Origin of the sequence: Thermovenabulum sp., assembly GCF_049701175.1 — a bacterium.
Taxonomy (GTDB): Bacteria; Bacillota; Thermosediminibacteria; order Thermosediminibacterales; family Thermosediminibacteraceae; genus Thermovenabulum.
In genome coordinates, this window is record NZ_JBNATW010000015.1 from 1 (window position 1) to 52122 (window position 52122).

Here is a 52122-nt window from a genome sequence, read left to right on the forward strand (position 1 = left end):
TTTCTCTTCCTGTATCCTATTGAGGCTTTCTTTATCAAACAAGTTTGTTCCCTCCCAATTACAAATTTTAAAATATTACAGGGAGAAATGGGTAACAGTTTTTAATAAAAATTCTGTTACCCATTCCTTAATTACTTAAAAACCAAATTTATATGTTACGCACCTAAAACAGTATGAAGCAGTATAGTCCATATTACCATGAAAAGAAGAGCTATAGGATATGTTGCACCATAACCGGTAGCAACTTCATCAGTTCCAGTAGCTTCTATAGCCGCACCTAAACCGGGTGTGCTTGTCATTCCGCCACATATAGCTCCAGAAAGAAGTATCCAGTTAATCTTCCAGATATACCTTCCGATTAAAAATCCTACTAATTCAGCAAATAAACCGGATACAAAACCAATAACACATAGTATAACACCTGTCTGTTTTACTACTTCTACCACGCCCGCACCGCTATCAAGACCTACTATTGCGAGGAAAAACGCAAGACCAAGTTCTCTAAAATTTGCCAAGGTTTCCTTAGGCATTCTGGTATTTAAAGAACCTATTTTGCCGAAATAGCCCAACAAAAGTGCTGATATTAATACGCCACCTGTTGTTTCCAACTTTATAGGTGTTGCAATTCCTGGAATTCTGAAGGGTATACTTCCTATAATTATTCCCAATGCAAGTATTATACAATAACTTAAAAGATTGAATTTTTCTTTTACCTGAGTAGGCTCAGACTTCTGGTTTTTATCTCCCTGCACTCCCTGCATCATTTCCATCCTATACTGTTCCAATTCTTTTTTAACATCTATCCGGAATATCAATGGAGCTAATTGAACAAAAAGTATAACAACTATTACTCCGAAGGGATAAGCTACTGCGTGACCTATGGTTATATTTGGATTATTTTTGGTAGCTTCAAGGGCAGCTGCAAGGCCCGGTGAGCTCGTAAGGGCTCCGGTATAAGTCCCCGATACCAGATAGGGATCAAGAGATCCTTGATACATCAATGTAAGAATATAAGTAGCAAAAGCTCCGGCAAAAGTTATTATAATTCCTAACAAAACAAATTTCAGTCCGTAAAGTTTTATTACTCTTCCTATGTCTTTGGCTGCTAACAAACCAACTGCTGATACAAATATTATTAAACTGAAGGTAAAAAGAACTTTTTCTGGTTTATATCCAAGAGCGCCAAAAATAAGGCCTACAAAAAGTGCTCCCGATGTCTCAAGGCTTATACCCTTTACCTTGATTTTCCCTAAAATCAATCCAAGAGCAGTAACAACAAACAGGATGAAAAATTTATTGCCCATTACACTTTTAATAAACGCATCCACAGTTTTCCCTCCTTTAAAATTTTTGAGTAAAAGAATTACTTAAATATTAGCCTTACAATTTTTTTTAAATCATCCTCCCTTCTTTTAAAAATTTTGTATGCCAAGAAAAAGCTTCTTCAAGAATATGCGGAGTATGGGTTAAGCCTGCTTTTTCTATTGCTTTATTGAAGTATTCCATTAAGGCATCTTTAAAATCGGGATGTGCACATTTTTTAATAATCTCCTTGGCTCTTTCCTTAGGACTTAATCCCCTTAAATCAGCAAGGCCTTGTTCTGTAACGACAACCATTACATCGTGCTCAGTGTGGTCTACATGAGAAACCATTGGTACTATGCATGAAATCGCCCCGTTCTTTGCAGTAGAAGGAGTAGCAAATATGGATATATAAGCATTTCTTGTAAAATCTCCTGAACCTCCGACGCCGTTCATCATCTTTGTCCCCATGATATGAGTTGAATTGACATGTCCGTAAATATCTACCTCAATAGCTGTATTCATTGCTATAACACCAAGACGCCTTATTATTTCAGGATTATTACTTATTTCCTGCGGCCTGAGTATTATTTTTTTTCTGTAAAAATCAATATTTTTGTAGAATCTTTCAAGTCCCTCTTCTGAAGGGGTAACAGAGGTACCGGAGGCAATTACCATTTTCCCGCTGTCCAAAAGGTCAAAAACTGCGTCCTGTATCACTTCGGAATAAAATTCAAGTCCTTCAAAGGGTGAATCCAATAAACCTTTCAAAACTGCGTTAGCAATATTGCCAACACCCGATTGTAACGGAAGTAAATTTTTGGGGAGCCTTCCCTTTTTAACCTCATTTTCTAAAAACTCTATAAGATGTTCGGATATTTTTTTAGACGTCTCGTCAACAGGCGCAAGAGGTCTTACACTGTCCTTTCTATTGGTAAGGACAATAGCTGCAATTTTATCAGGATTGCACGGTATATAATTTTCCCCAATTCTTTGATCTACCTTGGTTAAAGGAATAGGTTTTCTATTAGGAGGATTTTCCGGTGTATAAATATCGTGCATACCCTCAAGTTCTAAAGGATGACTTTCATTCAGCTCAATTATCACCTTTTCCGCCATTTCTACAAAAACAGGACTATTACCCACAGAAGTGGCTGGAACTATACCCCCATCCTCCCTAATGGCAACGGCTTCTATTATTGCTATATCAATTTTCCCAAGAAATCCATATCTTATCATCTGCGGCATGTGGCTAAGATGAAGATCCACAAATTCTATTTTCCCCGAATTAATAGCATTTCTTATACTTTCATTGGTCTGATAAGGCATTCTCTTTATCAGTGCATTGGCTCTTGAAAGGGTACCATCCAGCTCGTCGCCCACAGAAGCCCCAGTATAAAGGGTAATCTTTAGATTTTCCTTTTCTGCTCTTTTTGCAATCGCTATTGGTACTTCTTTTGGATAGCCAGAAGGTGTAAAACCGCTGGTAGCAACAATCATACCGTCGTTAATTAAATTAGCTGCTTCTTCAGCTGTCATAATTTTGTCTTTTAAGCTCTTTAAACGCAATCTTTCATTGGAAACATTCATAAATGATCACCTCGAGAATTTTTTTGTAAAAATAAAAGCGGCCCAAGACAGCAAAATAACGCTCTCTTAGGCCGCACATCACCTGCTTTTGTGACAAAAGGCCTTTTTGTCACCGCAGATAAATGGCCTTACATAAATTTTAATTATTTTTTACTATTCATCATCGCTCTCAATATTTCTTAAATAATCTCTGTATTTCATGTGGCATATTTTTAAAGCAGTAATTATAGATTTTTTAGCGGTACCTAAATATTGTCTTTCAAATATGTTAATTATTTCATCGATCTTTTTCATACTTTTACCTACAACAACGTCTTTAAAAAATTGTTTAGCTACAGAAGTTGCAAGAGTTATATCTGCATCAACAATTTCTGAAGTTTCAATATCAACACGTAAACCAATCCCTACAATACTGTAAAGTTTATATGCCGTTGTTTCTTCAGGCAATTTTGCATAACCCGTTATTAATATTTCATTTTTATTAATGTTTTGCATTAGCAACACCTTATTATTTATTATTTGTGATAATAATTACTTTTTCTTGTTTTTTTATTTCGACAAAATTTAATAAATTCCTTCAATAAAATTATATGTATACAGTATTTTTTTGGTGCCACCTCCCCTGGAAAGCGTCATATCCTTAACGGATGGGTCTCTGAAACCTACAGGTTTTTTGAAGTATTTATAAGAACGTTTTTTTATATATAATATATCTTAAATAAAGATGATAATATTTATGAAAGGAAGGAGAGTTATGATACAAAACCTTCAATGTTTCAATGAAAAAATAGAGGCTTTAAAAAATCTTTTGCTGAAAAATAAAAAAAATATAATCCTTACAGGTGCTGGTATCAGCACAGAAAGCGGGATACCTGATTATAGAAGCAAGGGCACGGGGCTTTGGGAAAAATTTGACCCCATGAAGTATGTTAGTGTGACCGTTCTTTTGACGGAGCCTAAAAAATTTTTCGACTTTAATATTCCTACATGGACAAAGTATGTAAATGCCGAACCCAATATAGCACATAAAGTAATAGCAAAGTTGGAAGAAATGGGATATATTCAAAGCGTAATAACTCAAAATATAGACGGACTTCACATAAAAGCCGGTTCAAAAAAAGTAAGGGAAGTCCACGGACATTTAAGGACCTGTCACTGTATAGAATGCAAGAAAACCTTTCCCTTTGAAGAGATGTCTGGCCAGTACTTTTCCGGCATAAATCCTCCAAAATGCAGTTACTGTGGCGGCATGCTTAGGCCTGATGTGGTTTTATTTGAAGACCCTATGGGTAAGGATTACTTAAAAGCCCTTGAAGATATGGAGGGATGTGAGCTCTTGATTGTTGTTGGAAGCAGCCTGCAGGTTTATCCAGTTGCAGAACTTCCCTCTTTTGCAAAAAAATTAGTTATTATCAATAAAGAACCTACCCCGTGGGATAACTATGCATCTCTTGTCATACACGAATCAAGCGGGAAAGTCTTTAAACACCTTGCTGAAAAGATGAATATAGAAATTTAATAATTTTAAAAACTATATTACAACCTTAATTTTCTCCTTAATACATATATTATTTAATTCCACTTCGCAATTAAACGCAAGCACATCAACACCCGCATTTTGTGCATGAAATAACTTTTCTGCAAAATCTCTATCCATTGCAGCATTGGGGCTAAAAGTAACTGCATCTTTTCTTTGAACTATAAAAATAACACCTGCGCCGTAACCTTCTTTTTTTGCTTCAATTAAGTGTTTCAGATGTTTAGTCCCCCTTTCTGTGGGAGCATCGGGAAAAAGGGCAATTCCTTTTTCCACTAATGTTACCCCTTTGACTTCCAAAAAATAGTTTACGAAATCACCGTTGCCGAGCCCTATATCAAACCGGCTTTCTTTGTATCTAACCTCTGTTTTAACATATTTTAATCCGTTAAAAAAGGGAGCAAGTGCTCCCTTTTTTATTTCTTCCACAGCAAGTTTTGAAGGAAGAAAAGAGTCTATCGACACCAAATTTGAATCCTTTTCAACCAATATAATATCGTATTCGTGTTTTCTTTTTTTGTTTTTCGATAAAAGAAGAATTACCTCTGCTCCCGGTAATAAAAGCTCTTTTAGCCTTCCGCTGTTTGGAACATGGACCGTTATAACTTCACCGTTTAATAAAACTTGGGCCTCAAACCGGTTTAGCCTTTTTAAAAAAGTGGCTTTAAGTTTTTTGCCTTCTATTTTCATATCCTTCTCCTTATATAAAAATCCTAAAACCTCTATTTACATAGCTTGTTTTTATAAAATAAGTCCTGTTAGGATTTAAAATTATTTCAAAGGGGAATCCAAAATACGTCTGACCGTAAATATCCAAAATATCTATATCTCCTACATCAGGATGGGTAGTAAAAAACTTTTGCAGTAAAATACCGAAGGGCTTTGCAATAATATTAGCAAGAAGAAAAGCAAATACAATGTTAATTAAACTAAAGTGCCTGTAAAAAATCAGTATAAGGACAAAGACCAAGGAAAATAAGAAATTTGCTGCAGCGATGGAAGTTCCGCATCTCGGGTGAAGGGCTAAATCGACTTCTCCTTGCCTCATCCTGTAAAGTCCTTCTCTTGCAGCATCCAGCACTTCATAGGGAGGCGGAAGATCCGGTCCCGATAAAGTAAAACCGTTAGAATATGCAAACCCTCCTATTCTTAAATTTCTTCCATATCTTTCTTCTAAAACATTAACCGTTGCATGTTCGAGGCTGTGATTTTTTCTCACTCTCTTATCTGCTGCTATTTTTAATATCTGCCATGGAATGGTTATTACATTGTAAAAAGAGTTAAATATCAGCACATAGGGTAATAAAAATATTGAGCCGATTAAAAAGAATATTAAAAAAGGCAGTATTAAATAGGGAAAGAAAAAAAATAGAATTAAAAGCATCAATAAAAAAGGCATGATATTACCTTCCTTTTAATTGAATTTGTCTTTTGTATTAGTTTGTTATATTATCATTTTATATAATTTATCATTATTTTGCTATACTTTTATTAGATTAATTTTTTATTCTTTTCTTTTGGGTTTCCTTCCCAAATATATCCTGTCAGGATCCACCTTCATCCTTAAAATCATTAATTCTTCTGCGGTGGGAGGTTCCATAACCTTGCATCTTGAAATATCCAAATCAAAGCCTGTATTTTGTCTTACGTATTCAGGGTCAACTCCGGGATAAATTTCATAAAGATAAAGTATTCCCGTTTCGGGATCGGGCTTCATTTTGCAAAGGTCAGTAACCACTACCAAATCTCCACCCCTGAAAAGCCCGTAATCGTACCTTGTTTCTCCCTTAGGTCCTCTTAACCCCGCTGGGGTAGTCAAATACTGAACCTTTTCCGGGAGGCGCCTTTTTTCGTGGACCATCATAGCAATAATTTTGTCAGCTAAACTGGCAATACTGTTTGCTCCACCGCTTCCGGTCAACCTTACATCAGGTCCTTTACCCGTTTCCGAAACCCCTTTAGGCCAGTAGCTTCCTATAGCTGTTGAGTTTAGATTACCGTATTTGTCACACTCCGCAGCACCCAAAACGCCTAAGGTACAGTATCCCCTTGCTGCTAAGGTTCCGAAAGCATCTACAAGGGTAGAAAGGGTTGATGCCTGATAGCACGCCCTTGGGTCAGCTACAGAAACAGGAATATGTTCGATCTTCGGGCCTACCGTACCGGCTTCCAATATTATGGTCATATTAGGAGCATGGGTGTGCTGAGCAAGCATTGCCGCAAGTAACGGCAAACCAGTCCCCACAAAAGCAAAGGCTTCATCGGGCATTTCCCTCGCAGTTGCAACAGCCAAAAGTTCCATGTATGTATATTTTTCCTTTTCTAAGCCCATTTTATTTAAATATTCTTCATATTCCTTTATATTTATATCGACTGGCATTTTTTCACCCTTCCTTTAATTGAATCTATCAAGGTTTGGATTATAGTGGTATTTCGGGTCTGTCCTCAATGAAAAAAGTTTTTTAATGCCTACCTTATTATATAAATAATCCCAATCATCTTTTGTTTCTTTTACATGCTTTTCCCAGAATTCCCTTACCTTTTCCTTAGGCTGATGATTAACCTCTTTAACATAATTTCTAAACCAGGAATAATCATAATCGTAGTAGTTGGGCACGGCACTTGGATAAGCCCCAAAGGGTTGTTCAACAATTGCATGTACAAAATGAGCCGCTATTTGATTATGTTCGGGAACAGCCCTTAATTCTTCAGGCGGGCATATCCTTTCGCATTCTACTATAAGTATCCTACCGCAAAGGGATTGGTCCAAATCCGGCCCAATAAGGCCTTCTATTCTTACAGTGCCGTCCAAAGCAACCCTCTGTGCCCTTACTACGCAGACTTCAGGCATTAAAGGTGGCACAAGGGCTACCTTCACTCCTTCCTTGCCAGTATACTTGGTCGACTTTATCTTACCGTCCCTGTAAGCATTTGTCTTGTTTACACAAGAGTCTTCCCCATTTTTAAATCTCTTCGGCCTTAATCCAAACCCCTCAAAAGGGTCGTCGATGATTTCGTATTTTTTAGGGGGGATACCGGGGTGTATAAATTCACCGTCTTCCCTTTTACCCCTGAGTCCTGCCTTTTTGAAGGTATCGTATTCTATGAGATCACTTCCTATATCTCCCAAACATGGCATAAAAGGAAGTCCTAATCTACCGGCCAAAGTTCTCTGAGCAAAGCTCCAATTGCTGTAATCTTCAATAAGTTCAATTTCTCCCGATTCTATGGCCTGCCTTATAGCATAGGCAACAGGCATACCACCTTCAAGCCCTAAATAAGTGGTTTCCAGCCATTTTATCAATCCAGCCCCTGCCAGCATTTCTTCCACAAGGGTTCCGCCGTTCATAGTTACAAAAAGGTCTTTTATCCCTTGCCTTACAATTTCCCTTGCAATGGTCATGGGCCTTCTTAAAATTGTAAAACCACCAAAGGCTATATGAGTTCCCGGTTTTATAAACCTTTCAACAGCTTCCTTTGCAGTCATAACTTTATTTTTCAAGTTATAATCGGCCATAAATTACCCCTCCTGTAAAGTGAACAATGCTCTCTTTAATCTTTCTTCAAGGCTTTCCATATAATTCCTATTTTCCCTTAAATAAGATATAACATTTTCTATTTCTTTTACTAAACACTCCTTTTCTTCTTCTTTTAACCCTTTTAATTCTCTTGTAAAATTATCCGTTTTTTCTAAAGCTTCCTTTAAGAGAATATTGGGTTCTAAGAGGCTATTTGCACAAGCATTCAAAAGCCATATATAATTCATTAATCTTTGCATATGATCTCCTCCTAATTTTGTTTTAGTTGTTTAGTTTTCTTTCCTGCAACTGCCCCTATTATTATCAAAATTAAACCTATTAAAACACCCGGTATAAGAGGATCAATATATTTAGGCAGTAAAAATTTTCCTAATAATACTGTTGTAGGGCTCAAAATCATGGACAAAATCGCAAACCTTTCATCAACCCTTCCTTTAGCAAAAATAGCAGCACATAAAGGCCCAAATACAGTTGCACCCCTAAGTCCCATAGACATAAAGGTCCACCTTAATATAAGTGATTTGAAATTGCCCGTTATAAAGAGTAAAGTTATCCCAGAAACAACTAATATGCTTATCCTTGTCATTTTTAATAATTCTTTATCACTGGCTTTCTTATTAATAAACTTTGCATAGATATCCTTTGCTAAAATTGTACTTACCCCGAGGGTAAGCCCTGATGCACTCCCGGCTGCAGTAATAAGCAAAGTCGCAAGAATTATCCCTCCTAACAATGGATTAAAAAATTTTATTACAAAAAAGGGCAAAGCCGAAGCAGGATTTAATCCGGGAAACTTAGCCCTCATATAAAGTCCTATAAGAGTTCCAGCAATTCCTATAGGAGGAATAATTAAAGCACTAAGCAACGCGCCTTTTTTAGCTTCCTTAATATCTCTTCCTGAAACCACAGCTTGAAAATAGGTCTGAGTAGAAATAACACCGATTACAAGGGAAAAACCTGCTGCGAAATCTATCCAAACACCCCTGCCAAATAAGCTGAAATATGGGTATGGTGGAAAGGTGGCATGAAGACCAGAAAAACCACCAACACCTTTATAAGCCAAAATACCTCCTATTATCATCCCAATATATAAAAGCATAAGCTTTGCAACACCAACTATTCCCGCACTCCAAACACCGCCGAAAACAACATATACAATCATTATTAATATTGCTATTAATGCAGCGGTTAAGGGCAACATTTTAAACATGGAAGTAATTAAAGCTACAGCAGAAAGAACCTGAGCTATAATACTCAAAAACATACCCATGGAGACAAATATGCTGGAAATCGGTCCAGCGATGTAACCAAATTCTTCGCAAAGAATCTGGGGTATAGTACCTTTGTTGGTTTTATGAAAAGGCTCTGCAAAAAAAAGCGCAAGAAGGAGACATCCAATGCCAGCTCCCAAATTATACCATAAAGCAGAAAAGCCATAAAGGTAAGCAAGTTCTGCTGTGCCAATGGTTGATGAACCGCCTACCAAAGTTCCGGTTATCGCCCCTACAATTACCCATGCATTTGCCTTTCTTCCTCCTGTTGAAAAGTCTGAAGAGCTCTTAACATTTCGGCCGGAAAAATATCCTAAAAGGGTTATAATAAACAATGTAAAAATAATTCCTATAGTATGTCCAATCGTTAGATTATACAATTTAATTCCTCCCTAATTTTGTATATTTTTATTTTTTTTCTGTTAATTGCTAAATTTTTAACCAATTTTTCTGATTAAATGATACAATAAATTTAAAAAATAATCAATGATTATGAAAATGGTTATTTTTTATCTTTTTTCAATATATTAAAAAAGCACCCAAAAAGGTGCTTCAAAACATCAACTTAAATTTTTACAGGGCATTTGCAATATTCCATGAAACTGCAGCCATTGCAAAAATCCTTATAAAATTCTAAGGGTGCATAACTTGCCTTCCTTTTTAACTCATTGAAATTTACAACAACACCCTTTTTTAAATTTAAAAATTTCAAAGCCTTCTCATCCAAGTTTTTTACCTCAGTTTCAGAATCTGCTGAAAAATTGCAGATTTGATTTTTTAAGTACTTACATTCCATGCATATATCATCAGGGCCCTCTACTATTTTTATATCCTCACCTTCGACTAATCTTTTTTTTATAAATTCCACATTTTGTTTGAACCTTTCGTCAATCCCATCACCGTCATAAAAATTCAAACATATTAAATGATGTCCGCGAAGTTTAACCATTATCCCCTCATCTACCCTCTATAATATTCAAAAATTCTTCGGCAATCACATCCGAATAAAGTCCATTTCTATAATTTCTTCGAGCAACGATGTAGTCGGCCTGCATACCTTTTTCGTAAATTTCCTTAATTTTAGAAGGTATTTCTACGTAATTTCCTAACTCTCTGTAATTTTCATCTAAAAATATAAAAGTGGGTATTCTAACTTTTCCATCGTACTTATAATTTTCTAAAATTTCTTCATGACCTTCTTTTGGAAGTATTGTATAATCTATAACTCCTGATCTTTTTGCCATTTTTATAAGGACGGGAACTGCGGCTATACAGTCGGGGCACCAGCTCTCTGCAAAAACTAAGACCCTTATCTTCCTGTTGATATTATCTATCCTTTTTGCAATTTCTTCCGAAAAATGTATGCTGCTGTATATCTCTTCAATTCTCTTTCTTGACTTTTCATCAGCTTGATACAAAAACTCTTCAAAATCTATTCCATTTAAAAAGAGCCTTTTAAAATCCATTCATTCCTCGGTCGCTTAAGCTGAAAAATTTTTTCAGCTTAAGGCTGGGCTATTTATAGTCCGCCCTTTCAAAGTGTATCCACTCCCAGCAGGCGGTTTTTTGGACACACCACAAGTTCATCTACAATAAGTATATCATATAAATTATACATTATACATCTTTAATTCGCCCATAATTTATGTTATATTTTGATTTAATAAGACTAAACTTCATCATTTTTTAACTTTATTTGAAAAAGCTGGAGGTATTTATGCAGTACAAACTCATAATCCCAGATGAGGTCATCGAGGTAATAAAAAGATTTAAAGAAAGCGGATTTGAAGCCTATATCGTAGGAGGAGCAGTAAGGGATGCTCTTTTAAACAGGGAAAACTACGATTTTGACATATCTACAAGTGCCCTCCCCCATGAAATACAAAAGGTTTTCCCTGAAGCTGTGCCTTACGGCCATTTTGGAACCTTTTTATATTTAATAAAAGAAATCAAGATAGAGATAACTCCCTTTAGGGATGATGCCCCTGGTAGGAAGCCAAGCTATACCTTTGGCGGCTCTCTTGAAGACGACCTATCAAGAAGGGACTTTACAATAAATTCTATAGCCTATGACCCATTAGAAGAAAAAATAATCGATCCTTATGGCGGCATTGAAGACATTAAAAACAAAATAATAAGATGTACCGGTTCATCAAAGAGAATATGGGAAGACCCATTAAGAGCCCTTAGGGCTGTAAGGTTTATGGCCCAGCTCAATTTTGCTATAGAGCCTTCTACCTTGTACGCCTTGAAAGCAAAAGCAAAACTCTTAGATACTATTTCGAAAGAAAGAATTAGGGATGAGTTTTCAAAAATCCTTCTTTCAAATTATTCTTATGAAGGACTTGTCATGCTATTACTAACAGGCCTTTTGGACCACATTATTCCCGAACTTTTGGAAGGTATAGGTGTTGAACATTACAACAAACCCTACGATGTTTTGGAGCACAACATAATTATGAGCAAGTATTTAGATAAAAAATTGTACCTTCAGCTTGCAGGAATACTGCATGACATAGGAAAACCTTTTTGCGCTGAAAAAAAGGAATACGGCTTAGATTTTCCCAATCACCATGAAATATCGGCAAAAATAGCAGAAGAAGTTTTGAAGAGATTAAAATACGACAGTAAAACCATAAAAAAAGCTGTATTTTTAATAAAAAACCACATGTTTATCTTTTACCCCCAAGATGACCTTTACAAAGCAAGAAAACTTATTTCACGTGTAGGATGGGACAATATATATGACTTAATTGAAATAAGAAAGGCAGATAGGCTTGCCAGCGGTTTTACTGAAGCTGTAGGTCCAGGTTTGGCCAATTTGATCAATAAGATAAGAATTCTCGAGCAGGAAAATTTAGATTACACCGTAAAAGACCTTGCCGTAACCGGTGAAGATTTAATTAAAGAGCTAAATTTGAAACCCGGCCCTCTTTTAGGTAAAATTCTAAAAGAGCTTTTAGAAGAAATATTAAAAGACCCTTCTTTAAACAAAAAAGAAATTCTCCTTGAAATAGCAAAAAATAAATTGAAACTGGCAAAGGAGGAATTTTAAATGAAAATAGGCCTAATTAGTGACACTCATGGGAGCGTAGAAGGTTTTTTAAAAGCTTTCAAAATTTTAAAGGAATGCGACCTGATAGTGCACACTGGAGATGTATTATATCACGGCCCAAGGAATCCCCTGCCGCCCGGCTATAACCCTCAAAAATTAGCTGAAATACTAAATGAAATTAAGATCCCCATAATTGCAGCCTGCGGAAACTGCGATGCAGCAATAGACCAATTATTGTTAAAATTCCCCCTGCAAAACAACTATGCTCTAATATACTTCAATGCAAAAAAAATAATGGCCCTTCACGGCCATGATAAACCAATCGAAGAATGGTTGAAGCTTTGCAGGGATTGGAAGGTAGATTTTTTAATAACAGGGCATACCCATGTTAAGACCATAGAAAAAATAGACGACATAATTCTCATAAACCCGGGATCGCCTTCGCTTCCAAAAGACGGCATACCTTCCTGCGGTATAATCCTTGAAGATGTTGTAAGGCTTTATAACATTGACACAAAAGAGATAACTATGGAATTTAAATTAATATAATCCAATGTCTTTTCTATAATGCATCCCTTCAAAATATATTTCCCTAAGGGCATCGTAGGCCTTTTCCCTCGCTTCGTTTAAGCTGCTTCCCATGGCAGTAACCGAAAGAACCCTTCCTCCAGAGGTATAATATTCGTTGCCCGATTTTGAAGTCCCCGAATGAAAAACCAAAACTCCTTTTTCCCGGGCTTTTTCAAGGCCCTCTATTTTTTTCCCTTTTTCGTAGCCTAAAGGATACCCTTTCGATGCCGCTACCACATTTACCGAGAAGGCCTTTTCCCATTCAATACTTTTTTTATTCAACTCACCGTTTATTATTTCCTCAAAAATTTTTATTATGTCGCTCTTCAATAAAGGTAAAACCGCCTGCGCCTCCGGGTCTCCAAAACGGCAGTTATATTCCAATACCTTAGGCCCTTCTTTGGTAATCATTAAACCCGCATACAGTATCCCTTTATACGAAATTCCTTCCTTTTTTAGGCCTTCTATTGTCCTTAGAAGGATCTTTGTATAAATCTCATTCATTAATTCATTGTCAATATCAGCACAAGGACAAATAGCACCCATACCTCCTGTGTTTGGCCCTTTATTGCCATCTAAGAGCCTCTTGTGGTCCCTGCTCGGAAGCATAGGTACTATATCATTGCCATCGCAAAAGGCAAGTACTGTAGCTTCCCTTCCTTCCAAAAATTCCTCAACAACAACCCTTTCTCCCGAACTGCCAAAAATCTTTTTTACCATTATGTCTTCTAATGCCGCTTGAGCCTCTTTTTTATCCTGGGCTATGACAACGCCCTTTCCCTGAGCAAGTCCTTCTGCTTTTATAACAATAGGGAATTCTTGACCTTCAATAAAATCCAAAGCCTTCTTATAATCGTCAAAAACCTCGTAAAAAGCAGTAGGAATGGAGTATTTCTTCATAAAATTTTTTGCGTATACCTTACTGCTTTCAAGCATCGCCCCTTCTTTCGTCGGGCCTATTATTTTTAATCCCTTTTTGTTAAATTCATCGGAAATGCCAAAAGCTAAAGGTGTTTCGGGTCCAACCACTGTAATATCTATGTTTTCTTTTAAAGCAAAATTCACTATGCTTTGTATATCTTCGATATTTATGATAACCCTTTCGGCTATTTCTTCCATTCCGGGATTTCCCGGAGCCGCATAAATTTTACTAACCTTTTTGCTTTTTGAAAGGGCATGGCAAAGAGCGTGCTCCCTCCCGCCCTGCCCTACTACCAATACCTTCATCTTTTCCCCCTCCAAAGGCTCAGTTTAATGTTTAAAATGCCTTATACCGGTAAATACCATTGCCAAGCCCTTTTCATCACATGCTCTAATGGATTCTTCATCCCTTATAGAACCACCCGGCTGAATAATGGCTTTTATCCCTGCCCTTGCCGCTTCCTCTACCACATCGGGAAAGGGGAAGAAGGCGTCGGAAGCTAATACCGCATTTTTAGCCCTATCCTTTGCCCAAGCTATTGCCTGCTGAGTAGGCCAAAGCCTGTTTACCTGTCCCATTCCTATCCCGACAGTGCAAAAATCCTTGGCAATAACTATGGCATTTGACTTTACGTATTTTACCACCTTCCATGCAAAAATCAAATCTTCCAATTCCTTCTCTGTGGGTTTTACTTTAGTTACAAACTTTAATTCATTAATATCAAAATCCTTGAAGTCTAAATCCTGTAAAAGAACTCCCCCGCGTATCCTTTTTATATCAAATCCTTCTTCTTGTTCTCTTTTATCAAGATCTATTTTCATTTTTAAAATCCTCAAATTCTTTTTTTGCCTTAAAATATTTAAAGCCTCTTCGTCAAAATCGGGAGCGATAATTATTTCCAAAAATATGCTGTTTAAAACTTTTGCAGTTTCTACATCAACCTTACGGTTTAGGGCAACAATACCGCCGAAAATAGATACAGGGTCGGCCTCATAGGCTTTGGTAAAAGCCTCAAAAATATTTTCACCAAGGGCTACACCGCATGGGTTTGTATGTTTTATGGCAACCGCACAGGGTTTTTCAAACTCCCTTACTATGGCTATAGCTGCCTCAATATCATTGATATTGTTAAAGGAAAGCTCCTTCCCGTTTAAAATTTCTGCAGAAAATACGGTGCCCTCCCCAACTTGCACTTCTTTGTAAAGGGCTGCTTCCTGGTGGGGATTTTCCCCATAACGCAGTTTTTCTACCTTTTCAAAGGTTAATGTAAGGGTTTTGGGGAATTTTTCTATATTTACTCCTTTTTGCATTAAAGTCTTTCTAAAATAATCGGCAATTACAGCATCATAGTGCGAGGTATGTTCGAAAACCTTTAAGGCAAGTTCAAACCTTTTTTCAAAACCAACATCGCCTTTTGTCTTCAATTCCTCAATAACATCAGAATAATCCTCTGGGTCGCAGATTACTATGACATCTTCAAAATTTTTGGCAGCTGCTCTAAGAAGGGTTGGCCCGCCAATGTCGATATTTTCGAGGACTTCCTCAAATTCCACATTTTCTTTTAAAATGGTATTTTTAAAGGGGTATAAATTCACAACAACCATATCGATAGGTGAAATCCCTTGCTCTTTCAGTTCTTTCATATGTTTTTCATCTTTTCTCTTTGCAAGGATTCCACCGTGAACCTTGGGATGCAGGGTTTTTACCCTGCCTTCAAGCATTTCAGGGAACCCCGTATAATCGGAAATGTTGATTGTAACGATTCCTTCCTTTCTTAAAATATCGGCGGTTTTCCCGGTAGAAATTATTTCAAAGCCCAAATCTACAAGGCTTTTTGTAAACTCTACCACGTTTTTTTTGTCATATACCGAGATAATTGCTCGCTTTTTCTCCATCACTAAGGCCTCCTTTTATTTTCACCCTTCTATTTTCAATAATTAGCCTTTTTTCCGCAAAAAGTTTAACGGCAAGGGGGAGAATTTCATGCTCAACCCTTTTTACCCTTTCCGCTAAGACTTCCGGAGTATCATCATCGAAAACAGGTACTGCCTTTTGTAAAATGATAGGGCCCGTGTCGGTGCCTTCATCCACAAAATGCACCGTTGCTCCCGTTATTTTAACTCCGTAATTTATTACAGCTTCATGCACCTTAATTCCGTAATAACCCTTTCCGCAAAAGGAAGGTATTAAAGAAGGATGAATATTGATTATTTTATTTGTGAATTCGCTTACAAAATATGGAGATAAGACTTTTAAAAAACCTGCAAGTACCACCAGTTCCACCTGAAAATTTTTTAAAATCTCAACCATCCTTTTTTCAAATTCCAAGTTATTGCAAAATTCTTTCTCATTTACAAAAAAGGCAGGAATACTCTCCGCTTCAGCCCTTTTTAAAGCAAAGGCTTCTTTTTTATTTGAAATTACCACAGCTATTTCACAGGGCAAAAAACCCTTCTTTACTCCGTCAATAAGGGCCTGAAGGTTGGTTCCGCTACCCGATACAAGTACCCCCACTTTTAATTTTTGCAAAACGATACGCCCCTTTCTCCCTTAAAAACCTCTCCTATTACAAAAGCCTTTTCCCCGTTTTCTTTTAATATTTTTATTGCCCTATCAACTTCCTCTTCAGGAATGATTATTATAAGCCCGATTCCCATATTGAATACCCTAAGCATTTCCGTCTCTTCAATTTTTCCTATGCTTTGTATAATATTAAAAATTGGCGGCACTTCCCAGCTTCCAATGAAAAAACGAAAGCTTAGGCCTTGTTTTAAAACCCTCGGCGGGTTTTCAATAAGTCCGCCACCGGTAATATGGGCAATGCCTTTTATTTTGAAATCCTTTAATAGCTCTAAGGCCTTTTTATAAATTTTTGTGGGAGTCAAAAGTTCTTCCCCCAAGGTTTTACCCAATTCTTCAATATAAGTGTTGTAAGAAAGCCTGCCTTTTTCAAAAAGCACCTTTCTTGCAAGAGAAAATCCATTGCTGTGAAGTCCCGAAGAAGATATGCCAATTACCCTGTCTTTTTCTGTAATTTTCGAACCGTCAATAATATCCTTTTCCTCCACAGCTCCCACTGCAAAACCTGCAAGGTCGTATTCCTCTTCTTTGTAAACCCCCGGCATTTCCGCTGTCTCCCCACCTATAAGGGAACAACCGGCCTCCCTGCAGCCGTCCGAAATGCCTTTTACAATTTTTTCTATTTTTTCCGGCACGAGTTTCCCGCATGCTATATAGTCAAGGAAAAATAAGGGCTCTGCCCCGGTCACCAATATATCGTTGACGCACATAGCCACAAGGTCTATACCAATTGTGTCGTGTTTGTCCAAGTCTTGCGCAATTTTTATTTTTGTCCCCACTCCATCGGTGCCGGAAACAAGAACGGGGTTTTTATACTTTTTCAAATCCAATTTAAAAAATCCGGCAAATCCGCCTAAGTCCCCCATGACCTCTTTTCTATAAGTTGTGCGCACGTGTTTCTTTATAAGTTCAACCGCTTTGTTGCCTGCATCGATATCTACACCTGAAGATTTATAGGTTATTTTTTCCATAACATTCTCTCCTGTCTTAACATTTTTCAAATAGGTATTTCCTACCTTCCCTTGGCACCTCAACGGGATACTCGCCCGTAAAGCATCCAAGACAAAAACCCTTGTTATGTCCCGTTGATTTTATAAGCCCTTCTGTGCTCAAATACCCCAAGCTGTCAGCACATATACTATTTTTTATTTCTTCTAAACTTAAACTTGCTGCAATGAGCTCTTTTTTCGTAGGTGTATCTATGCCGAAATAGCAGGAAAACCTTACTGGAGGTGAGGTTATTCTCACGTGTACTTCCTTTGCCCCTGCTTCTTTAAGCATTTTTACAATCTGCCCGCTGGTAGTCCCTCGAACTATTGAATCATCTATCATCACTAACCTTTTGCCGCTTATTTCTTCCTTTAAAGGGTTTAACTTCAACCTCACTCCCAAGCTTCTCACCTTTTGCCCCGGCTGTATAAAAGTCCTGCCGATGTACCTATTTTTTATAAGACCTATACCGTAGGGAATTCCTGACTCGTAAGCATAACCCATAGCTGCGACTGTCCCTGAATCCGGAACACCTATTACCAAATCCGCATCGCATGGACACTCTTTTGCAAGAATCCTTCCTGCATTAAACCTCGCCTTATGAACATTTATGCCGTCAATGGTGCTGTCAGGACGGGCAAAATATACGAATTCAAATATGCAGAGAGACTTTTTTGCATTAAAAGGCTTAATGCTTTTTATACCTTTTTCATCTATGATTAATACCTCACCGGGTTCGATGTCCCTTATAAACTCCGCACCTAAGGTATTAAAGGCACAGCTTTCAGAAGCAATTAAATAACTTCCGTTCAATTTTCCCAAACAAAGGGGCCTTAAGCCATAAGGGTCTCTAATTGCTATCAAGGAATCCAAGGTCATCAAAACGAGGGCATAAGAACCCTTTATATACTCCATGGTTTTTACAACAGCGTCAATCAAGTCGCTTTTAGTTTCCCTTGCAATCAAATGTGCAATAACTTCGCTGTCAACCGTTGTCTGAAAAACAGCTCCTTTTTCCTCTAAATCTCTGCGTAAAATGTCCGCATTTACCAAATTGCCGTTGTGAGCAACACCAAAAAAACCGTTTTTATACTTTACCACAAAAGGCTGAGCATTAACTGTTGTAGTAGAACCTGTAGTCGAATACCTCACATGCCCTATGGAAATTTTGCCCTGCAAGTCGTCTAAGATCTTTTCATTAAACACATCGTTCACAAGCCCAAGCCCTTTATGGTATAAAATCTCTTTTCCATCACTTACAGCTATTCCTGCGCTTTCCTGTCCTCTGTGCTGTAAAGCAATCAGAGCATAAAATACTGTGCGGGAAATTGCCGGATCTTTTTCCTTTGAATATATACCGAATACTCCGCACTCCTCCTTTAATTTGTCCTCTCTCATTATTTCTCCAAAGACCATTTTAAAGAATTCCTCCATATATTAGTTATTTCTTTTAAACTAAGGGCTATTTTTGAAACCCTATTATTATTCCTTATAACAATCTCAAAATCGTCTTTATCCACAAATCCTATAACTTTCAAAATTATACCTTCTTCATCTGCAAGCCTTTTCAAAGTTGGAAATTCAGCTTCATCAATGCTTATTATTATTCTTGACTGGGCCTCTCCGAAAAGAACCGCGTCCTCGCGAAGATCGGTAAAAATCTCCCCTTTAAAACCTAATCCGCCTAAGATGGCACATTCGGCTAAAGCAACTGCAAGCCCGCCTTCGGAAACATCATGAGCGGAATTTATAAGCCCGAGCTCAATAGCTTTTAAGCAAAATTCTTGAACCATTTTTTCTTTTTTAAGATCAACCTTAGGAGGTTTACCGTATCTTATATTGTGTATGTTTTTTATATATTCGCTGCCTCCGAGTTCGTCGGTATTTTCTCCTATTAAAATTACAAGGTCTCCTCTCTTTTTAAAGGCCATATTTGTGTGTTTTGAAATATCTTCTATTAGCCCTACCATGCCGACAACAGGTGTGGGAAGCACAGCCTTGTTTTTGGATTCATTGTAAAAACTTACATTTCCGCTCACCACTGGAATTTTTAAGTATTCTGCTGCTTCAGCCATACCTTCTATGCTTTTTACAAACTGGTATATAACTTCATTCTTTTCAGGATTTCCAAAATTTAAGCAATCGGTTATAGCTAAGGGTTTTGCACCGCTTACCACAATGTTTCTTGCCGCTTCCGCGACAGCCTGCTTGCCTCCTTCATAAGGGTCTAAATAGCAGTAAAAAGCATTGCAGTCGCAAGTTAGGGCAATCCCTTTTTTAGTGCCTTTTATCCTTAAAACCGCAGCATCGGAACCTGGCGGCACCACCGTATCCGTCCTAACCATGTAGTCGTATTGAGAGAAAATATAAGATTTGTCCGCTATATTGGGTAATGATAAAAGCTTTTTAAAAACTTCATTTAAATCTTCGGGTATTTTTATGTCATCGTTATTAAGTTCCCTTTTAACTTCTGGTTCAATAATTTCATGGATGACAACAGGAGCCCCTTCGGCCAAGGATTTTGCAGGAACCTCGGCTACTTTTTTACCCTTTTCTAAAACCCTCAGCATTCCATCATCGGTTACCCTTCCAATCTTCACCGCGTTCAAATCCCATTTTTTAAAAGCATCTATTACCCTTTCTTCATATCCTTCTTTTACTATAAGAAGCATCCTTTCCTGAGATTCAGAAAGCATTACCTCATAGGGTGTCATGCCTTCCTCCCTTTTTGGGACAAGGTCCACATCTATTTCTATGCCTGTACCTGCCCTTGCTGCTGTTTCAGAACAAGCTGAAGTTAGACCAGCAGCTCCCAAGTCCTGTATTCCAACAACAAAATCGTACTTTAGGACCTCAAGGCATGCTTCAATTAAAAGTTTTTCTATAAAAGGGTCTCCTACCTGAACAGAGGGCCTTTTTTCCTTAGAATCCTCTGAAAGCTCTTCCGATGCAAAACTTGCGCCGTGAATGCCGTCGCGCCCGGTCAAAGCCCCTACAAGCATTACTGAATTCCCCACGCCCTTTGCCGTACCCTTTTTTATTTCGTCAATTTTTATAATCCCAACACACATGGCATTTACCAAAGGGTTTTCTTCGTATTCGTCGCTAAAATAGGTTTCACCACCAACCGTCGGAATGCCCACCGAGTTCCCATAATCGCCTATACCTGCAACTACATTGTTAAAGAGGTATTTTACACGAGGTTTTTTAAGTTCCCCAAATCGCAAAGAATCCAACAATGCTATAGGACGTGCCCCCATAGCTACGATATCACGGATAATCCCGCCTACTCCAGTTGCCGCTCCCTGATAAGGCTCAATAGCTGATGGATGATTGTGACTTTCGATTTTCAGCACTACTGCTAACCCCTCTCCAATATCTACAATACCAGCATTCTCCCCAGGGCCTACCAGTACCCTTTCTCCTTTTGTGGGAAATTTTTTGAGATAGGTTTTGGAATTTTTGTAGCTGCAGTGTTCAGACCACATTACGGAGTACATCCCCAGTTCTATAAAATTGGGCTCCCTTTTTAAGGTTTTCACGATTTCTTCATATTCTTCTTGATTAAGTCCAAGTTTTTTCGCCTCATCAAGCATTGCCACAAAAGAGCCCTCCCTTCATATATTCTAAAATTGATTCAAAGAGTTTTTTCCCGTCCGTATTTTTCAAAATTTCTTCAGCACACCTTTCCGGATGAGGCATAAGCCCTAGTACATTCCTGTTTTCGTTGCATATGCCCGCAATATTTCTCACAGAACCGTTGGGATTTGCTTTTTCCGTTAGGTTTCCCTCTTCATCGCAGTAGGTAAAGACTATCTGTTTACGAGTTATTAATTTTTCTATAGTTTCCGGGGATGCATAGTAATTTCCATATCCGTGGGCAATAGGCATTTTTATTATTTCGTTTTCTCTATATAATTTTGTAAAGGGAGTACTATTGTTTTCCACCTTTAAATAAACATCGTGGCAATGAAATTTTAAATCTTTGTTCTTCATCATCGCCCCTTCCAAAAGCCCGGCCTCTAACAAAATTTGAAAACCGTTGCAAATGCCCAGGACAAGCTTTCCCTTTTCCGATGCCCTTATTACACTTTCCATTGCATTGGAAAAACGGGCAATGGCTCCTGCCCTCAAATAATCACCGTAAGAAAAACCCCCGGGCAGCACTATAAGGTCAAAATCGTTGGGTGAAAATTTTTCTTTATGAAAAACGTAATCCGTATTTTGTCCTAATACATCCCTCAAAACATAAAAACAATCTACATCACAGTTAGAGCCTGGGAAAACGATAACAGCACACCTCATCTTTCTTCCTCCACTAATATAAAGGAATAATCTTCTATAACAGGATTTGCAAGAAGGCTTTCACACATTTCCTTAACCTTTTCTTCTGCCTCGCCTTTATCTTTCGATTCCAATGTCAAAAATATCACCTTCCCAATTCTGACCTCTTTTACATCTAAAAAGCCCAAGTGGTGCAAAGCCCCTTTTACCGCCTGCCCCTGAGGGTCCAAAACCCCTTCTTTGTAAAAAACCTTAATCTCAGCTTTATACATTAATATACCTCCTAATCCTTAACCCTGTTTAAAACTTCCTTATAAGCCTCTATGATATTCCCCAAATCCCTTCTGAACCTGTCCTTGTCGAGTTTCTCCTTAGTTTTGCTGTCCCAAAAGCGGCACGTATCCGGCGAAATCTCATCTGCTAACAGTATTTTTCCGTCCTTTTTCCCAAATTCCAGCTTAAAATCCACAAGGAGGATATCCTTTTTTATTAAGAACTCCTTTAATATGTCGTTTACTTTAAATGCCATTTCTTCAATCTGTTTTAATTCTTCTTCTTCCGCAAGGCCAAGAGCTAAAATATGGTAATTATTAATCATCGGATCTCCTAAGCGATCATCCTTTAAGCAAAATTCAAGTACCGGCCTTTTTAATCCCGTCCCTTCTTCTATGCCGTATCTTTTGGCCATGCTTCCTGCAGCAATATTTCTAACAATTACCTCGATCGGTATGATCTTAACAGATTTAACCAGCATTTCTCTGTCGTTTAATCTTTCTACATAATGGGTTTCAACCCCGTTTTTTTCCAGTAATTCAAAAAATATTGAGGAAATAATGCAGTTTAATACCCCCTTCTCTTCAATAACACCCTTCTTTTTGCCGTCAAAAGCTGTTGCTTCATCTTTGAATTCCATAATGTATAAGGAATCATCTTCAGTCCTATAAACCTTTTTTGCTTTGCCTTCATATAAAAGTTCCAATTTTTTCATAACTTTTCCACCTCTCCTCTGATTTTCTCATTTTTTTCAAAAACCTCTTTTTTAATTTTTTCTCTATAAATTTCTAATTTCTCCTTAATGTTTATATCATTTATGGATAAAATTTTAGCCGCATAGAGCCCTGCATTTTTAGCCCCATCAATGGACATGGTAGCCACAGGAACTCCAGGCGGCATTTGTACAATAGACAATAGAGCATCCAACCCATCCAAGGTCGAAGATTTTATAGGCACACCTATGACTGGAAGATTGGTTAGGGACGCAATAACCCCTGGAAGGTGTGCTGCTTTTCCGGCACCTGCAATAATAACCTTAAATCCCTTATGCTGTGCATTTTTAGCAAACTCAAAGGCTTCTTCAGGTGTCCTGTGTGCGGAAATAACGAATACCTCAAAACTTATCCCCAATTCCTTTAAAATGAGAGCAGCTTCTTTCATCACCGTAAAATCCGAATCGCTTCCCATCACGATGGCCACATCGGACATAATAATCTCCCCCTTTTATTGTTATAACACAATTATTTAATTAATTATTGTTGGCATAATGCCGAACATTTATTACTGTATTTTGTATATTGTTTGTTTATTGATAATATACCACAATTTACAGCCAGAATCAATATTTTTTGTATTTTATTGAAAAAATTTAAAATAAAAACGGGGTGTTGTTCTTACCCCGCCAAGAAACTCAGTAACTCATAGGGTTTGTAACTCACTTTTAATGGTTTATCCTCAAAATATTTGAGTTTATCCCGTTCCCCCCAGTTTGCAAGCACAAAATCCACACCTGCATTTTTAGCACATTCATAATCAACCATGGTATCTCCTACATACAATGCCTCGTTTTTTAAGACACATAATTTCTTTAAAGCAATTTCCAATTGGTCAGTGTAAGGTTTTGGCCTTAAATCGCTGCTGTAAGGGACTATCACATCAAAATACCCCAAAATTTCCCTTAATATTTTGTCTTCATAGATTTCGTAATCATACCTTGCAGAAATTATACCCAGCTTGTAATTTTGAACTTTTAATTTTTCTAAAAGCTCCTTTATCCCAGGGTAGAGGTACGCCTTGTGGGCTAACTTTTTAATATTTTCAAACCAAACTTTCAAAGTTTCCTCTACTTTTTCTATTTTTAATTTTTCCAAAGAATACTGCCCAGGAAGCCATATGGCAAATTCGATTTCTTCATCTTTATAGTCCTTTTGAAAAAGGCTTTTCATGGTTACTTTCAAGCTCTCCAAAGTCACATGCTCGCTTGCGATGAGCGTTCCATCCACATCGAATATTACGCATTTTTTGTTCATTTTTACCACCTATTTTAACCTTTTTGTAAAATTTTCCAATCTTACTACAGCCTCTTTTAAGTTATCCATGGATGTGGAATAGGCTATTCTAATAAATCCCTCGCCATTTTCCCCAAAAGCACTCCCCGGTACAACCGCTACCTTTTCTTCCTTTAGCAACCTTTCCGCAAACTCAGTATCAGATATTCCGTATTTTTTTATTGAAGGAAAGATATAAAAAGCACCCTTGGGCTCGAAACAATCAAAACCCATTTTTATCAATGAACCATAAAGGAATTTTCTTCTTTTATCATACTCCTCTCTCATTTCTTCAATATCCTTCATCCCATTTTTTAGTGCCTCAATCCCGGCGTATTGGGAAATAGAAGGAGCACAAGTTACACTGTACTGGTGAACCTTCAAAATCTCCTTTGCTAAACCCTCAGGTGCAGCAATAAATCCGAGCCTCCAACCGGTCATGGAAAAGGATTTAGAAAACCCGTTAATTGTTATGGTTCTGTCCTTCATACCATCAATAGAAGCAAAGGAAACGTGATTTACTCCGTAAGTAAGTTCTGCATATATCTCGTCGGAAATAACTAAAAGGTCGTATTTTTCAATAACTTCAGCTATTTCTTCAAGGTCATCTTTGGTCATTACAGCTCCGGTAGGATTATTTGGATAAGGAAGAATAATTGCTTTTGTGTTTTTGGTTATATATTTTTCTAAAACATTTTTCTTTAATTTAAACTCATCTTCTGGAAAAGTTGGTACAAAAACCGGAATCCCTCCGGCCAAGAGGGTACAAGGTTTATACGCTATAAAGGAGGGAGTGGGTATTAAAATCTCGTCGCCTGGATTTACAATAGTCCTTAAGGCCACATCTATTGCTTCGCTTGCCCCAATTGTAACGATTATTTCTGATTCTGGATTGTAGTTTAAATTAAACCTATCTTTTAAATAATCGGATATCGCCTTACGAAGTTCCGGCAATCCCGGATTGGGAGTATAACCAGTCTTCCCCAAATCTAATGATTTTTTAGCAGCTTCTCTTATGTGAGAAGGGGTTACAAAGTCGGGTTCCCCAATACACAAGGAAATGGCATCAGGCATTTGGTATACAAGGTTGAAAAAGTGGCGAATTGTAGAAAATTCAACTTCTTTTACCCTTGATGAAATGTATTTTCTATAATCCATAAAATTCCCCCCTAAAGAATGTTTTTTCTATAATTGCACCAAAGGGAAATTGTACATCTTTGGCATAAAGGCTTTCTTGCCCTGCATATTTCCCTTCCATGTCTTATAAATAAGTGATGGGCAACATTCCAAAGATTTTCCGGTATTATCTTAACAAGGTCCTTTTCAACCCTTTCGGGGGACTCTCCTGAAGAAAGTCCAAGCCTTCTTGATACCCTAAAAACGTGGGTATCTACCGCCAAAGCAGGCTTATTGAAAGCATTTGCAAGTACCACATTGGCTGTTTTTCTCCCTACTCCCGGAAGTTTGATTAGTTCGTCAAATTCTTCCGGAACATTGCCCTTATATTTTTCTACAATAATTTTTGATGCCTCTTTTATATTTCTCGCTTTCGCTTTATAAAGCCCCAGCTCTTTAATATCTTCTTCAAGCTGTTTTAAATCGGCAAAAGCAAAATCCAAAGGACTTTTGTATTTTTTAAAAAGCCTTTTTGTTACCTGATTTACCCTCTTATCGGTGCACTGGGCGGAAAGTATTGTGGCAATTAAAAGTTCAAAAGGGTTAGAAAAATTTAAAGCCGTTTTTGCAGGATATAGTTTTGAAAGTTCTTCAATTATTAAAATTACCCTTTCTTTTTCTTCCATTTTTTCCTCCAATATTAGCTTTTAAGCTTCGTCAACTAATTTTTTCAATAATTCTATTTCTTTTCTATAATTTTCCAGTCCTCCCGGTGTCTCAAGCAAAAAAGGTTTATCCTTTAAAAAAGGATGATTTATAAAATTCTTTATAAATTCAATACCCAATACCCCTTCTCCCAAATTGGCATGCCTGTCCTTTCTTTGCCCTAAGCCAAATTTGCTGTCATTTAAATGCACCGCTTTCAATTTTTCTAATCCCAATATTTTGTCAAATTCCTTTAACACCTCATCCAATTTATCAACTACATCATAACCTGCGCTGTAGATGTGGCAGCTGTCTATACAAACCCCGAAAATTTCCGGTTTTCCCGTTTTGTCCATTATATCATAAAGCTGTCCAAAGGTATACCCCACCTCGCTGCCTGCACCGGCCATGGTCTCAAGCAAGACCATAACCTTTCCCTTTTCATTTACTACTTCTTTTAAAACACCAGCAATCCTTTCTATCCCTTTCTCAATTCCCTGTCCGGTATGGCTGCCAGGATGTAAAACAAGATATTCTGCACCCGCTTTTTCCAACCTTTCAAGGTCGTCTTTTAATACCCTTTTGGTGAATTCAATGCCTTCTACTTTATCCGTAGCGAGGTTTAACGTATAAGGTGCATGAGCTACAAGTGGACCAAAATCCTCCTTTTTTCTTAACTCCATCATCTTTTTTATATCTTCCTCATCCAATGCCTTTACAGCACCGCCCCTTGGATTCCGCGTAAAAAACTGCATTGTATTTGCCCCTATGGATAAAGCCTCTTTCACAGCGTGTAAATAGCCTTTTGATATAGATATATGAGCACCAACCCTCATCCTATCACCCCTTTTAAACTCCCGCTTCTTTAAACACCCTCAGAAAATTTCCCCCCAATATCTTTAAAACCTCATTTTCTTTAAATCCTCTTTTCATTAGGCCCTTAGTTAGCTCGGGCATCTTACTTGCGTCTTCCAAACCTTCTACAGGTTTATCAATCCCGTCAAAATCAGAGCCTATCCCCACATGATCTACCCCGGCTACTTTTACAAAGTATTCCACTGCGTCGAGCACATCTTCTATATTTGCTTTTTTTCCGTTGTAGCTGGAAAAATAAAATCCCGTTCCTATTACTCCGCCTTTTTCCGCTACTGCCTTTATCTGCTCGTCATCCAAATTTCGCGGGATATCCCTCATTTTCCTCGGAATTGAGTGGGAGATTATAAAAGGCTTTTCTGCCATCTTTAAAACATCCCAAAAACCTTTGGGTGATATATGGGAAAGGTCTACAATAATCCCAAGCCTTTCCATTTCCCTTATCACTTCATAGCCAAAATCCGAAAGCCCACCGTTTGCCCTTTTTTCCCCTGCTCCATCGGCAATTTGGTTTCTGTTATTCCAGGTGAGTATTATAGAAGTTACTCCGAGCTCCCTGTAAATTTTAAGCATAGTAATATCACCGGCAAGGGCTTCTCCGCCCTCAATGCTCAAAAGGGCGGTAATTTTCCCTTCTTCGCTTATTCTGAGGATGTCTTTATAAGAATAAGCAAGTTCTATATCTTCTCTATTTTCTTCAAATTCCTTTTTTAATACGGAAATGGCCTTTAACGTCATATGTACAGCATCGCTATACCACTCCGGCCTTACAAAAACTGAAAAAACCTGAGCTTTTACTCCACCCTTTTTGAGTTTTTCAATATCGATGTGCCCATCTTTAATACCGTTTTTCAAATTTCCTTTACCATCCAATATGGAAAGAATCGTATCGCAGTGGGCATCAAAGACAAAAGCCTTATTATGAAGTTTCAAGTACTCTTCCATAAATATAAACCCCTTTCAAATCTACTGCCATTTTTATATAAATTATCAGTTTTTCAATTTTTTATCAATATATATAAAATAAAAAGTCTTTAAATACCAAGCAAGAGTGAGGTATAATTTTTCCCGTAACATATTCGCCAGTCAAGTAATTAAAAATGCAAATATAAAAAATTATATCAAACTATAAAGCATCAAAAATTAATGCTATCCATTAACATCATAATAATGAACCCTACAATTACTGCAATAGAACCTAATTTTCTGTCTTTTTCATCTCTAAAAAATTCGGGAATGAGCTCGCTCACTATAACGTATACCATAGAGCCCGCTGCAAAAGCCATCATAAAAGGTAAATACAAAGGGATATTTCTAAAAATCAAACCAATCAAGGCTCCTAAAGGTTCGGCAAGGCCGGTTAAGGCTGTTATCAAAATAATCTTTGCCCTGCCGTAATTTAATTTTATAAGGCTAAAGGCTACAGCCGACCCTTCCGGAATATTTTGTAAAGCTATACCGAAGGCAAGGGCAAAGGCAGCAGAAAAACAATCCTGATAGAACGCAATTCCTACTGCTAAGCCTTCAGGAAAATTGTGAATAACTATTGCTATTATGAAAAGAGCTATCTTGTTTATTTCCACATCATCCTTGTTTTCATTTTTAAAATAGTATTTAACTATTATTTTATCCAAAAAATATATAATCAAAGCCCCTTTAAAAAAACCTATGGAAGAAATATATACACTACTTTTTTCAATTGAAGGCAAAAGCAGACTAAATATAGAAGCAGCGAGCATAATACCGGCTGCGAATCCTATAAATATTTTTTCCATACTCTTGGTATAGTCTTTATTAAAAAATACAAAAAAAGCCCCGATAGTCGTTATAATTCCGGCTACAGCTGCTCCTAAAATTCCGTAGATCAAAATGTCCACCTCCAACGGCCAAATACAGTTACCTAAATTCTATATTATGAATATACCCGGTTTTTCGTTAATTAAAAAATTGAATTTTAATTGTAAAAACAAGGGATACTATAAAACAAAAAGCACATTAAAGGTGATTATTCTTGAAAACCTATCATAAAAAACGATATATAAAAATTTTTGCAGTTTTAATAATATCCCTATGCCTTTTCAATATGTTTGCGTCAGAGGTTAAAGCCGAAAAAGAATCAGGTCAAACAATCCTTAGTAATAAAAAGATATGCACTTTGATAGTATTAGACAGAGTAAGTATCAACGATATAGAAAAACTCCCCAATTTAAAAAAACTTATAGAAAAAGGCTCAATAGGTTTAATGAACACGAAATGCGCCGGAAACTTTGAACCTGCAGGCTGCTACCTCACAATCGGTGCCGGAACGAGGGCATCGGCATCTGGAAAGGGAAAACTTGCTTTAATGGAATATGAAATACATAACGGTTTTAAGGGAGAAAAAATTTACAAAAACCTTACGGGGAACGAGGTTTATGGTAAAATCCTTGTACCCGAAATTCCCCTTTTGATCGAAGAGAATTTGAAACAGGACCATGAAATTGTACCTGGGCTTTTAGGAGAAACCTTAAAGAGTTCCGGCATTACCGTTTCCTTAATTGGAAATGCCGATACCTTTGATGAAAAAAACAGGCTTGCCGCCTTAACAGCTATGGATGGGAAAGGCCAGATTTTTAATGGAAAAATAGATATAAATCCGATATACGATGAGGAAAGCCCTTTTTTCTTTACTACAGATTACGAAAGTATGTACGATGAATATCTAAAACTACGTTCCCTTGGAGGACTCATTGTAGTATACATAGGCGATTCGGTCAGGGCAGATGAATACTACAAATTATCGGACAAAACAAGAGGGTATTCTTTAAGATTTAATTCTTTAAAAAAGGCCGATACTTTTATCGGCAAAATAATAAATACAGTAAATTTTTCAAGGGAGCTTCTTATTGTAGTTACTCCCTTTCCCTCTTATTGGAGTATAAAAAATAAAGAATATCTAACTCCATTAATAATCTCGGGAAGCAATATAAAAAAAGGCCTTGTAATTTCGGATACTACAAAAAGGCCTGGGATAGTTGCAAATATCGATGTTGCACCTACAATACTCTCCTTCTTTGACTTGAAGGTCCCTTATCCAATGTTAGGTAAGGCAATCAAAAGTATTACCTATACAAATACCCTTTCTTATTTAATAAATTTGAATAAAAAAATCACAATGAATTATATTGCTCGCCCTTATATTATTAAAACGTATGTGTTTATGCAAATTTTTGGCGTAATTCTTTTTTTATCCTACATTTTTAAACTATTTTTTGTAAACCCTAACTGGCTTATTTATTTTTTCATGTTTAACCTTACAGTCCCTGCTGCTTTACTTTTTCCTTTTATTTTTGAGACCATCTCCCTGTCAAATAAAATCTTAATTTTGACGTTAACTTCATTTATTATAACAGTAATATCTATTTTAATATCTAAAACCCCAAAAAACCCTATATATTCAATAACCTTTATATGTATAGCTACTTTCCTTTTAATTTCTTTTGACCTTTTATTCCATGCAAAGTGGATGAAAAATTCCTTATTGGGCTACGATGTTATCGGAGGTGCCAGGTATTACGGGATTGGAAACGAGTATATGGGAGTTTTGTTTTCTTCTACCATAATGGGAATTTCATCGCTTTTTGAAATAGCAAAGGTTAATGAAAGCTTTAAAAAAGTCATTATGGGCTTATTATTTTTTACAATCTTTTTTTTGATCTCTTCTCCCTATTTTGGCAGCAATGTTGGAGGGGCTATTGCTTCTTTTAGCGCATTTTTAACCACATATATTTTGTATTTTTATAAGATTTCCGATTATAAAATTTACATAAAGTACTTCGTAATAAGTTCCATTGTCCTGGCAATAATATTAATCATTTTCTGCAAATTTGGACCCCAATCCCATTTGACTCTTCTTGTTTTTTCTTTAGAAAGTCAAGGATTAAAACCCCTTTACCTTGTTGTAATTAGGAAACTTTCTATGAATTACAGGCTCTTTAAATACACTCCGTGGACAAAAGCCCTGCTTTTTTCCCTTTTAACGCTCTTAATCCTAATGAAATGGCCTGTAGGTTTTTTCAAAAAAATGAACCAAAATTATCCATTCCTATTTAAGGGAATTGCAGGCACAAGCTTTGGAACTTTTTTAGCCTTGGTATTTAATGATTCGGGTATTGTAGCCGCAGCTACTTCCATGATTTTTTCCTGTCTTCCAGTCCTGATTTTATCTATAAAGGAGATTGGTGAAAGGAGATAAATATTGGGTAAAAAAGTCTTAATTGTAGTTAGACATTGTACGGGAGGCATGAAAAAGCATTTAAGCCTTATTTTAGAAGGCTTAAGGGATAGAAATTTTAATGTTTATTTAGCTGGCTCAAGAGAAGCCTTTTCAGAAAAGGATTTAAAATCTACAGAAAAATTTTTAGATTTAAAGATTAAAGAAAGCTTTTTCCTGCACGGCTATCTAAAAGCCCTAATTCTTACAATAAATTTCATCAAAAAAGAAAACATAAAATTGGTGCATTCCCACGGAATTTTGGCTACATTAATATGTGCATTAGCAAAAGTTTTTTGTAGGATAAAGTTGGTCGCTACACTGCACAACATCCCCAGAAAGTACCCTTTTATTAACTTTATTTTCGAAAAATGCGATATAATAATCAGCGTATCGAAAGCAATAAAAAAAGAGTTAGTATTTAACTTTAATGTAAATCAAAATAAAATTTTTGTTATACACAATTCATTGCCTAATAAAGATATGGAAAAGTTATTATTCCCTTCAAGACCTTTATTCTTTGGAGGCGTAAAAATCTTTTGCTCTTCAAGGCTTATATATGAAAAAGGCGTAGATGTATTGATAAAATCGGCAAGGATTTTGATAGACGATTTAAAGCTTTCACCAAAAGACATTCAATTTTACATTGCAGGTACTGGACCTAAGGAAAAAAGTTTAAAAATGCTTACCCAAAAACTTAATTTAAATGATTATGTGGTATTTTTAGGCTATATTGAAAACGTTTATGAAGTTTTAAAAGACTGTGATATATTGGTATTACCTTCAAGAAAAGAAGGATTCGGAATTTCAATATTGGAAGCCTTTATTCTTAAAAAGCCTGTAATAGCTTCCACTACCGGTGGAATATTAGAACTTATAAATGACAATGAAAACGGTCTTCTTTTTGAAAGCCAAAACCCAAAAAGCCTTGCGCTTTGCCTTAAAAAGTTAATAAATAATCCCGGCTTAGCTTTAAAGTTGGCTGAAGCCGGGTATAAAACCTTCATAAAAAATTTTAATTATGAAACCATGATTGAAAAGCTTGTAAAATGTTATGAAAAATTAATGTAGTTAATTTTGGCTTTTTATTTTCAAGCTGTGTCCGTATCCTTTGTCTACATACCTTCCCGCACTTTCAATATCTTGTATCAATTCTTTAATTCCGGTTTTTATCCTGTTGGGGTAAAGGTAATACTTTTCCTTGAATTTCTCTGGCGTAAAATTAGGCATAACCACATTTGCACCTATATTTAATGCTTTCTTTAAACCATCTTTTATTAGACTGCGTAGGGCAGTTGTCGCGGGAAGATGGGTATCCTTTAAAACAATTCTTCCAACTGCAAGGGTTATCAAAGATAGTTCGGGGTTTTCAATTTTATGGTTTTTTAAAGGAGTATCGGGATGGGGTATAAAGGGCCCTATGCCTGCCATATCCGCTTGAAAATCCCTTAAAAAAGCAAGGTCCAAAGCTAAGTCCTCTATCCTCTGTAAAGGTAGCCCCACCATGTTGCCTGCCCCTACCTGATAACCTATTTCTTTTAGCCAATACAGCCTTTTTATTCTTTCATCAAAATCCGAATCGGGCTTCAAAAGATTAAACAATTCCTTATTTGCCGTTTCGTGTTTTAAAAGGTATCTATCGGCACCTGCGTCCTTCCACAGCTTGTATTCTTGGTATTCCCTTTCCCCCAAGCTTAAGGTTATTGCCGCTCCCGTCTTTTCTTTTATTTCATAAACTATTTTTGCAACTCTATCCTTTGTAAAATAAAGGTCCTCTCCCGACTGTAGCACGATTGTTTTTATCCCAAGGGAATTAATAAAAGATGCTGTTTCCAATATTTCTTCTTCAGACATCCTATAGCGAGTTAAATTCCTGTTACCCCTTCGCAGTCCGCAGTAAAGGCAGTTTCTCCTGCAAATATTTGATATTTCTATAATCCCCCTTAGGTGTACACCATCACCTGCGTATTTTTTCCTTATATCATCCGCTAGGGAAAAAAGGGTATTTTTCTCCTCTTCATCTATTGGGCTAAGTAAATCTTTTATTTCCTCTGTTGCTAAAAATTCTTCCCTTTGGGCTTTCTTTATAACATTTATAAATTCATCCCTCATAAAATTCCTCCGCTAAGCCGCTTTCTTCATCTTTATTTTAGCCCTTATTATCTCCAAGGCTCTTTTGAGCTGGGCGTCCTCTTTTTTACTAATCTTTTCTTCTACGGCTGCCTGCAGCTGTTTTAGAAAATTGCTGTCAACAATACCGGTGACCTTCAAGCCCTTCATTTTTTGGAAGGCTTCAACCGCTTTTTTAGTTTTGGGGCCGAAAATTCCATCTGCCTTGGTAGGTAAAAGGTTCAAAAAAGCAAGCCTTTCCTGAAGCCCTAAAACATCAAGCCCTATGCTGCCCTTTTTTAGAACTTTGTCCCCCTTTATTGGTGTAAAATCAACTTTCTTTCCTTCTTCCGGTTTGACTTCTATATCGGGTTTTATCCCTAATTTATTTATATCCGTGCCATTTGGAGTAACGTATCTTGCTACGGTAAGTTTTATACCCCCTAATTCCCCTAAGTCAATTACCCTTTGGACCGTAGCTTTGCCGAAAGTCTTTTCGCCGATTATGAGCCCCGCACCAGTATCCTTTATCGCACCTGCAAGGATTTCCGAAGCACTGGCAGAGCCTCCGTTGACAAGGACGGCTAAATCAAAATTTTCTGGTTCTCGATCCGATTCATATACTTCCTCAGTGTCATTTTTATATATAACTTTTACAATTGGACCCTTGGGAACAAAGAACTTTGCTACCTCGACGGCTTCATCCAACAACCCACCGGGATTATTCCTAAGGTCAAGCACAATACCTTTTACATTACTTTTCTTGAAATATTCTATTGCTTTTGCAATATTTTCTGATGTGTTTTCATTAAACTCGCTGATTTTTATATACCCAATGCCTTCTTCTAAAATTTTGTACTCTATAGGGTTCACCTTTATTATTTCCCGGGTGATATTTACCCTAATAATATCCTTTTGCCCTTCCCTCATTATTCCCAATCTTACTGTGGTTCCTTCTTTTCCCCGTATCATCTTGGATGCTTCTGAGCTGGAAAGCCCCCTTACATCCTTTCCATCTATTTCCACTATTTTATCGTTAGGTTTTAAACCTGCCTTCATTGCAGGAGAATTGTCAAGGACAGTAACTACTGTAATGATATTATCCTTTGAAGTGATAACAACCCCTATTCCTCCAAATACCCCTGTTGTCGTATCTTCAAAATCCTTTAGATCCTTTGGCGTAAAATACTCCGAATAAGGGTCGTTTAAAGACTCTACCATTCCTTTAATTGCGCCTTTTATGATATCAAGCCTATTCACATCATAAGGATAGCTGTTTTCAATAAAATCGGTAAGCTGTTTTAAAAATTCAATCTCAGGAGGTATATTGCTACCGTCTTCCTGAGCATAAGCAGAAAAATTAAAGGTAAACAAGAAAAAAATCAAAAGTATTAAAGGTATCAACCTTTTATGTAGTATTGATTTCATCTCCGGTTTTGCCTCCCCGTAAAACATATTAAATAAATTTATTTCTTATTCTATCATTAATCCTTCGAACAGTCCATAAGTTTATCCTGTCCGAATAATCGAATAAAGTAATAAAAGCCCAAAGATGCCTGCTACAAGGTATCCCAAGATCCCTATAGCAGAAATTCCGAAAATATATGGGCCAACATCAGCGCGTATTATAAGGGAAGAAGCTACTATTATCGCTGAAACAATTAATCCTATTACCAAACGATTCACCATCCTGTTTAACTCAAAGGCAAACTTTTCAAGGCCCTTATATTCAAAATCGATTTTTACGCTGTCCTCTCCCAACTTATCGTTCAGTTTATTTACTATATCCGGTATATTCTTTAACGCCTTTACTACCCTCCTAAGGTCGTCCCCCGCAATTTTAAAAATCCTTTCTGGGCTGTAATTCGATATCATAAGTTCTAACATAAAAGGCTTTGCTACACTTATGATGTCAAAATCAGGATAAAGCTCCTTACCGAGCCCCTCTGCCGTAATTACCGCTTTTATAAGCAAAACTAAATTAGATGGGACCTTTACTCTGTGCTTTTGGGATAATCTAAGCATTTCAGGAAGCATCTCAGACATGTTGATTTCCTTTAAGGTTTTACCGTAATATCTTTCTACTATTTCTTCTATATCAGACCTCAATTTATTATAATTAATTTTTTCCTCGACAAAGCCTATTTCTAAAAGGGTATCGCAAATTTTATCTATATCTTTATTTATTGCTCCTCTTACAAGCTCCAACATCTTATATTTATAGTAATTGTCTATCCTTCCCATTATTCCAAAATCAATAAATGCTATTCTGCCGTCTTTTTTTACAATTATATTGCCACCGTGGGGGTCAGCGTGGAAAAATCCATGATTAAAGATCTGCTTTAATATGGCTCTTGCACCCTTTTCGGCAAGTTCTTTTTTAGAAAAGCCCAGTTTTTCTATACTCTCTATATCTTTAACTTTCACCCCTTCAATGTATTCCATAACTAGAACCTTTTTGGTGCAGTATTCCCAGTAAACTTTTGGAACATACACCGTATCATCCTTTTCAAAATTCCTTCTAAACCTTTCTATATTCCAGCCTTCTCTCAAAAAATCGAGTTCATTTCTTATTCCTTCCGAAAATTCCTCAGCTATTCCTACAGGGTCATATAAACGGCTTTCCGGAATATACTTTTCTATCAGCCTTGCAGCATGAAAAAGAATGTCCAAATCTGCATTTATAACCTTTTCAATATCAGGCCTTTGTACCTTTACAACCACTTCCTCTTGGGTTTTAAGTCTTGCTCTATGAACCTGGCCTATGGAAGCAGCGGCGATTGGAATTTCTTCAAAATAGTCAAAAACATCTTCTAATTTTTCTCCCAATTCTTCTTCTATCATTAATTTTATTTTAGAAAATTCCACACCGGGCACTTCATCCTGCAATTTCTTTAATTCCGTGATGTAGTCTTCGGGAAGAATATCAGACCTCGTGCTGAGAATTTGCCCAAGTTTTATAAAAGTAGGCCCCAGCTCTTCAAGCATAAGCCTCACTCTCATTGGAGGTGTTAACCTTTCATCGACTGTTTTGACCTTTGGAACGAATCTTATAATACCAATTTTTTCTAAAATATACCCAAAACCGTATTTTAAAGCTGTATTTATTATCTGTTGTAAACGTTTGGCATTTTGATAAGAAAAACTGGTCTTTTTAAACAAAAAAATTCCTCCCTTCATCTAAAATATAGCATTCCAAGGGAGGAATGTAAAATTTTAAAATTCCTTCCTACCCACAACCCCCCAGCTGTGCTTTAATCTGTTGTAGTTCATTATGCCGCTTACCCTAAAAAAAGCCGTAAGCTGCCTGTAGCCAAAGTTCTCCAAAATAGCATAAAACATTAACTTTAAAAACTGCCCTAAACTTTTATATTTATTAAAGGTATATTCTTCCAGAAGTATTGCTCCTGCTGAAAGGATAATCCCGTAGCAGATGGAAATTGCCAAAAATAAAAGGAAAAACCTGTAATCAATAATCCCGAACAAAAAGGAAATAGGCACTATTATATACCCAGCTACTTCAATCAAAGGCCCCAGCATCTCAAAAATCCAGAAATAAGTAGCAGCATATAGTCCTAAAACTCCAAATTTAGGATTCAAAAGAATTTTTCTATGTCTAAAAAGGGAATCCATCAACCCTATCTGCCACCTTCTTCTTTGAATTTTCAAGCTTTTTAAATCCTCAGGCACCTGTGTCCAGCATACAGGGTCGGGAATAAACCTTATCCTGTATTTCTTTTTATTCTCCCTCATTTTCCTGTGAAGCCTCACTACGAGTTCCATATCCTCTCCAATGGTGCCCCTTTGATATCCGCCCGCTTCAATCACCGCTTCCTTTTTAAAAGCACCAAAAGCTCCTGAAATTATAAGAAGGGAACCAAGAGCGTCCCAACCCATCCTTCCGGTCAAAAAAGCCCTTAAATATTCAACAACCTGAAAGCAGGCAAGGGATTTTTGGGGAAGCCTTACTTCTTTTATTATACCACCTTCTATAATGCTTCCATTGGCAACCCTCACGATTCCCCCTACAGCAACTGTATTCATATCCTCCAAAAATGGCATTATCACTCGGACTAAGGAATCGCTTTCCAAAACAGAATCAGCATCTATCGAAACAAATACGGGGTATGATGAGACATTTATACCCGCATTTAAAGCATCAGCCTTCCCTCCGTTCTCTTTGTCGACAACAGTAAGGTTTAAGATTTCAGGGTTTTTGTATATACCCTTAATTTTTTCAGTCCTTAGTTTAACCCTTATCGGCTGGTTTATTTTCTTCAAATTGAATGCCTCTATAATATTTTTGAGTGTACTATCCTTCGAGCCGTCATTAACAACTACAATTTCAAAAAGAGGATAATTTAAGTCCATTAAAGATTTTATATTTTCCACAATGGTTTTTTCTTCATTATATGCAGGTACTATTATCGAAATAGGTAACATATTTTGGGAGGCAATGTATCTTTTATAATCCGAATAAATCGTCCTTTTTATATAATTGCCCAGATGTATTGCTGACAAAATTAGCTGAAGAAAGTAAATAAAATTTATTGTTATGACGTAAAAAAGGACAAAATCGTTAAATCCGATTATAAATCTCCTTAACGTCTCCATAAAATTTAAACCCCTTCCGAAGAAGACTCAAGATATTCTCGAATCTTTTCTGATGATTTCCTGTCTTCTTCATGGATTGAATTGGATAAATTTAAAATTTCCTGAAGTTTTCCAGATACTACTATATAATATAAAATTATATCCTTTGCAAATTTATCTTCTCCATCCAGTACTTCCGCAAGTATGCTTTGATAATTTCCTATCTTAAAAATGGCACCGGCGGAATTGTACCTTACCCACCATTCACCATCACTTAATGCCTTTTTAAGGAAGGGAAGAGCCTTAGGGTCTTTCAGTTCGCCTAAAGCCTTTGCAGCAACAGCTCTTATCTGCCAATCATCATCAAAAAGGGCTTTTATAATATCGTCAATATATTTTAACGCCCCCATTTGGCCAATTGCCTTTATTGCCGCTATTCTCCTCAAAAAGCTTTTAGAATTTAAAAAGCGTGAAATTTCTTCTGATAAATCAATCATAAAATTATTTCCAGCAGATTTAATAAATATCGAAGATATAAAGTCATCTTCGTGAAAAATCATAGATTTATAGAGGGAAATTTTATCTCCTTCAAAGCTGTCTACAATCTCTAATAAATTTCGTTCACTTAATATATTTAGCCCCAACATTTCTTTAAAAATTTTTGTAAAATACTCTAAATCTCCAATTTTAGCAAGGGCTAAAGCTGCATGGTATTTTACATCAGCAAAATCGATTTTCAAAGCCTCATACAAATCCACCAAGGCTTTTTTACTCCTATATTCCCCCAATCGCTTGCAGGCAATAGCCTTTTGGTAAAGGTCTTTCCCTTTAAGTCTTTTAATTTCAAAATCAACCAACCCGAGTTTTTCGCAAAGCATGGTTATTTTGTTTCTAATTTCTCCTGAATAAAGCTCAAAATATTTGATTAATTTTTCTGCTACAATGTCTTTCTCATAGTACTTCTTTAACTTTCTTTTTAACTTAATCACTTCCTCCTCTTTTACTTCGTCTATATTGACTAAAATCTCATCTACCAATGGTGCAAGAAGGTTATAAGCCTTATTCTTTTTCTTTTCGTATATCATTTCACGCATCTTTAAATAAGCAAGGTAAAGATAAAGCAGCAAAAGAAGAGAAATCAAAAAAAATAAGGAATAATATACTGTCTTTTCAAAAAAAGTCATTTAAAAAAACCCCTTTACATTTAAGCAAATTTTTCTATTTTATAGTCCAATTCCACTGGTGAAAAGGGCTTTGTTATAAAATCGTCCGCTCCTGCTTTCATTGCCCGTTCTATATACATTTCCATTTTTTGTGATGTAAGCACAATAACTTTGGTATTTCTATCCATTTCTTTTAGGCGTTTTGTGAGTATATCGCCATCCATTCCCGGAAGTAGAAATTCGGTGATAATCACCTTTGGTCCTTCTTTTTCAAAAATCTCCAAAGCATCGTTTGCCGATAAGGCGGTAAAGACCTTGTAGCCCTTTAGCTCGTACCTCTTTTTTAACACTTCCATTGTCATGTTATCCGGTTCGATTATCAATATTTTTTTATCCTTTTTCTCCGCCTCTTCAGGCCATATATAGATTTCCCCTTTCTTTTTTTCTTTCCCCATTTCGACACATTTTTTCGCCTTGTCTATAAGTTCATCCAGAGTATCCAAGGCTTTTCCCTTTTTAACTATACCTGCAGTAAAGCTGAACTCAAATCCTATAATCTCCTTCATTTTATAAGCAATATCTTTTATGCCACTTAACCTATCAAAAGCTTCATTTATGTCTACTTCCGGAAATACAATAAAAAGCTCATCTTCTTTATACCTGAAGGCCATTTCACCCTCTTTCAAATTCTCCTTTATAATAAAAGCAATTTCTTTTAATAACCTGTTTCCCGAAGTTTTACCATATCTCTCGTTAATATTTTTCATATCATCAATATCTATTAAAACCATTGTAAAATCAGTATCATAAATCTTTGATTGATCAAATTTTACCCTTGAAAGCTCTAAGCCCAAATTTTGAGAAAAAAGCCCTGTTAAAGGATCCTTTACACTGCATTTTTTTATTAAAGAGGATATTTTTGTAATATTTTTTATTTTTTGTGCATTTATTTCATTATTTTGGGTCAAATCTATATAATCAATAGCCCCTTGATTTATGAAATACAATCTTTTTTCCCAGGAGCTACTACCCACTACCAACAGGAGAATATTTTCAAAAAAACTGTTGTCTTTTAAATTTTGAAATACAGCCTTACCTCTCTCTTCGCTATCGTCAAATATAAGGACAGCATCGGGAATAATTAAATAAGCTTCTGTTAAAAAATCCTCTTCTGAAGTTTTTAAATAGATCTCCATATTTTTGTTTTTCAATTCATAAATAAAATTTTCAATATACGGATCTTCCATCGAAGAAAAAATAAGTATGCAATTTTCTCTCGGAAAATACTCTTCAAGCACAATCGAAAGCTCTAATAATCCTTCTAAAACCTTTTCTCTTTTCTTGTCACGGGTAAAGCTTGCCTCAATCTCGGCAATAATTATTTTCAATTTTAAAAAATCTTCTTCCTCAAATATCTCTCTTTTCTTGAGCTCCTTGATTTTATTTATTAATTGGTCATCATCCAATTTGTTAAAAACATCAATGAGCCCTTTTATCTCAGAGTAAAAACTCTTTAGCTCCTCTATTTCCCCCATAAAGTGCCCCCCTTCTTGTAAATATTTATATTATTCTCTCTACAACAATGCTTCCTTCCCTATTTAAGAAAATTGCTCTTTCAATAGTATCTCTTACTCTATACACTGCATTACCTATCTTTACAGCAACTCCTGGATATACGACTTCTTTTGCCGTTATCCTTGCTTCTGTAATGTTTTTCAACTCCTCCTCTAATTTTTCTTTTTCCTTGTAGAGCTCATTTAGGTTTTCTTTAAGAGAAGCTCTCGTATTATACAATTTTTCAAGTGTAATATAATTTTCTTGTGACAATTTATTGGCTTTCTTCATTGTTTCAAAAAGGAGTATAGCCCTCTCGACCTTAGCCAACTCAAATTCCGCATTTTTTATATTTGTGACAATCTCCTGTAGCTTTATATTTAAGAAAGGATTTACACCTACTTCAAGTTCAGTAGGTGTTGCCATATGTGAACCTATGATATTAGCGAATATTTCCTTGTGTGCTGATGCCCTTCCGCCTACCAGCAGGCCTTTTTTGCCGGAAAACTTTATATTTTCTCCAGCAATTAAGACACTGTGCATTGCGTATTCATTTATGTAAATATTTCCACCAGCTTCTATAAAACCATTTTCAACAAACTTTACAGAAACATCAGATTTTGCCTTTACAACGCCTTTATTACCACCCTTGACGCCACCTCTTATTAAAACCTTGCCTTCAGAAATAACTTCAGCAGATTCCACATAACCCTCTATTTCAATGTCTCCTTGAGCCTTAACGCGGTATCCTCCAACCACATTTCCGTAAATTTTAATACTGCCAATGAACTCCACATTTCCGGTTTTGGGACCTATATCATCTCTTATTTCCATAACAGGATATACACTTATCTTATGATCCTGAAAACTGGGTGAACCATCTATAAGTGAATAAAATTTAGTTTTATCCTCTGAGCTCACAACATTTTTACCCACTATGAGTTTTGGTTCCTTCCCATCCTTAGCAGGAAGAAGCTTTCCCTTCACTGTATAACCTGGGATACCCTTTGTTGGCATAATTTTTTCAGCTATCAATTGTCCCTTTAAAACATTTGTAATATAACCTAAGTCTCTAAAATCTACCCTTCCATCTTCGGTTATTTTGGGTTTAAGCTCCTTTTTGAGTTCAAAATAGAATCTAATTTCTCCATCACGCCCTGCTACCGGTTCTTTACCTTTTGCAACAAGAAAATTGGTGTTGTATTTCTTTTCTCTAACAATCCTTTCTACCGCATCAATATCAACGCCATATACTACCCCGCTGTTTTTTAAAGCCTTTAATATGTCATCAGCCTTTAGTTCCGCTCCCTCCCTTATTGGAATTATTTTTACAAAAGCAGACATTTCGTCTTTTGATATTTCGACTTCAATTTTGTAATTTTCTAAAATGTCCATCATGCTTTTGCCTCCCAAAAGTGCCCCCGCAAATATTTTATCATATTTTGTATAATTTTTCATAAAAATACCAAAATAAATACCCCGGCATTTATCCGAGGTAACTTGTTAAATGTTTTGAGTTCGAAGTACCCTTAAAGAATTAAGAACAGCAAGCAGAGCTACTCCCACATCTGCGAATACAGCTTCCCACATTGTTGCACTGCCAAAAGCTCCTAAAATAAGTATCAATGCTTTGACACCAAGTGAAAATACGATGTTTTCAACAACAATCCTTTTTGTATATCTTGCGATTTTTATAGCTTTTACCAATTTAGAAGGTTCATCGGTCATCAAGACAATATCCGAGGCCTCTATAGCCGCATCGGAACCGAGCCCACCCATAGCTATTCCAATGTCCGAACGAGCAAGAACAGGAGCATCGTTTATTCCATCTCCTACAAAAATCAATTTTTCTTTTCTCAATTTTCTCTTTAAAAGCTCTTCCACCTTTTCCACCTTGTGGTAGGGTAAAAGATCTGAATAATATTCTTCGATGCCGAGGCTTTCAGCAACTTTTTTGGCGGAATTAAAGCTGTCGCCAGTTAGCATGATAATGTTTTTAATACCCAAGTCCCTTAAAGAATTGATAGCATCCTTTGAATCTTCTTTTATTTTATCTGAAATCAAAATAAAACCTGCATAAACTTTATCTACAGCCACATAAACCTTTGTATCTCCTTCTTCCTTTTCTTCATATAGAATATCTTCCTTTTTCATTAATTTTATATTCCCTACAATTAATTCTCTGCCGTCAACTTTGGCTTTTATACCGTAGCCGGGAATCTCCTCAAAACTTCTTATTTTTTCTTTTTTTACTTCTTTCCCATAAGCCTTTAATATGGATATGGCTACGGGATGATTGGAGAAACTTTCCGCATGGGCTGCCAACTCCAAAACCTCACCTGCTGAAAAACCGTTTTCACTCTTAATTTTTGTTACTTCAAAAACGCCTTTTGTAAGGGTTCCCGTCTTATCAAATACCACAAATTTTGCATTGTTTAAAGCTTCCAAGAAATTACTTCCTTTTATTAAAATTCCTTCTTTTGCTGCCCTTCCTATACCGCCGAAAAATCCAAGGGGTATGGAAATGACAAGGGCGCACGGGCACGAAATTACAAGAAAAATAAGTGCCCTGTAAAGCCATTGAGAGAAAGAGGTATTTTTATAGATAATCGGTGGAATTACTGCAATGAGCAAAGCGCAAAAAACTACAAAAGGTGTATAGTAGCGCGCAAAGGTGGTTATAAAATTTTCGGTGTAAGCCTTTTTTGAAGAGGCATTTTCAACTAAATCCAATATTTTTAAAACTGTAGATTCTTTATATTCTTTCATTACCTTTATGACTAAAAGCCCATTTTTATTTACAAATCCGGATAGCACTTCGTCTCCCGGTTTTGCCTCTCTTGGAACCGATTCCCCTGTAATAGAAAAGGTATCTAAAAAAGAATTCCCTTCCTCAACGATTCCATCAACGGGAATCCTTTCACCGGGTTTTACTATTACAATATCTCCAACCTTTACCTTTTCTGGATAAACTTTTATTACCTCACTCCCTACTCTCAAATTGACATAATCCGGGCGTATATCCATTAAATCACTTATGGATTTCCTCGAACGTTTCACCGCTATGTCCTGTAAAAGTTCACCGATTTTATAAAAGATCATAACCGCCGCGCCTTCGGGAAATTCTTTTATGGCGAAGGCCCCAATGGTAGCAATGGTCATTAAAAAATTTTCATCAAAAATTTGGCCTTTAAAAATATTCCTTAGGGATTTTTTTATTACTTCTTTACCTGCCAATATATAACTTGATATATAGAAAATAACTCTAAAATTATATGAAATGCTTAATATGAAAGGCAATAAATATAAAATTAAACTGAAAGTCAAAAGAAGGATTTCTTTCTTTTCGGTGTCTTCTAAAAAATAATTTTCCTTGTATTGCTTTTTTTCTTTTACAACCACATGAGGTTCATAAAACTTTACAATTTTTTCAATTTCGCTAATTATACTCTCCTTTTCTTCTTTATTGTTTATTTCAAAGGTAAGGGTTTGATTTACAAGATTTATTGTTGCATTTTTAATACCTTCCATTTCCTTTAACTTTTTTTCAATTTTATCAGCGCACACAGGGCAGGTCAAACCTTCTAAAACGACTTCCTTTTTTAGACCCCCGCTCAAAAAAAACACCTTCTCTCACTGTTTTTCATTAATATGAGAAATCCCCTGATCAAAAATTTGCTTTACGTGTTCATCATCGAGAGAATAATATACCACCTTGCCTTCCCTTCTGTATTTCACAAGCCTTGATTGCTTTAACACCCTTAGCTGGTGGGAAACTGCAGATTGGGTCATATTCAAAAGGGCAGCCAAATCGCATACGCACATCTCCGAAGTAAAAAGGGCACATATTATTTTTATCCTTGTGGTATCCCCGAATACTTTAAAAAATTCCGCAAGGTCGTAGAGCTTTTCTTCAGGGGGCATGGTATTTAAAACCTTTTTTACCACATCCTCATGAATCACCGTGCAATCGCACCGGTCAAGATACTCATTATTTTCTCCAATCAACAGCAGCCCTCCTTATTTTAGTTTTGTGATTTGAATATTTGAATAATTGTTCATATATTTTGTAAAAATTATATATCGCAAAACATCTTAAGTCAATGCATCAAATATAATTTTTTTAAACTTCTTTTTCTTCTTATATCGATTTTTCAACTTTCTCAAAAAACTTAAGGCAATAAGCTGTGAATTCCCTCATTGCGTTAGTATAAAATTTGTTTCTATGGTAAACAATGTTAAATTTGCGTTTAATATCTAATCCGGAAAGGTTCACAACTGCAACCTTACCAGTTGCCACCGCGTTCTGCACCGCAAGCCGCGAAATAAAGGAAAGCCCTAAACCACAATGGACGGCATTTATTATAGCCTCAGCACTGTTGAATACTCCTACAGTCTTCCATTTTATGCCATATGCTTTCATTGCAGCCTCAAACACCTCACGAGTGCCACTGCCCTCCTCGCGGATAACAAAGCCCTGGTCTTCAAGCTGTGCGGCATCAATACCCTTTGCTCCTGCCCATTCATGCGTCGGTGGGCATATAAGCACAAGCTCATCATCGTAAACTGGCACTTTAACTATATCTGGCCAGTTTCCTATACCCTCCACCAACCCTATGTCAAGCTTAGCCATATGCAGCATCTTTATTATGGTAGCCGTATTATCAACTACCGCATGTATTTGAACAGCCGGATGAGAAGCAGAATATTCTTTAATAATTATTGGCAAAATCACCGTACCTATGGTCATACTGGCACCCACGCGCAGAATGCCACCTTTTGACAGGTCTGATAATCTTTTTTCAGCCTCGTTCAAAAGACTTATTATGTGCGAAGCGTAAGAATATAGCTCTTCTCCTGCTTTTGTAAGATAAATCTTGCGGCCAAAACGCTCAAAAAGCCTTACGCCATAATAACTCTCCAGCTCAGCGATGGCCTGGCTAACCGGTGGCTGGGTAATATGCAGTTTTTTTGCCGCAGCAGTCATACTGCCTGTTTCACAAACTGTAAGGAATATTCTCAAATGCCGCAGATGCATGCTCACACCTTCAATTCATATGTATTCACATATCGTTTTTATTTTATTTTAGTATTTTACATTTATATAATGCAAGTAGTATATTTATTGCATGTGAACATCAATGTAAACAAAAGGAGGTAGTCATTAAATGGTGCAACTTTGGATCACCGAACACCTTCCCGGTCTCATAATTGTAACTGCAGTAACTGTCGCATCAGTGCTTCTTCAGTCTACAACACTTTTTTCAAAAACACTACCATTAAGCTCCCTCATAATCGCAATAATTATAGGTATGATAATAAAAAACTTTATTCCTATGCCGTCAAGCACACAAAAGGGCATACGCTTCTGTGCTAAAAAAATCTTAAGACTTGCCATTATCTTTCTGGGTTTCAAGCTAAGCATATCTCAGGTTTTAAAGGTAGGCCCTTCTGCTTTTATAACCATCCTTGTTTCGTCTACTTCAACCATTATTTTTACTGTTTGGCTTGGCCGCATCATGGGCGTCCCTCTTAAACGTGCTCTGCTGCTCGGTAGCGGCGTATCCATCTGTGGCGCATCAGCGGTAGCAGCGGTTGATGCTATCATTCAGTCAAAGGAAGAAGACGCCGCATTTGCTATCGGCGCGGTAACGCTGTTCGGCACTATTTTTATGTTTCTTTACCCGGCATTACACGGTCTTCTGGATATACCCGACATGTTCTACGCATTATGGGCAGGAAGCTCCATACATGAAGTTGCACAGGTCGCGGCAGCAAGCGTGGCAGCAAGTGGCCAATTCAAAGCAATGGCATCTACCGTAAAGATGATAAGGGTGCTCTTTATCATTCCACTTACCCTTATTCTGACCTTTCTCCCGTGGAACAACAATGTAAGAGAAAAGGGCAAAATCACAATCCCGTGGTTTGCTATCCTCTTTTTTGTCATGGTCCTGGTCAATTCCTTCGCCGGACTGCCAAAAAATGTCGTCATGGTCCTTATAACCTTTGATAACTGGATCATGACCGCAGCCATGGCAGGATTAGGACTCGATCTTTCCTTCAGTTCAATGGTGAATATTGGCGCCCGTGCTCTGGTCTTAGGTGCTGTTTCCTCGGCTTTTATTTCTATACTCAGTGCCATCGTTATCGGAATAATATTATAATTAAATTTTCATTGACAATGATTTCCCGTATTGATATAATTTTTTCAACAATTAAATACTTTGAAAGGTTTTTTTTCCTCTTATCAAGAGCGGTGGAGGGACTGGCCCGATGAAACCCGGCAACCGTTAGAAGCTTTGCTTCTAAAATGGTGCCAATTCCTGCAGAAGGTTTACCTTCTGAGAGATAAGAGGGGATGCTTAGATAATATCTAAGGCCTCTTATCTTGAAGAAGAGGCCTTAAATTTTTATACTCTTATTTTTCAAATTTAAAATTACTCGGAAAGGAGAAAAACAGGATGGGTGTAGAACGAACTATCAAAGAAATCAATGAACGGATAAAAAAAGGAAAGGTTGTAGTGCTTACAGCAGAAGAAGTCATCGAAAAAGTTAAGGAAAAAGGTATAGAAGAAACAGCAAAGGAAGTAGATGTTGTAACAACAGGCACTTTTGGCCCTATGTGCTCTTCAGGAGTGTTTCTAAATTTTGGTCATACATCACCCCGAATAAAAATGCAGAGAGTTTGGCTAAATAATGTCCCTGCTTATACAGGAATAGCAGCAGTAGACGCATACCTTGGTGCAACGGAGCTACCTGAAGATGACCCTCTAAACAGTGATTATCCTGGTGAATTCCGATACGGTGGCGGACACGTTATTGAAGACCTCGTAGCAAGACGGCCTATAAGGTTAAAGGCTACAGGCTACGGTACGGATTGTTATCCTCGTAAGGAAATTGAAACTACTATAACCATTGATGATATAAATGAAGCGATACTTTTCAATCCAAGGAACTGCTATCAAAATTACAACTGTGCTGTAAACCTCAGCGATAAAACTATTTATACATATATGGGAACATTAAAGCCAAATTTAGGAAATGCAAACTACTCTACATCGGGTCAGCTTAGTCCCCTTTTGAAAGACCCCTATTTTAAAACAATCGGGATAGGCACGCGCATATTTCTCGGCGGCGGTATCGGTTATGTAGCGTGGAACGGCACCCAGCATTTCCCCACCATTTTAAAAGATGAAGACGGCAAGGAACTTGGTGCATCGGGTGGCACCCTCTCTGTTATTGGCGATTTAAAAAAGATGAGCGCCCGCTGGCTTGTAGGTACAAGTTTCCGCGGTTATGGAGCCACTTTGACTGTGGGCATAGGTGTGCCCATCCCTATATTAAACGAAGAAATCCTTTATTACGCTGCAAAAACCGATGAAGAACTTTTTGCTCCAATTGTAGACTATAGTGACGTATACCCCAATCGAAAGCCTGGAAACCTCGGTTATGTTAGCTATGCTCAACTAAAAAGCGGAAAAATAAATTTGTTAGGTAAAGAGGTCCCCACAGCACCATTGAGCAGTTACCCTAAAGCCCGGGAAATTGCTCATATATTAAAGGATTGGATACAAAAAGGCGATTTTCTATTGACTGAACCGGTTCAAAATTTACCTGGCCCCGATTCGGGTTTAAAAGGTAAAGTATTAAATTAAGAAAAATGGAGTGATTTAAATGACAACGAAAAAAGTAGTATTAAGGTTTAGCGCTGAAACAGCGGATAAACCTATAATTTATCATCTCGTTAAGGATTACGACCTTATAATCAATATCTTAAAAGCACAAATTAATCCCCATAAAGAAGGCACAATGGTTTTAGAAATCTCTGGGGATAAATACGATGAAGGTATCTCTTTTTTAGAAAAGCAAGGGATTTTAGTTCAACCTCTTGAAACTGAAGTTGTGCGCAACGAACAACGCTGCACAAGTTGCGGGGCATGTTCCGCGCATTGTCCTACTCAAGCCCTTTATATTGAAAGGCCTTCAATGGATGTTAGATTTGACGGTGAAAAATGCATCCTCTGCCTTATGTGTTTAAAGATTTGTCCTGTACGCGCTATGGAGGTGAGGGTTTAGTGCCCTATGAGCCCCGCAGTTATAGAAGCCTATACACCCAAAAGGATTTAATTCATTTCAGGGTTTTGGTCGAAGAAACTGACCTTGATATAGCCGTAAGAAAAGAAAGGTACGATTTAAAGTTAGAAAAATTAATATATTCCCTGGTTCAAGAAGAAAGAGAACTTCTAAAAGATTACATCAAAAAAGACCCTTTATTTCTTTCTTCTCTTGAACCTTACGAACCTTTCTTAAATGCTCCCCCTTCAGCTTTTGAAATGAGTAAAGCGGCAAGATTGGCTGGAGTAGGCCCTATGGCAGCTGTTGCAGGCTATTTCTCTGAAATAGCAGGAAAAAAACTCGCCACTTATTCAAGCGAGGTAATCGTAGAAAACGGTGGAGATATCTGGTTAAAATTGAAAAAAACAAGGTTGGTGGGAATATTTGCAGGCAGTTCTCCCTTTTCCAACAGGATTGCCCTGCAAATAAATCCCAATTTAACCCCTCTTGGCATATGCACTTCTTCCGGAAAAGTGGGGCACAGTTTGAGTTTCGGTAAAGCCGATGCCATGGTAATCTTAGCCAATTCCGCAACCTTGGCAGATGCGGTAGCTACCGCTGCATGTAATAGAGTAAAAAGCGAACAAGACTTAGAAAAAGCAGTTAATTTTGCCCTTGAAATTCCGGGAGTAATTGGTGCTTTATGTATTTTGGGAGATAAAATGGCTGCCAAAGGGAATATTAAAATAGTCCCCATCTAATTTTTATTTTTAGGAGGATTAAAAATGGGACACCTTTTTTTAGAATTGCTTAAAGAAAGAATTATAGTTTTTGACGGTGCAATGGGCACTGAGCTCATCAAAAAGGGACTAAAACCAGGTGAATGTCCCGAACTCTGGAATATTAACCATCCAGAAGCAATAGAAGGTATACATAAAAATTACATAGAAGCCGGTGCAGAAGTAATCGAGACAAATACCTTCGGTGCGAACCGCATTAAGCTTTCCCACTTTGGCCTTTCTGATAAAGTTGCTGAGATAAACTTCAATGCAGTAAAAATTTCCAAAAGGGCTTCTGAAGGCAAAGCCCTTGTAGCCTTATCAATAGGACCAACGGGAATACTTATGGAACCTTATGGCCCTTTAACCTTTGAAGAAGCCTTTGATGTATTTAAACAACAAATTTCTGCAGCTTTAGAAGCCCAGCCGGATATCATCCTCATTGAGACCATGAGCCAGCTTGCTGAAGCTCGCGCTGCAGTGCTTGCAGCAAAAGAACTCTGCAATCTTCCCATAATAGCTACCATGACCTTTGAAGAAACCGGTAAAACCCTCATGGGTACCGACCCCACTACAGCCCTTTTTGTTTTAAGTTCAGTAGGCGCCGATGTGGTGGGTGTAAACTGTTCTCTTGGCCCTGATAAAATGGCATCAATACTTTACGAAATGTCAAAATATGAGTGTGTTCCTATTCTCGTTCAGCCCAATGCTGGTATACCTAAGCTTATAAACGGTGAAACCTTTTACCCCCTTTCTCCCCGTGAATTTGCTCAAAACTGCACAATGCTTATTGATGCCGGAATAAATGCTATAGGCGGCTGCTGCGGCACTACCCCCGAACATATTAAATCACTAAAGGTGAAAGTACAAGGTAAAAAGCCTTTGGGAATAAAGCCCTTTCAAAAGACCACAATATGTTCTGACAGGTTGACGGTTTTCGTAAGCTCTAAAGACCCGGTAAAAGTAATTGGAGAACGCATCAACCCCTCCGGAAAAAAGATTTTATCAGAAGAATTAAAATCCGGCATATTAAACGGAGTAATAAATGAAGCTATTTCTCAAAAAGCGGCCGGTGCAGATATTTTAGATGTAAACCTTGGAGTTCCGGGAATAGATGAAGCCTCTCTCATGAAAAAAGCAGTGCTTTATCTTTCTCAAACGGTTGACATTCCCCTTTGCATCGATAGCAGCAATCCCGAGGTTATAGAAGAAGGCTTAAAAGTTTACCCCGGAAAAGCACTGTTAAATTCGGTAAACGGCAGTAAAGAGAGCCTCGAAAAAATACTTCCCATAGTGAAAAAATACGGTGCAGCAGTAATAGGCTTAACCTTGGATGAAAGGGGTCTTCCAAAAAACGCTGAAGAAAGGCTTGAAATCGCAAGAAAAATTGTGGACGCTGCGGTTTCACACGGCATTTCAAAAAAGGATGTAATAATAGACTGCCTTTGCTTAACTGCAGGTACAGAACAAGAACAGGCCCTTGAAACTATAAACGCAATTAAAAAGGTAAAAGAAGAACTCGGGTGCCTTACTACATTAGGCGTGAGTAATATATCCTACGGCCTCCCGGGAAGAAACACTATAAACAGCGTATTTTTGGCCATGGCTTTGGGAGCAGGCCTTGACCTTCCGATAGTCAACCCTTTAAACGAAAAGATATGGGAAATTATAAGGGCTGCAGATGTGCTGACAGGAAGGGATAAAAAAGCAAACTTTTATATATCCTTTGCAAAAAAAGAAAATAAAGAAAGCAAAAAAATACCCTCGTTAACTTTTAATATTGAAACTGCCGATAAAAGTCTTTACAATTCGATTGTGAGTGGAAATGATGCAAAGATAGAAGAATACATAAAAGATTTATTCCTGAGTGGGATGGACCCCTTTAAAATAATTGACCACATAATAATACCTGCATTAAATGAAGTGGGTAAAAAATATGAAAAAGGAGAATACTTCATCCCTGAACTTCTTCAATCAGCAGAAGCTGCAAAAAAGGCTTTTGAATTGATTAAATCCCATTTCCTTTCAGAAGTAAAAATAGCAAAGGGAAAGATCATCCTTGCAACGGTAAAGGGTGACATTCACGACCTTGGAAAAAATATTGTAAAGGCCATAATGGAAAATTACGGCTTTGATGTTATTGACCTCGGCATAGATGTAGACCCGCAAGTAATCCTAAAGGAAATTGAAAAACACCCCGATTTAAAACTGGTAGGGTTAAGCGCCCTCATGACCACAAGCATCCCATCAATGCAAAATACAATCAAGCTTATAAAAAATAAATTCCCGAGCTGTAAAGTAGTCGTTGGGGGAGCGGTTTTAAATAAAGAACTGGCAAAAAATATAGGCGCAGATTTTTACGCAAAGGATGCTATAGAAGGAATTAAGATCGCTGAGGAAGTTTATAGCAGAGAATCGGGATCTTTTTTGAAATAAACCCTCTTTTCAGGCACTGCGTTTTCGAATATTTTATTCCTCACTTCTTCTATCTTTTTTGAAATTTCATCAAATACTTCCTGATCTACGACATAATATAAGAATAAATCTTCAAGGTTTCGCGCAGTGTCAAGTATTTTTTTATTTAATTGTAAAAATTTTTCAAACTTACCGCTCTTTATTACGTTTTTAAATTGCTCAACATCTATTTCAATCATATTTACAACATCTTTTAAATCTTCATAAACTCCGGCAATCATTGGATATGGTTTAACCCTTTGTAAAAAATACTTATTCTTTGCATTAATGTTGTAGGCATAACTTATTTCATATCCTTCTATATTAAATTTTACAAAACATTGTTTGCCTAAAAAAACAGTTACATTTGCACCCATTTGTCTTAACATCATTTCATGCACTGTTTCTTTAACATCTATATTTTTCATAATTTCCCCCACTTTCCTATCTAACGTTATGTCAAATTAAGGTATCAAAATTACATACCAATAACCTATAAAACATTGAA

48 protein-coding genes and 1 riboswitch are annotated in these 52122 nt (G+C 37.0%); of the genes, 10 read left to right on the forward strand and 38 right to left on the reverse strand.

Features of this window, described 5'->3' with window-relative positions; translation table 11 throughout:
* Positions 1–155: 155 nt before the first annotated feature.
* From ACPLVF_RS06495 to ACPLVF_RS06505, 3 genes are all read right to left on the reverse strand, one after another.
* Positions 156–1328 carry a YidE/YbjL duplication gene (locus ACPLVF_RS06495; RefSeq protein ID WP_424907022.1) on the reverse strand — a complete coding sequence of 391 codons (1173 nt, stop codon included), beginning with the start codon at positions 1326–1328 and terminating at the stop codon, positions 156–158.
* 64 nt (positions 1329–1392) lie between these two features.
* Positions 1393–2892 (reverse strand): acetyl-CoA hydrolase/transferase family protein, encoded by a 1500-nt coding sequence (locus ACPLVF_RS06500; protein WP_424907023.1) that lies wholly within the window; start codon positions 2890–2892, stop codon positions 1393–1395.
* A gap of 153 nt (positions 2893–3045) precedes the next feature.
* Entirely contained in the window at positions 3046–3387 is a 342-nt protein-coding gene (locus ACPLVF_RS06505) for a DUF3870 domain-containing protein (RefSeq protein WP_424907024.1), read from the reverse strand.
* A 259-nt stretch (positions 3388–3646) separates the two neighbouring features.
* Between ACPLVF_RS06505 and ACPLVF_RS06510 the strand changes: the two genes are divergently transcribed.
* The gene (locus ACPLVF_RS06510) at positions 3647–4411 is read left to right on the forward strand and encodes an NAD-dependent protein deacylase (RefSeq protein ID WP_424907025.1); all 765 of its coding nucleotides are present in this window, start codon (positions 3647–3649) and stop codon (positions 4409–4411) included.
* 12 nt (positions 4412–4423) lie between these two features.
* On the opposite strand, the gene sfsA is transcribed toward ACPLVF_RS06510, so the two are convergent.
* The 8 genes from sfsA to ACPLVF_RS06550 all read right to left on the reverse strand — a co-directional run bounded on the left by sfsA (position 4424) and on the right by ACPLVF_RS06550 (position 10705).
* Positions 4424–5119 (reverse strand): DNA/RNA nuclease SfsA, encoded by a 696-nt coding sequence (gene sfsA, locus ACPLVF_RS06515; RefSeq protein ID WP_424907026.1) that lies wholly within the window; start codon positions 5117–5119, stop codon positions 4424–4426.
* A gap of 10 nt (positions 5120–5129) precedes the next feature.
* A complete protein-coding gene (locus tag ACPLVF_RS06520) occupies positions 5130–5828 on the reverse strand; it encodes a DUF6391 domain-containing protein (protein WP_424907027.1) in 699 nt (232 codons plus the stop codon).
* Positions 5829–5933: 105 nt separating this feature from the next.
* The gene (locus ACPLVF_RS06525; protein WP_424907028.1) at positions 5934–6809 is read right to left on the reverse strand and encodes a CoA-transferase subunit beta; all 876 of its coding nucleotides are present in this window, start codon (positions 6807–6809) and stop codon (positions 5934–5936) included.
* Between the two features lie 15 nt (positions 6810–6824).
* Complete coding sequence (locus ACPLVF_RS06530) at positions 6825–7946, reverse strand: CoA transferase subunit A (protein ID WP_424907029.1); 1122 nt, start codon at positions 7944–7946, stop codon at positions 6825–6827.
* A gap of 3 nt (positions 7947–7949) precedes the next feature.
* The gene (locus ACPLVF_RS06535) at positions 7950–8207 is read right to left on the reverse strand and encodes a hypothetical protein (protein WP_424907030.1); all 258 of its coding nucleotides are present in this window, start codon (positions 8205–8207) and stop codon (positions 7950–7952) included.
* 11 nt (positions 8208–8218) lie between these two features.
* The gene (locus tag ACPLVF_RS06540) at positions 8219–9619 is read right to left on the reverse strand and encodes a sodium:solute symporter family protein (protein ID WP_424907031.1); all 1401 of its coding nucleotides are present in this window, start codon (positions 9617–9619) and stop codon (positions 8219–8221) included.
* 185 nt (positions 9620–9804) lie between these two features.
* Positions 9805–10188 carry a DUF1284 domain-containing protein gene (locus ACPLVF_RS06545; protein WP_424907032.1) on the reverse strand — a complete coding sequence of 128 codons (384 nt, stop codon included), beginning with the start codon at positions 10186–10188 and terminating at the stop codon, positions 9805–9807.
* Between the two features lie 7 nt (positions 10189–10195).
* Entirely contained in the window at positions 10196–10705 is a 510-nt protein-coding gene (locus ACPLVF_RS06550) for a thioredoxin family protein (protein ID WP_424907033.1), read from the reverse strand.
* A gap of 251 nt (positions 10706–10956) precedes the next feature.
* Here ACPLVF_RS06550 and ACPLVF_RS06555 point away from each other — a divergent pair, with 251 nt between their 5' ends.
* Together ACPLVF_RS06555 and yfcE are read left to right on the forward strand one after the other, a co-directional pair.
* Positions 10957–12294 (forward strand): CCA tRNA nucleotidyltransferase, encoded by a 1338-nt coding sequence (locus tag ACPLVF_RS06555; RefSeq protein ID WP_424907034.1) that lies wholly within the window; start codon positions 10957–10959, stop codon positions 12292–12294.
* A complete protein-coding gene (yfcE, locus tag ACPLVF_RS06560; RefSeq protein WP_424907035.1) occupies positions 12295–12843 on the forward strand; it encodes a phosphodiesterase in 549 nt (182 codons plus the stop codon).
* Here the strand turns inward: yfcE and purD are convergent.
* The 16 genes from purD to ACPLVF_RS06640 form a co-directional block, all read right to left on the reverse strand.
* Positions 12835–14091, reverse strand: coding sequence for a phosphoribosylamine--glycine ligase (purD, locus tag ACPLVF_RS06565; protein ID WP_424907036.1), 1257 nt, complete (start codon positions 14089–14091; stop codon positions 12835–12837). The genes yfcE and purD overlap by 9 nt on opposite strands.
* A gap of 24 nt (positions 14092–14115) precedes the next feature.
* On the reverse strand, positions 14116–15681 hold the full coding sequence (purH, locus tag ACPLVF_RS06570) for a bifunctional phosphoribosylaminoimidazolecarboxamide formyltransferase/IMP cyclohydrolase (protein ID WP_424907037.1): 1566 nt from the start codon (positions 15679–15681) through the stop codon (positions 14116–14118).
* Positions 15647–16315: a phosphoribosylglycinamide formyltransferase gene (purN, locus tag ACPLVF_RS06575; protein ID WP_424907038.1), complete on the reverse strand. Its 669-nt coding sequence runs from the start codon at positions 16313–16315 to the stop codon at positions 15647–15649. Before purN ends, purH begins: the two co-directional genes overlap by 35 nt.
* A complete protein-coding gene (gene purM, locus ACPLVF_RS06580; protein ID WP_424907067.1) occupies positions 16303–17328 on the reverse strand; it encodes a phosphoribosylformylglycinamidine cyclo-ligase in 1026 nt (341 codons plus the stop codon). Before purM ends, purN begins: the two co-directional genes overlap by 13 nt.
* 25 nt (positions 17329–17353) lie before the next feature.
* Positions 17354–18772, reverse strand: a complete 1419-nt coding sequence (gene purF, locus ACPLVF_RS06585; protein ID WP_424907039.1) for an amidophosphoribosyltransferase — start codon at positions 18770–18772, stop codon at positions 17354–17356.
* Positions 18754–20952 (reverse strand): phosphoribosylformylglycinamidine synthase subunit PurL, encoded by a 2199-nt coding sequence (purL, locus tag ACPLVF_RS06590; protein ID WP_424907068.1) that lies wholly within the window; start codon positions 20950–20952, stop codon positions 18754–18756. Before purL ends, purF begins: the two co-directional genes overlap by 19 nt.
* A complete protein-coding gene (purQ, locus tag ACPLVF_RS06595) occupies positions 20945–21661 on the reverse strand; it encodes a phosphoribosylformylglycinamidine synthase subunit PurQ (protein ID WP_424907040.1) in 717 nt (238 codons plus the stop codon). Before purQ ends, purL begins: the two co-directional genes overlap by 8 nt.
* Positions 21658–21912 (reverse strand): phosphoribosylformylglycinamidine synthase subunit PurS, encoded by a 255-nt coding sequence (gene purS, locus ACPLVF_RS06600; RefSeq protein ID WP_424907041.1) that lies wholly within the window; start codon positions 21910–21912, stop codon positions 21658–21660. Before purS ends, purQ begins: the two co-directional genes overlap by 4 nt.
* A gap of 11 nt (positions 21913–21923) precedes the next feature.
* Positions 21924–22628, reverse strand: a complete 705-nt coding sequence (gene purC, locus ACPLVF_RS06605; protein WP_424907042.1) for a phosphoribosylaminoimidazolesuccinocarboxamide synthase — start codon at positions 22626–22628, stop codon at positions 21924–21926.
* Positions 22625–23122, reverse strand: coding sequence for a 5-(carboxyamino)imidazole ribonucleotide mutase (gene purE, locus ACPLVF_RS06610; protein WP_424907043.1), 498 nt, complete (start codon positions 23120–23122; stop codon positions 22625–22627). Before purE ends, purC begins: the two co-directional genes overlap by 4 nt.
* Before the next feature lie 185 nt (positions 23123–23307).
* Positions 23308–23943: an HAD family hydrolase gene (locus ACPLVF_RS06615; protein ID WP_424907044.1), complete on the reverse strand. Its 636-nt coding sequence runs from the start codon at positions 23941–23943 to the stop codon at positions 23308–23310.
* Positions 23944–23952: 9 nt separating this feature from the next.
* Positions 23953–25119 carry a pyridoxal phosphate-dependent aminotransferase gene (locus ACPLVF_RS06620; RefSeq protein ID WP_424907045.1) on the reverse strand — a complete coding sequence of 389 codons (1167 nt, stop codon included), beginning with the start codon at positions 25117–25119 and terminating at the stop codon, positions 23953–23955.
* Positions 25120–25130: 11 nt separating this feature from the next.
* Entirely contained in the window at positions 25131–25763 is a 633-nt protein-coding gene (gene nth, locus ACPLVF_RS06625; protein WP_424907046.1) for an endonuclease III, read from the reverse strand.
* Between the two features lie 21 nt (positions 25764–25784).
* Positions 25785–26618, reverse strand: coding sequence for a deoxyribonuclease IV (locus ACPLVF_RS06630; RefSeq protein WP_424907047.1), 834 nt, complete (start codon positions 26616–26618; stop codon positions 25785–25787).
* A gap of 13 nt (positions 26619–26631) precedes the next feature.
* Positions 26632–27600 (reverse strand): dipeptidase, encoded by a 969-nt coding sequence (locus ACPLVF_RS06635; RefSeq protein ID WP_424907048.1) that lies wholly within the window; start codon positions 27598–27600, stop codon positions 26632–26634.
* Positions 27601–27791: 191 nt separating this feature from the next.
* On the reverse strand, positions 27792–28523 hold the full coding sequence (locus tag ACPLVF_RS06640) for a ZIP family metal transporter (RefSeq protein WP_424907049.1): 732 nt from the start codon (positions 28521–28523) through the stop codon (positions 27792–27794).
* Positions 28524–28666: 143 nt separating this feature from the next.
* Between ACPLVF_RS06640 and ACPLVF_RS06645 the strand changes: the two genes are divergently transcribed.
* Both ACPLVF_RS06645 and ACPLVF_RS06650 read left to right on the forward strand, forming a co-directional pair.
* The gene (locus tag ACPLVF_RS06645) at positions 28667–30889 is read left to right on the forward strand and encodes a hypothetical protein (RefSeq protein ID WP_424907050.1); all 2223 of its coding nucleotides are present in this window, start codon (positions 28667–28669) and stop codon (positions 30887–30889) included.
* Between the two features lie 3 nt (positions 30890–30892).
* Positions 30893–31978, forward strand: coding sequence for a glycosyltransferase family 4 protein (locus ACPLVF_RS06650; RefSeq protein ID WP_424907051.1), 1086 nt, complete (start codon positions 30893–30895; stop codon positions 31976–31978).
* Here the strand turns inward: ACPLVF_RS06650 and hydE are convergent, their stop codons facing one another.
* The 10 genes from hydE to ACPLVF_RS06700 form a co-directional block, all read right to left on the reverse strand.
* Positions 31979–33019, reverse strand: coding sequence for a [FeFe] hydrogenase H-cluster radical SAM maturase HydE (gene hydE / locus ACPLVF_RS06655; protein ID WP_424907052.1), 1041 nt, complete (start codon positions 33017–33019; stop codon positions 31979–31981).
* A 12-nt stretch (positions 33020–33031) separates the two neighbouring features.
* Complete coding sequence (locus ACPLVF_RS06660; RefSeq protein WP_424907053.1) at positions 33032–34444, reverse strand: S41 family peptidase; 1413 nt, start codon at positions 34442–34444, stop codon at positions 33032–33034.
* An 81-nt stretch (positions 34445–34525) separates the two neighbouring features.
* On the reverse strand, positions 34526–36178 hold the full coding sequence (ubiB, locus tag ACPLVF_RS06665; protein WP_424907054.1) for a 2-polyprenylphenol 6-hydroxylase: 1653 nt from the start codon (positions 36176–36178) through the stop codon (positions 34526–34528).
* A 54-nt stretch (positions 36179–36232) separates the two neighbouring features.
* Positions 36233–37630, reverse strand: coding sequence for a glycosyltransferase family 2 protein (locus tag ACPLVF_RS06670; RefSeq protein WP_424907055.1), 1398 nt, complete (start codon positions 37628–37630; stop codon positions 36233–36235).
* A gap of 5 nt (positions 37631–37635) precedes the next feature.
* On the reverse strand, positions 37636–38793 hold the full coding sequence (locus tag ACPLVF_RS06675; RefSeq protein WP_424907056.1) for a HEAT repeat domain-containing protein: 1158 nt from the start codon (positions 38791–38793) through the stop codon (positions 37636–37638).
* Positions 38794–38813: 20 nt separating this feature from the next.
* Positions 38814–40307, reverse strand: coding sequence for a response regulator (locus tag ACPLVF_RS06680; protein WP_424907057.1), 1494 nt, complete (start codon positions 40305–40307; stop codon positions 38814–38816).
* 25 nt (positions 40308–40332) lie between these two features.
* Complete coding sequence (locus ACPLVF_RS06685; protein ID WP_424907058.1) at positions 40333–41724, reverse strand: DUF342 domain-containing protein; 1392 nt, start codon at positions 41722–41724, stop codon at positions 40333–40335.
* Positions 41725–41829: 105 nt separating this feature from the next.
* Positions 41830–43944 (reverse strand): heavy metal translocating P-type ATPase, encoded by a 2115-nt coding sequence (locus ACPLVF_RS06690; protein WP_424907059.1) that lies wholly within the window; start codon positions 43942–43944, stop codon positions 41830–41832.
* 15 nt (positions 43945–43959) lie between these two features.
* The gene (locus ACPLVF_RS06695) at positions 43960–44331 is read right to left on the reverse strand and encodes an ArsR/SmtB family transcription factor (RefSeq protein WP_424907069.1); all 372 of its coding nucleotides are present in this window, start codon (positions 44329–44331) and stop codon (positions 43960–43962) included.
* Positions 44332–44467: 136 nt separating this feature from the next.
* Positions 44468–45364, reverse strand: coding sequence for a LysR substrate-binding domain-containing protein (locus tag ACPLVF_RS06700; protein WP_424907060.1), 897 nt, complete (start codon positions 45362–45364; stop codon positions 44468–44470).
* A gap of 130 nt (positions 45365–45494) precedes the next feature.
* Between ACPLVF_RS06700 and ACPLVF_RS06705 the strand changes: the two genes are divergently transcribed.
* From ACPLVF_RS06705 to ACPLVF_RS06725, 5 genes are all read left to right on the forward strand, one after another.
* Complete coding sequence (locus tag ACPLVF_RS06705) at positions 45495–46490, forward strand: YeiH family protein (RefSeq protein WP_424907061.1); 996 nt, start codon at positions 45495–45497, stop codon at positions 46488–46490.
* Between the two features lie 77 nt (positions 46491–46567).
* Positions 46568–46681, forward strand: a riboswitch (SAM riboswitch).
* A gap of 106 nt (positions 46682–46787) precedes the next feature.
* Positions 46788–47981, forward strand: a complete 1194-nt coding sequence (locus tag ACPLVF_RS06710) for a homocysteine biosynthesis protein (protein ID WP_424907062.1) — start codon at positions 46788–46790, stop codon at positions 47979–47981.
* A 19-nt stretch (positions 47982–48000) separates the two neighbouring features.
* Positions 48001–48402 (forward strand): NIL domain-containing protein, encoded by a 402-nt coding sequence (locus ACPLVF_RS06715; protein ID WP_424907063.1) that lies wholly within the window; start codon positions 48001–48003, stop codon positions 48400–48402.
* Positions 48402–49142 (forward strand): UPF0280 family protein, encoded by a 741-nt coding sequence (locus ACPLVF_RS06720; RefSeq protein ID WP_424907064.1) that lies wholly within the window; start codon positions 48402–48404, stop codon positions 49140–49142. The genes ACPLVF_RS06715 and ACPLVF_RS06720 overlap by 1 nt, the downstream gene beginning before the upstream one ends.
* Positions 49143–49166: 24 nt before the next feature.
* Positions 49167–51596, forward strand: a complete 2430-nt coding sequence (locus ACPLVF_RS06725; RefSeq protein WP_424907065.1) for a homocysteine S-methyltransferase family protein — start codon at positions 49167–49169, stop codon at positions 51594–51596.
* Here the strand turns inward: ACPLVF_RS06725 and ACPLVF_RS06730 are convergent.
* A complete protein-coding gene (locus ACPLVF_RS06730; RefSeq protein ID WP_424907066.1) occupies positions 51563–52042 on the reverse strand; it encodes a hypothetical protein in 480 nt (159 codons plus the stop codon). The genes ACPLVF_RS06725 and ACPLVF_RS06730 overlap by 34 nt on opposite strands.
* Between the last annotated feature and the right edge of the window lie 80 nt (positions 52043–52122).

What these genes read in the sequence shown, in the direction of transcription:
- ACPLVF_RS06500 (WP_424907023.1), bottom strand. Translation starts at nt 2,892, where the DNA reads ATGAATGTTTCCAATGAAAGATTGCGTTTAAAGAGCTTAAAAGACAAA.
- ACPLVF_RS06505 (WP_424907024.1), bottom strand. Translation starts at nt 3,387, where the DNA reads ATGCAAAACATTAATAAAAATGAAATATTAATAACGGGTTATGCAAAA.
- ACPLVF_RS06510 (WP_424907025.1), top strand. Translation starts at nt 3,647, where the DNA reads ATGATACAAAACCTTCAATGTTTCAATGAAAAAATAGAGGCTTTAAAA.
- sfsA (WP_424907026.1), bottom strand. Translation starts at nt 5,119, where the DNA reads ATGAAAATAGAAGGCAAAAAACTTAAAGCCACTTTTTTAAAAAGGCTA.
- ACPLVF_RS06520 (WP_424907027.1), bottom strand. Translation starts at nt 5,828, where the DNA reads ATGCCTTTTTTATTGATGCTTTTAATTCTATTTTTTTTCTTTCCCTAT.
- ACPLVF_RS06525 (WP_424907028.1), bottom strand. Translation starts at nt 6,809, where the DNA reads ATGCCAGTCGATATAAATATAAAGGAATATGAAGAATATTTAAATAAA.
- ACPLVF_RS06530 (WP_424907029.1), bottom strand. Translation starts at nt 7,946, where the DNA reads ATGGCCGATTATAACTTGAAAAATAAAGTTATGACTGCAAAGGAAGCT.
- ACPLVF_RS06535 (WP_424907030.1), bottom strand. Translation starts at nt 8,207, where the DNA reads ATGCAAAGATTAATGAATTATATATGGCTTTTGAATGCTTGTGCAAAT.
- ACPLVF_RS06545 (WP_424907032.1), bottom strand. Translation starts at nt 10,188, where the DNA reads ATGGTTAAACTTCGCGGACATCATTTAATATGTTTGAATTTTTATGAC.
- ACPLVF_RS06550 (WP_424907033.1), bottom strand. Translation starts at nt 10,705, where the DNA reads ATGGATTTTAAAAGGCTCTTTTTAAATGGAATAGATTTTGAAGAGTTT.
- ACPLVF_RS06555 (WP_424907034.1), top strand. Translation starts at nt 10,957, where the DNA reads ATGCAGTACAAACTCATAATCCCAGATGAGGTCATCGAGGTAATAAAA.
- yfcE (WP_424907035.1), top strand. Translation starts at nt 12,295, where the DNA reads ATGAAAATAGGCCTAATTAGTGACACTCATGGGAGCGTAGAAGGTTTT.
- purD (WP_424907036.1), bottom strand. Translation starts at nt 14,091, where the DNA reads ATGAAGGTATTGGTAGTAGGGCAGGGCGGGAGGGAGCACGCTCTTTGC.
- purH (WP_424907037.1), bottom strand. Translation starts at nt 15,681, where the DNA reads ATGGAGAAAAAGCGAGCAATTATCTCGGTATATGACAAAAAAAACGTG.
- purF (WP_424907039.1), bottom strand. Translation starts at nt 18,772, where the DNA reads ATGGTCTTTGGAGAAATAATGAGAGAGGACAAATTAAAGGAGGAGTGC.
- purL (WP_424907068.1), bottom strand. Translation starts at nt 20,952, where the DNA reads ATGCTTGATGAGGCGAAAAAACTTGGACTTAATCAAGAAGAATATGAA.
- purQ (WP_424907040.1), bottom strand. Translation starts at nt 21,661, where the DNA reads ATGAGGTGTGCTGTTATCGTTTTCCCAGGCTCTAACTGTGATGTAGAT.
- purS (WP_424907041.1), bottom strand. Translation starts at nt 21,912, where the DNA reads ATGTATAAAGCTGAGATTAAGGTTTTTTACAAAGAAGGGGTTTTGGAC.
- purC (WP_424907042.1), bottom strand. Translation starts at nt 22,628, where the DNA reads ATGAAAAAATTGGAACTTTTATATGAAGGCAAAGCAAAAAAGGTTTAT.
- purE (WP_424907043.1), bottom strand. Translation starts at nt 23,122, where the DNA reads ATGTCCGATGTGGCCATCGTGATGGGAAGCGATTCGGATTTTACGGTG.
- ACPLVF_RS06615 (WP_424907044.1), bottom strand. Translation starts at nt 23,943, where the DNA reads ATGAACAAAAAATGCGTAATATTCGATGTGGATGGAACGCTCATCGCA.
- ACPLVF_RS06620 (WP_424907045.1), bottom strand. Translation starts at nt 25,119, where the DNA reads ATGGATTATAGAAAATACATTTCATCAAGGGTAAAAGAAGTTGAATTT.
- nth (WP_424907046.1), bottom strand. Translation starts at nt 25,763, where the DNA reads ATGGAAGAAAAAGAAAGGGTAATTTTAATAATTGAAGAACTTTCAAAA.
- ACPLVF_RS06630 (WP_424907047.1), bottom strand. Translation starts at nt 26,618, where the DNA reads ATGAGGGTTGGTGCTCATATATCTATATCAAAAGGCTATTTACACGCT.
- ACPLVF_RS06635 (WP_424907048.1), bottom strand. Translation starts at nt 27,600, where the DNA reads ATGGAAGAGTACTTGAAACTTCATAATAAGGCTTTTGTCTTTGATGCC.
- hydE (WP_424907052.1), bottom strand. Translation starts at nt 33,019, where the DNA reads ATGAGGGATGAATTTATAAATGTTATAAAGAAAGCCCAAAGGGAAGAA.
- ACPLVF_RS06660 (WP_424907053.1), bottom strand. Translation starts at nt 34,444, where the DNA reads ATGAAATCAATACTACATAAAAGGTTGATACCTTTAATACTTTTGATT.
- ACPLVF_RS06670 (WP_424907055.1), bottom strand. Translation starts at nt 37,630, where the DNA reads ATGGAGACGTTAAGGAGATTTATAATCGGATTTAACGATTTTGTCCTT.
- ACPLVF_RS06675 (WP_424907056.1), bottom strand. Translation starts at nt 38,793, where the DNA reads ATGACTTTTTTTGAAAAGACAGTATATTATTCCTTATTTTTTTTGATT.
- ACPLVF_RS06680 (WP_424907057.1), bottom strand. Translation starts at nt 40,307, where the DNA reads ATGGGGGAAATAGAGGAGCTAAAGAGTTTTTACTCTGAGATAAAAGGG.
- ACPLVF_RS06685 (WP_424907058.1), bottom strand. Translation starts at nt 41,724, where the DNA reads ATGATGGACATTTTAGAAAATTACAAAATTGAAGTCGAAATATCAAAA.
- ACPLVF_RS06700 (WP_424907060.1), bottom strand. Translation starts at nt 45,364, where the DNA reads ATGCATCTGCGGCATTTGAGAATATTCCTTACAGTTTGTGAAACAGGC.
- ACPLVF_RS06705 (WP_424907061.1), top strand. Translation starts at nt 45,495, where the DNA reads ATGGTGCAACTTTGGATCACCGAACACCTTCCCGGTCTCATAATTGTA.
- ACPLVF_RS06710 (WP_424907062.1), top strand. Translation starts at nt 46,788, where the DNA reads ATGGGTGTAGAACGAACTATCAAAGAAATCAATGAACGGATAAAAAAA.
- ACPLVF_RS06715 (WP_424907063.1), top strand. Translation starts at nt 48,001, where the DNA reads ATGACAACGAAAAAAGTAGTATTAAGGTTTAGCGCTGAAACAGCGGAT.
- ACPLVF_RS06725 (WP_424907065.1), top strand. Translation starts at nt 49,167, where the DNA reads ATGGGACACCTTTTTTTAGAATTGCTTAAAGAAAGAATTATAGTTTTT.
- ACPLVF_RS06730 (WP_424907066.1), bottom strand. Translation starts at nt 52,042, where the DNA reads ATGAAAAATATAGATGTTAAAGAAACAGTGCATGAAATGATGTTAAGA.